Here is a 56,042-nt window from a genome sequence, read left to right on the forward strand (position 1 = left end):
CAGGCTATGCCGAGGGGCTGGTGGGACGCGCGGCGGACGTGGTGCTTAAAGAGGGGCGCAAGCTGGTGCTGGTCCCGCGGGAAATGCCGCTCAGCACGATCCATCTGGAGAACATGCTGGCGCTGTCCCGTATGGGCGTGGCGATGGTGCCGCCGATGCCGGCTTACTATAACCACCCGGAGACGGTTGACGATATCACCAACCACATTGTGACCCGGGTGCTGGATCAGTTTGGCCTCGACTATCACAAAGCGCGCCGCTGGAACGGCTTGCGCACGGCAGAACAATTAGCACAGGAGATCGAATAATGGCTTTTGATGATTTGCGCAGCTTTTTGCAGGCGCTGGATGACCAGGGACAACTGCTGAAAATCAGTGAGGAGGTGAACGCTGAGCCAGACCTGGCGGCGGCAGCCAATGCCACCGGACGCATCGGCGACGGCGCCCCGGCGCTGTGGTTCGATAATATTCGCGGCTTTACCGACGCCCGGGTGACGATGAACACCATCGGCTCGTGGCAGAACCATGCCATCTCGCTGGGCCTGCCGCCCAACACGCCGGTGAAAAAGCAGATTGATGAATTCATCCGCCGTTGGGATAACTTCCCGGTGACGCCAGAGCGCCGCGCCAACCCGGCTTGGGCGGAAAACACCGTGGATGGCGATGATATCAACCTGTTCGATATTCTGCCGCTGTTCCGCCTCAACGATGGCGACGGCGGGTTCTACCTCGACAAAGCCTGTGTCGTTTCGCGCGATCCGCTTGACCCTGACAACTTCGGTAAGCAAAACGTCGGTATCTACCGTATGGAAGTGAAAGGCAAGCGTAAGCTCGGCCTGCAGCCGGTGCCGATGCACGATATCGCCCTGCATCTGCATAAAGCGGAAGAGCGCGGGGAAGACCTGCCGATCGCCATTACCCTCGGTAACGACCCGATTATCACCCTGATGGGCGCCACGCCGCTGAAATACGATCAGTCAGAATATGAAATGGCCGGCGCGCTGCGCGAGAGCCCGTATCCCATTGCCACCGCGCCGCTGACCGGCTTTGACGTGCCCTGGGGTTCGGAAGTGATCCTCGAAGGGGTGATTGAAGGCCGTAAGCGTGAGATAGAGGGGCCGTTCGGTGAGTTTACCGGCCACTACTCCGGCGGTCGTAACATGACGGTAGTGCGCATCGACAAAGTCTCGTATCGCAGCAAACCGATTTTTGAATCGCTCTATCTCGGTATGCCGTGGACCGAAATCGACTATCTGATGGGCCCGGCTACCTGCGTGCCGCTGTATCAGCAGCTGAAGGCAGAGTTCCCGGAAGTGCAGGCGGTCAACGCTATGTACACCCACGGTCTGCTGGCGATTATCTCCACCAAAAAACGCTACGGCGGTTTTGCCCGCGCGGTGGGTTTGCGGGCGATGACCACTCCCCACGGCCTCGGCTATGTGAAGATGGTGATCATGGTTGATGAAGACGTTGACCCGTTCAACCTGCCGCAGGTGATGTGGGCGCTCTCCTCGAAGGTTAACCCGGCGGGAGACCTGGTGCAGTTGCCGAACATGTCGGTCCTTGAACTTGACCCAGGCTCCAGCCCGGCGGGCATCACCGACAAGCTAATTATCGACGCCACCACCCCGGTTGCGCCGGACCTTCGCGGCCACTACAGCCAGCCGGTGCAGGATCTGCCGGAAACCAAAGCCTGGGCTGAAAAACTGACCGCTATGCTGGCCAACCGTAAATAAGGAGAAGAAGATGATTTGTCCACGTTGCGCCGATGAAAAGATTGACGTCATGGCGAAATCGCCGGTGAAAGGAGTCTGGACGGTGTATCAGTGCCAGCACTGTCTGTATACCTGGCGGGATACCGAGCCGCTGCGCCGCACCAGCCGTGAGCACTATCCCGAAGCGTTCCGGATGACGCAGAAAGATATTGATGAGGCGCCGCAGGTGCCGCACGTCCCGCCGCTATTGTCGGAAGATAAGCGTTAATGAAAAGAGCCCGCTAAGGGCTTATCCTGTTAAGGTTATTTTACCTGCCATTTTAAAACTGGGTCGTGCGCAAACTGCCTGCGACTATCACGCCGACTGGGATAATCTCTCCGTCGGCTTTTTTATATTTCGCAAAATGATAAAAGTTATTTACTCATTAAATCCAGAAATTATGTAAAGGGGTAATATAATGGGGCGACTTTGCGAGTCGGCTTCCAGATTAATATAAAATCCGTCTGATTAATTCCTTGCAGATAAATTTCACGCCATGACGAGTATAGAATAGCGGCGGGTGCTTGAGGCTGTCTGGCCTTGAGCAAGACCAGGACCCCAGACAGACGAAAGCCCCAGGAGATATTTCTATCAACTGAGGCTGACGGATGAACCTGAACAATTCAGATGTTAGTCTCTTCTTTGCAGGGAGGCAAGACATGCTAACAAAATATGCCCTTGTGGCAATCGTCGTACTGTGTATTACGGTACTGGGATTTACGCTTTTGGTGCGCAGCTCGCTGTGCGAACTCAGTATTAAAGAGCGTAGTATCGAGTTTAAAGCTGTTCTCGCTTACGAATCGAAGAAATAGCATCCGCGCGGGGGAAACCCCGCGTATTGGTTGTCAGGACGCATCCTCTCGCACCCATTTTGCATTTGTTAAAACGGCAGCACCGCAGGGCGCTGCCGTTTTTTCACGTTAAAAGAGACCTACACCAGGCTCTTCAGGCGATAGATCCACTCCAGCGCCTGACGCGGGGTCAGGGAGTCCGGATCAAGATTCTCCAGCGCCTCAACCGCAGGCGAGGTCTCTTCCGGAGCGGCGAGCAGCGACATCTGCGTGCCGTCGACCTGGGTCGCCGCCGCGTTGGGCGAGATACTCTCCAGCTCGCGCAGTTTCTGCCGCGCGCGCTTGATCACCTCTTTCGGCACCCCGGCCAGCGCGGCGACCGCCAGGCCGTAGCTCTTGCTGGCCGCGCCATCCTGCACGCTGTGCATAAAGGCGATGGTGTCGCCATGCTCCAGCGCGTCGAGATGGACGTTGGCGACGCCTTCCATTTTCTCCGGCAGCTGAGTGAGCTCGAAGTAGTGGGTGGCGAACAGCGTCAGCGCCTTGATTTTGTTGGCCAGATTTTCCGCACAGGCCCATGCCAGCGACAGACCGTCGTAGGTGGACGTGCCGCGGCCAATCTCATCCATCAGCACCAGGCTGTGTTCGGTGGCGTTGTGCAGGATATTGGCGGTTTCAGTCATCTCCACCATAAAGGTCGAGCGGCCGCTGGCCAGGTCATCCGCCGCGCCGACGCGGGTAAAGATGCGATCGATGGGGCCTATCTCCACCTTCTGCGCCGGGACGTAGCTGCCGATATAGGCCAGCAGCGCAATCAGCGCGGTCTGGCGCATATAGGTACTTTTACCGCCCATGTTCGGCCCGGTGATGATCAGCATCCGCCGCTGCGGCGCCAGCTGCAGCGGGTTGGCGATAAACGGCTCTTTCAGCACCTGCTCGACCACCGGATGGCGGCCTTCGCTGATGCGAATGCCCGGCTTATCGCTAAAGGTCGGGCAGCAGTAGTTGAGGGTTTCCGCGCGTTCCGCCAGGTTGACCAGCACGTCCAGCTCGGCCAGCGCGCTGGCGCTCGCCTGCAGGTCGGCAAGGTGCGGCAGCAGCAGGTCGAACAGTTCGTCATAAAGCTGCTTTTCCAGCGCCAGCGCTTTGCCCTTGGAGGTCAGCACCTTATCTTCGTATTCCTTCAGCTCAGGAATAATATAGCGTTCGGCGTTTTTCAGCGTCTGGCGACGCACGTAGTGGATCGGCGCGAGGTGGCTCTGGCCGCGGCTGATCTGGATGTAGTAGCCGTGGACGGCGTTGTAGCCGACCTTCAGGGTGTCGAGGCCCAGCCGCTCGCGCTCGCGGATCTCCAGCTTATCGAGATAATCGGTGGCGCCATCGGCCAGCGCCCGCCACTCGTCCAGCTCTTCGCTGTAGCCTGGAGCGATGACCCCGCCGTCGCGGACCAGCACCGGCGGGGCGTCGATCACCGCGCGCTCCAGCAGTTCGCGCAGTTCACTAAACTCGCCCATTTTTTCGCGCAATTTTTGCACAGGCTGACTGTCAACGTCAGCCAGCTGCTCGCGCAGCAGGGGCAACTGCTGCAGGGCATGACGCATGCGGGCTAAATCGCGTGGACGGGCGGTACGCAGCGCCAGACGCGCCAGAATACGTTCCAAATCACCAACCTGGCGCAGCACCGGCTGCAGCTCGGTATAGCGCTCCTGCAGCGCGCCGATGGTCTGCTGGCGCTCCACCAGCACGGCGGTATCGCGGACCGGCATATGCAGCCAGCGCTTGAGCATCCGGCTGCCCATCGGCGTCACCGTACAGTCGAGTACCGAGGCCAGAGTGTTATCGGTGCCGCCGGCGAGATTCTGGGTGATCTCGAGGTTACGGCGGGTGGCGGCATCCATAATGATGCTGTCCTGCTGGCGCTCCATGGTGATGGAGCGAATATGCGGCAGCGAGGTGCGCTGGGTGTCTTTGACATACTGCAGCAGGCAGCCGGCGGCGCACAGGCCGCGGGGGGCGTTTTCCACGCCGAAGCCGACCAGATCGCGGGTGCCGAACTGCAGGTTAAGCTGCTGGCGCGCGGTGTCGATTTCAAATTCCCACAGCGGGCGACGGCGCAGACCGCGGCGGCCTTCGATCAGCGACGATTCGGCAAAATCTTCCGCGTACAGCAGCTCCGCCGGATTAGTACGCTGCAGCTCTGCCGCCATGGTTTCGCGGTCGGCCGGTTCGCTCAGGCGGAAGCGGCCGGAGCTGATGTCCAGCGTCGCGTAGCCAAAGCCTTTGCTGTCCTGCCAGATGGCGGCCAGCAGGTTGTCCTGACGCTCCTGCAGCAGCGCTTCATCGCTGATGGTGCCCGGCGTGACGATACGCACCACTTTACGCTCGACCGGCCCTTTGGTGGTGGCCGGGTCGCCTATCTGCTCGCAAATAGCTACCGACTCGCCCTGATTAACCAGTTTCGCAAGATAGTTTTCCACCGCGTGGTGGGGGATGCCGGCCATGGGAATGGGTTCGCCCGCGGAGGCGCCGCGTTTGGTCAGCGAGATATCGAGCAGCTGCGACGCGCGTTTCGCATCGTCATAAAACAGCTCGTAAAAATCCCCCATCCGGTAAAACAGCAGAATGTCAGGATGTTGCGCCTTCAGCTTGAGATACTGCTGCATCATCGGCGTGTGGGCGTCGAGATTGTCAATTGTGCTCATGGGGTGTTATCCAGATCCCTGATTTGAAATGGCTGCGATTTTGTTGTTTTCGTCGTTATCACATGGATGAGACATGATAACGGAGATGGGCAGGCGAGGGAAACTGACGAACGCGCGCGGCGCGATCCGGATTCCAGTTGCGCCGCGCGGGGGTTACGGCGCCAGATAGACCTGGGGGGCCGCGTTGTCTGGATGCTGGCCGAGGCGGACATCCGCCCCGTACCAGCGATGGATAACCGACTGCTGGATCACCTCCTGCGGCGTCCCCTGGGCGACCAGGCGGCCCTGGTGTAGCAGCAGGATGCGGTCGGCCCACAGGGCGGCGAGGTTAAGGTCATGCAGCACCACGCACACGTGCAGTTGCCCGCCGGCGATGAGCCGTTTGAGCAAGCGCAGCAGATGCTGTTGATAGTAAAGGTCCAGCGCCGAGGTGGGCTCATCGAGAAACAGCCAGCCCTGCGGCGCGCCGTCGCGCCACAGCTGCGCCAGACAGCGGGCGAGCTGCACCCGCTGCTGCTCGCCGCCGGAAAGGGCGGGATAGCGGCGGCCGGCAAGGTCATCGCAGCCGGTGACGGCCATTACCGCCGCCAGCTCCGCCGGGTCCGCGGTCGGGCCCCACGGCGAGCGCCCCATGGCGATGACCGTTTCCACCGTCCAGTCGGCCTGCAGGGCCGTACGCTGTAGCATGACCGCCCGCCGGCGCGCCAGCGCCTCGGGTGACCACGCCTCCAGCGGCGTGCCCGCCAGACGGCGGGTACCGCTATCCGGGGTCAGGTACCCGGTCAGCAGCCGCAGCAGGGTGGATTTGCCCGCGCCGTTCGGCCCGATAAGCGCCGTCATCTCGCCGCCGCGCAGCGCGACGGAGATGTTGTCGATAATCTGCCGCTGGCCGAGGCGAAGCGCCAGCCCCTGCGCGCAATATTCATTAGCCATGTTTGGGGTTCTCCCGACGAAAGACCAGCCACAGAAACCAGGGGGCGCCCAGCAGGCTGGTGAGCAGACCGACCGGCATCTCCGCCGGCGCCGCCACGGTGCGGGCCAGGGTGTCGGCCAGCAGAAGCAGGATCGCGCCGGCCAGCAGCGAGCCGGGGATCAGCCCGCGATGGTCCGGCCCCAGCCACAGGCGCATCAGGTGCGGCACCACCAGGCCAATAAAGCCGATGACGCCGCTGATGGCCACCGCCGCGGCCACCAGCACCGCGCTGCACAGCAGCAGCCAGCGCTGCAGCGCCCGCACGTTGACCCCAAGATAGTGCGCTTCTTCATCGCCGAGCTGCAGCAAATTCAGGCGGGAGGCCATCCACCACACCGCCAGCGCCGCCGGGATGATCAGGGTCGCAGCCACCAACAGGGTCGGCCACTCGGCCTGGCCCAGACTGCCCATGCCCCACAGCGACAGCTGTCGCAGCTGGGCGTCGTTACTCAGCCAGGCCAGCACGCCGACCAGCGCCCCGCACAGCGCGTTGATGGCGATCCCCACCAGCAGCAGGCGCGACAGCGACCCCTCCTCCGCCCGGCTGAGGATAAAAATCACCACCATCACCGCCAGGCTGCCGATAAACGCCGCCAGCATCGGCATATACAGAGCGATCAGCCCCGTTGCGGAGAGCGGGAGCACCAGCCAGCTGGCCACCGCCAGCGCGGCGCCGCTGCTGATGCCCAGCAGGCCCGGGTCGGCAAGCGGGTTGCGAAACAACCCCTGCATCACGCAGCCGGAGAGGGCCAGCGCCGCGCCTACCAGCAGGGCCAGCAGCACCCGCGGCAGACGGATGGTCAGCCAGATGTGGCGCAGCATCTCATCCCCGGCGGGCAGCAGGCTGGCCAGCGGCAAACGCATCGCGCCAAGGGTGGTGGCGAACAGCGTCAGCAGGACCAGCAGCAGCGTCATCAACAGCAAACGGCGGGCGAGGGTAGGGCGCATCAGGGCAGATGCTCCGCTTTTTCACGCAGCGCGATAATCGCCTGCGGGGTGCGCGGCCCAAAGCCGAGCAGGGCCATATCGTCGATCGTCAGCAGCTGCTTATGACGCCCCGCCGGGGTCTGTGCCAGGCCGGGCAGTTTCCACAGCCCGGCTTCGCCGCCCATCCCTTTGAGACCATCGGCGGAGATCACCACCAGATCCGCCTGGCTGGCGGCCACCCCCTCCTGCGACATCGCCCGATAGTGGTCGAAGCCCTGCATCGCGTTCTGCAGCCCGGCGGCGTGAATGGCGCCATCGGCCGCGGTGCGTTGCCCGGCCACCAGGGTATTCATTCCGCCGTGGCTGAGAATAAACAGCACCCGCCTGGCAATCGGCTGCGTTGGAATGGCGGCGATCTGTTGCTGAAGCTGCTGGCGCAGCGCGTCGCCTGCCGGGGTTTTGCCTAACGCTTCGGCAATGACGGCCACTTTGTTATCAATCGCGGCCAGGCTTTCGCCGCCCGGCACGTTTACCACCTTCACGCCGCTCGCCTGCACCTTGTGTAAAACCAGCGAGGGCTGCGCCTGGGCGCTCGCTAGCACCAGCTGCGGACGTAATGCGAGGATCCCCTCGGCGTTCAACTGCCGCAGGTAGCCGACATCCGGCAGCTTTTGCGCCGCCGGGGGCCAGCTGCTGGTGCTGTCCCGGGCGACCAGGCTCTGTTGCGCGCCAAGGGCATAGACGATCTCAGTGACATCGCCGCCGAGGGTGACGAGCCGCTCCACGGCGGCGTGGCTCAGCAACGGGAAGGCGATGAGAAGCAGTAACCAGCGCATCATGCGGGCAGTCCTTCGCGGGTCAGACGATCCACCTGCTGGCGCCATTGCGCCTGCTCGGGGTGGCCCTCGCTGCGCTGGCCATAGAGCTGGGCGATCTGGGTGCCGTCTTTGGCGAACAGCTCGACGCTGGTGACGTGTCCGTCTGAGGTCGGCTTGCGGGTCACCCACACTTCATCGAGGCTCTCTTCACGCAGATGCAGGGTAAAGGTGGGATTGAAGATATTCAGCCAGCCGCGCATCGGCGCCAGCTTTTCCAGGGCGCCGGTGAAGATCTGCACGCAGCCGCGATTGCCGACGAAAATCATGATTTCATTGCCCTCCTGGCGCACCGTCTCCAGTAACGCTGGCAGCGCATGGCGATCAACGCGGCAGGCGAGGTCGTCGCTCACCAGGCGGAAGGCCTGCTGGCGGGAAAGCTGATATTTACGCAGCAGACCGAAGAACTGGTGTACGTCGGTCATCGCGCGCCAGTCGTTCTCCAGGGCGGCGCCGTCGGCGCTCTCGGCATATTTCACCGGCTCCAGCGGGCGCAGGGCCAGCGGCGCCGGGGCCGCCACCCGATGTTCTGCGATCAGGGTGTCCCAGGCCGCCATGTCGGTCTGCGTGGTCGCATAGACTTTCAGCAGGGCGTCGCCGTGGTGGTCGAAAAACTGAATGCTCTGGCGACCGTTATCGTTCAGATGGAAGGCGCTGGCCCACTGGCTGAGGAACAGACGCAGGTCGAGCGCGCGCGGGTTGAGCACCAGCCCGGCGTGGCCGCTGAGGTGCTGGTGCGTGAACTGGCCGACCTGCTCATGGACGGCATACTCGTTGCGACAGATGCATTTGGTTTCACCGACGCGCTCCAGGGCGGCAATCAGCGCCCGGGCGTCATCGATCAGGCGCACGGCATCGTGACCGAGGCGGGCGGCGGTCAGCTCGGCTTCGCTGATCCCCATTTCCGCAGCGATATCGCGGGCATATTTCGCGGTGCTGGACGCTTTGGTGGCCTGGTAGCGCTGCCACAGATCGGGGTGGGCATTGGGCATAATCATATCCTTCTCAATGTTCAATATCCCCGGCCGGCGGGCCGGGGGCAGGTGAGTTGTTATTCGGGCAATCAGAAGTCGACGTTGACCCCAAGCTGCCAGGTGCGGCCCGGCATGACCGCCAGCGCTTTATCATTGGCGTCCTGGCTGGTGCCGGTCTCGATATTGCGGCTGCTCAGGTAATCCCAGTATTTACGATCGGTGAGGTTGTAGACCCCGCCATTGAGGCGCACGTTTTTCGCTACCTGCCAGTACGCGGTCCAGTCCAGCATGCCGTAGCCCGGCACGCGCATATAGTCGCTGCTGGCATCGGCGATGGCGGAACCGCTGTTGCTGTAGCTTTCGCGGTTGGTGGCGGTCGCCTGTTTCCCCTTGACGAAGGTCGCCGTCAGGGCGGTGCCGTAGCGTTTCGCCGGATCGTCCCACGCCACGCCGACGATAGCTTTCATCGGCGCTACGCTGTCGAGGTCGACGTATTTATCGCCGCTGTAGCTGGATTTCGATTTCCCTTCGCTATAGCCGAGGGCGAGGGTGGCGCTCAGGCCGTCCACCTGCTCATACCAGGTGCCAAAGTTAAATTTAGTGCTGATTTCACCGCCGTAGATATAGGCTTTATCGCGGTTTTCCGCCTGATAAATGGTGTAGATATTCGACGGCACGTTAGTGAACTGGCCCGGATTATTCGCCCGGGTATAGCGGGTATAGGCGATAAAGTTCTTATAGCTGTTGTAGAACAGCGCTGTGCGCAGGGTGATGCCTTCGGTAACTTCCCCCTTCAGCCCCCACTCGAGATTATCGCTGGTTTCCGTCTTCAGATCGGTATTGCCGATCAGGGCATACTGCTGGCTGCCGGCGTAGCTGGAGCCAAGGTTCCAGGATCCATACAGCTGACTGGCGTTGGGGAACTGCGCGCCGCGCTGGTACTGCAGGTAGGTCATCAGGCGCGGGGTGAGGTCGTACTGGAAAGTCAACGACGGCAGAACCTGGGTATCGCTGTTTTTACCGTACAGATTCGCCACCGACGATTCGGTCAGCGCGCTGCTGTTGGCGGCAAGGTCGGACAGATTTTCCGGCTTCGTCGATTGATGCACCACGCGCACGCCGGGAATAATGGCGAAGTTGTGGCTATCAAGGTCGAAGTTGATCTTATCCTGGACAAAGCCGCCGAGAGTGTAGCTGCGGCTGTCCGCCTCCGGCTGCATGATCTCGCTGTAAACGCTGGGGATCGGCGACTGGCTGAACGGCCGCTGGGTTTTGCTGGTGCTGGCGTTGAAACCGGCGCTCAGATCGTAGCGGCCCAGGGTTTTCGCCAGCGCGGTCTGCAGGCCCCAGGTGTCGGTGTCGTAGTTGGAGTTCACCGTCTGCATTCTGCGGGTGACGCTGTCCGGCATATACGTCCAGTCATGGGCTTCGGTATGCTGGTAGTAGATTTTCGTGGAGACGCTGTCGAGGTAGTCATTCATCGGCGTCCAGTCATCCTTCAGGCTCAGGCCCCAGCGTCGGGTCTGGCTGGTCTGGTTGGCGGTGCCGATGGTGCTGTTACCGCTGGAATCCCAGGTATCGTAGTGGGTGTGGTTGGTTTTGTGGTAATAGTCGAAGGTGCTGGTTAGCTTGTGCTCGTCGTTGGGCTGCCAGATCCCGGAGGCCAGAAAGGCATCGGAGTGCCAGTTCGCCGGGTAGGCGTCGACGGTGTCGCTGTTATTTTCGGTTTCCTGGCCGTCGCGGCGGCTGTAGACCAAAATGCCGCGCAGGAACTCATCGCCGCCGGCGACGGTCACCCCGTTGTGCCAGCTGCGATCCGCGGAGTCGTAGCCGCTGCGATAGCCGAAGGCGCTGGTTTTGCCCGGGCGCAGGTAATCATCCGCCGATTTCGGGCGGAAGGAGACATTCCCTCCGATGGCGCTGTTGGCCGTTTCCGTCGAGGTGGCGCCGGACTGGATATCCACGCTGCCGTACATATACGGGTCGATATAATCGCGGCCGATGCCGAAGGTATTGAGCCCCGAGCGGCCGACGTAGCCGCGGCCGGTGGCGTTGGGCTGGGCGATACCGTCCACGTCGATACCGACGCGGTTGCTCTCCATGCCGCGAATGTTGTAGCCGGTGTAGCCCCCGCGGTCGAAGCCGCTTTTGCCGTTGCCAGAGCCGCCGCTGGCCCCGGTGGCGCTGATGAGCGGTTCATAGCGCATGATCGAGCCGAAATCGTTAGCGCCTTTGTCCTCCAGCTCCCGGGCGCTGATGCTGTGCTCGTTACCGGCTTTTTGCGCCGGCGCGGGAGCGGTGACGGTCATTTGTTCCGAGGTGTCATCCACCGCCTCGCCGCCGATGGCGGAAGTGCCTGCTGCGACGGCAGAAGTTTGATAAATTGCTGCAAGCAAAGAGGTCACCAGCAGGCGTTTTTTACACCCTGCTGCTGACGGAGTCGATTTGTACATAGTCGCCACGCCTTGATCGTTATTAGTATCGGCTCACGCGTTACTTCCAGAGTTGCAGGTTGCTCCGTCTTTTCCGTTGCGGATAGGGTCTTACTCCATTTGTTGATTGCGAATGGTAATGATAGGTATTATCGTTTGCAACAAAATATTCATGTATTCCTCATTTAAACTGCACTTTGTTTACACTGTGCCCTTTCAGCCTGAGCGAGAAGACGATGAATTCAAAAGCGGCTATCACCATCACCTATTGTTCCCAGTGCAACTGGATGCTGCGCGCCAGCTGGATGGCGCAGGAGCTGTTACACACCTTCAGCACCGATATCGCCTCGGTGACGCTGGTGCCGGGCACCGGCGGGATCTTCACTATCGATATCGACGGCCAGCAGATCTGGGAGCGGAAGCAGGATGGCGGCTTTCCGGATGCGGCAGAGCTGAAACGCCGGGTGCGCGATGTCTGCTTTCCGGAAAAAGCATTGGGGCATGTTGATAAACCCGCTAACCCGACCTAATCGTTAGGAAAGCGGCTGCGTGGCCCGTTTAAAAGGTGTATTATTGATGCATCTTTTTGTGGGGAGGGAAGTTGACGGTGGGCAAACGCATCGAACGTGAAAAGCAGACGATCGGTCGGATGATTGGGCTTTATCAGCGCCGCTGTCCGGATGCCCGCGACGACGGCGAGCACTATCAGGCGCTGAACGCCTACGCCGACAAGCGGCTTGATAAGTGCGTGTTTGGCGACAATAAACCGGCCTGCAAGCAGTGTCCGGTACACTGCTATCAGCCGGCGAAGCGCGAAGAGATGAAGCAGATTATGCGCTGGGCCGGGCCACGAATGCTCTGGCGCCACCCGATCCTGACCCTTCGCCATCTGCTGGATGACAGGCGGCCGGTGCCGCCGCTGCCGGAAAAATATCGACCGAAAAAATAGCGGCCTTTCCCCGGCCTGGGCTGCGCGCAGCCGGGGGACAAGCGCAGCCCCGGTAAGGCGTTAGCCGCCACCGGGGATGGGTGATGAAGCCTTCTGTTTCTGACTATCCCGGATCGTGCTTGTCACAAAGGCGACCACAAACAGCGCGGTGAACAGCACCACGATAGTCGGCGCCGGCGCGCTATCGAGATAAAACGCCAGCCACACCCCTCCCGCCGAGCAGCAGACCGCTACCGCCACCGCCAGCAGCAGGGCGTGTATAAAGCGCCGTACCAGCAGGAGCGCGATCGCCCCTGGGGCAATCAGCAGCGAAATCGACAGGATAATCCCTACCGACTGCAGCGTCGCGACGATGGTCAGGGCGATCATGCACAGCATGCCGTAGTGCAGCAGTCCGCCGCGCAGGCCACTGGCTTTGGCCTGCGTCGGATCGAAGGCGTGCAGCAAAAAATCCCGCCATTTCAGCCCGATAATCAGCGCAATCATCAGCGCGATAGCCGCCGTTTGTCCAATATCGCTGAGGGAGATCCCCAGCATATCGCCGAACAGAATATGGTCGAGATGGACGTCGGACTGGATCGCTACGTACAGCACCAGCCCGGCGCCAAACATGCCGGAGAAGACAATTCCCATGATGGTATCGCGTTTGAGGCGGCTGTTATCGTCGAGAAAACCGGTCGTCACGGCGCAGAGCAGCCCGGCGATAAACGCGCCGATGGCGAAGGGGATGCCGATAATGTAGGCCAGCACCACGCCGGGAAAGACCGCGTGGCTCATGGCGTCGCCCATCAGCGCCCAGCCTTTGAGCACCAGAAAGACTGACAGCAGCGCGCAGGGCACGGCAACGACCATCGATACTGTTATCGCGTTGACCATAAAAGGAAACTGGAACGGGGCCAGGATCAGATTCAGCATGCGGCCTCCCCGGCGCGGCGACGGTTGGCCAACAGACCATGCTTCGGCGCGAAGATAAAGGTGATGAGGAACAGCAGCGTTTGCGCCACCACGATAATGCCGCCGGTGGCGCCGTCGAGGTAGTAACTGAGCCAGGCGCCGAAGAAGCTGGTCAGGCTGCCGATGGCGACGGCGATGGCCAGCAGGCGCGGGAAGCGGTCGGTTAACAGCCAGGCGGTGGCGCCGGGGGTGACCACCAGGCAGATAACCAGAAAGGCGCCGACGGTCTGCAGCGCCGCTACGGTGCAGGCCGCCAGCAGGGTAAAGAACAGCAGCTTCAGGCCGCGGGTGTTCAGACCAATCGAGCGGGCGTGGTGCTCATCGAAGAAGGTCACCATCAGATCTTTCCACTTCAACAGCAGGATCGCCATCGAGATAAAGCCGATCGCCGCCAGCTGGATAATATCCTCCGGGGCGATGGCCAGAATATTGCCGAGGATAATAGTCTGGATATTCACCGACGTCGGGTTCAGCGACACCATAAACAGCCCGATCCCGAAGAAGGAGGAGAATATCAGGCCGATAATCGCATCCTCTTTCAGCCGCGACCGCTGCTGCAAAAACAGCATACTGCCCGCCGCCAGGCCGCCGGAGAGAAACGCGCCGAGGGCAAACGGCAGGCCGAGCATATAGGCCCCGGCGACGCCGGGCACAATCGAGTGGGAAAGGGCGTCGCCAATCAGCGACCAGCCCTTCAGCATCAGGTAGCAGGAGAGAAAGGCGCAGACGCCGCCCACCAGCGCCGCCACCCACATCGCATTGAGCATATAGTGATAGCCAAACGGCTCCAGCAGCCAGCTCATCGTGGGCCTCCCGCCGCGCGCCGGCTGATAAACGGCCGCTCGTCATCGGTGATAATCTGCGCTTCCGCACCGGTGAGCGCGACGTGGCGCAGTACGCCGCTGAAAGCCCGCTCCAGATTCTCGGCGGTGAAGGTGGTTTCTGTCGGGCCGCTGGCCAGCACGGTGCCTTTTACCATCACCGTGTAATCGCAAAATTCACTTACGGACCCGAGATTATGGGTGGAGACCAGCATGGTACAGCCCTCATCGCGGAGCTCGCGCAGCAGGCTGATGATCCGCGCTTCGGTCTGCACATCGACGCCGGTAAAAGGCTCATCCAGCAGGATCACCTGGCCCTGCTGAGCGATGGCGCGGGCAAGGAAGACGCGCTTTTTCTGCCCGCCGGAGAGCTCGCCAATTTGCCGATGGCGGTACTCGCTCATGCCCACGCGGGCCAGCGCGGCATCGACAATCTCGCGATCGCGCGGCTTTGCCCGCCGCAGCCAGCCCATATGGCCGTAGCGGCCCATCATCACCACATCCTCCACCAGCACCGGGAAGGACCAGTCCACCTCTTCCGACTGCGGGACATAGGCGACCAGGTTCTGGCGCAGCGCGCGGTTGACCGGCTGGCCGAGGATGGCGATCTCGCCGTGACCGACGCGCACAAAGCCCATCAGTGCTTTAAACAGTGTGGATTTACCCGAGCCGTTAACCCCCACCAGCGCGGCAATGGAGCCGCGCGGTACGCTGAACGAGGCGTCGCGCAGGGCGGTGTGGCCGTTGCGCCAGGTGACGGTGAGCTGGTCGACATACAGACCCGCTTGCGCAGTATTCATGGCTGTTTCCTCATCCCGTCCTGGATACCGTTGACGATGGTTTCGGTGGTGACGCGCAGCAGGTCGAGCCAGGTCGGCACCGGGCCGTCGGCGGCGCTCAGCGAATCGACATACAGCACGCCGCCGTAGTGGGCGCCGGCTTCGCGCGCCACCTGACGCGCCGGTTTATCGGAGATGGTGCTTTCGCTGAAGATGGTCGGGATCTGTTCTTTTTTCATGGTGTCGATAACCTTGCGCACCTGTTGCGGAGTGCCCTGCTGGTCGGCGTTAATCGGCCACAGATACAGTTCGCGCAGGCCATAGTCGCGGGCCAGATAGGAGAAGGCTCCCTCGCTGGTGACCAGCCAGCGCTTATCCGCCGGCAGCTGCGCCAGTCTGGCCTGCAGCGGCGCCATCGTCTGGCGGATTTTCTCTTTATAGGCCTCGGCGTTGCGGCGATAGGTGTCGGCGTGAGGCGGATCGTATTTCACTAGCGCATCGCGAATATTATCGACATAGATCAGGGCGTTATCTGCCGACATCCAGGCATGGGGATTGGGCTTTCCGCTATAGGGGCCTGCGCTGATGCCCATCGGCTGGATCCCCTCGCTGACCACCACCTCCGGGACGCCCTGCAGGTGCTGATAAAAGCGGGCAAACCACCGTTCGAGATTGAGACCGTTGCTGAGGATCAGCTGCGCCCCCTGCGCGCGTTTGATATCGCCGGGGGTAGGCTGGTAGTCGTGGATCTCCGCGCCCGGTTTGGTGATGGAGCTGACGACGGCGGCATCGCCGGCCACGTTCTGCGCCATATCGGCGATAACCGTGAAGGTGGTGATAACCCTGAATTTCTCCTGCGCCGAGGCCGGCGCCGCGGCCAGCAGGGCCAGCGCGCTGGCCAGCAGCAATGATTTCAGCGGTGTCAGGTGCAGCATAGGATCCCTCGCAATGGTGTGGTTAATTTCCCAGCGTTTATAGCCATTGCTATGTTATATAGCACAAGCTATTTACAAATGAAAATAATTCTTATTTGCATACGTGGGTAATGATTAGAGCGAGAACGATTTTGTCACGGGGATTTAAATTAACCCGGGCTGCATTGTGCTGACCCGGGTGACATGCGGTATTCGGTTTACCGGCTCGCAAGCCGGGCGTCTTCGGGGGGAAGTGCTGCGTGTGTGCTGGGTGGCGGCGACGCCTTGCCCGGCCAGCAACACCTGCGATGATAAATAAATAGCAGGCGAGGCTACACCAGCTCGTCTTTATTAATGCCCAGCCGCTTCATGCGCGACAGGAGCGTGGTGCGCTTCAGCCCCAGCCGCTGGGCGGCGCCCTTCGGCCCGGCCACCACGCCGTTGCTCTCCTTCAGCACCCGGACGATCAGCTGATATTCATCTTCGCCTTCCTCAGGCAGGACCTCTGGCGACCGCGGAGGCTCGACGATATCCCGCTCCGGCAGGGAGAGCTGCAGTACGTTGCCGCGGGTGAGTAACACCGCCCGTTCGATGACGTTTTCCAGCTCGCGCACGTTGCCCGGCCACTCCATGCGCGTCAGGGTGCGCAGGGTCTCCGCCGGAATACTGTCGATATTGCGTCCCATGCGGCGGGCGATTTTGAAGGTAAAGGCCTTCACCAGCAGCGGGATATCGTCGGGGCGCTCCCGCAGCGGCGGCAGGTGGATCGGGAACACGTTGAGCCGGTAGTAGAGGTCGCTGCGAAATTCCCTGTCGATAACCATCTGCTTGAGATCGCGGTTGGTGGCGGCGATCAGTCGGACGTCGGTCTGGATCAGCTTGTTGCTCCCCAGGCGCTCGAACTCCTGCTCCTGGAGAACGCGCAGCAGCTTGGGCTGCAGCTCCAGCGGCATATCGCCCACTTCATCAAGGAACAGGGAGCTTTTGTCCGCCAGTTCGAAGCGGCCGATACGCTGGGCGCTGGCCCCGGTGAAGGCTCCGCGTTCGTGGCCGAACAGATCGCTCTCCAGCAGTCCGGCGGGCATCGCGGCGCAGTTCATCTTCACCATCCGCCGACTGTTTCGTCCGCTGAGGTTATGAATGGCGCGGGCGATAAGCTCTTTGCCGGTGCCGGTTTCGCCGAGGATCAGCACGGTGCTGTCGCTGTGGGCCACCATCTCGACCTGCTTGAGCACATTGTTCATCGCCTCGCTGCGGCCGATGATCTCCCCGAATTCGCTCTCGACATTGTTGAGCTGCTCGGTGAGGGCGAGGTTCTCATCCACCAGTCGCTCTTTCAGGCGCTGAATTTCACGGTAGGCGAGGGCGTTATCGATAGCGATCGACACCCGCTCGGCGATCTGGCGCAGCAGCTTGAGATTGGTGGTGGTAAACACCTGTTCGTCGCATTGCGCCAGCTTCAGCACCCCGAGCAGGGTGTTGCCGGACATCAGCGGCAGCAGGCACAGGGTCTGGATCTTGTTGCCCCACATTTCGAAGAGCATTTTCTCGTACGGCGCGAGGGTGTCATGCTCGTGCAGATTAAGCAGCAGCATCTCTTTGCTTTTGAACACGCGCTCGGTGAGGGTGCCCGCTTCATCTACCTCGCTCTGGTCGTGAACCGGATGGCTGGCATCTAGATAGTGTGTGGAATAGATGTTGAGCTTCCCTTTGCGGTTGCTGCGCAGCACCACGCTGATGGCGTCGATCCGGAAGTAGCGATGGATCTCTTTCGCCACCTCGCTGACCAGCTCGTCGATATCCAGACGTGAGAGGACCGCGTTGGTGATCGCCACCAGAATGCGGAAGTTGTCGCGCTCGTGGCACAGCAGATCGTAATCGACGTTATTGCTGACCCGGTTCTGAATCTGCTCGCTGACGACGGCGACGATCTGCGCGAAGGTATGCAGCCGCTGGAACTCTTTCTCGCTCCATGGCCGGTTGTCACGGCGCAGAAATTCGCAACCGCCGAAGATCCGCCCGTCGGCCGCCAGCGGCAGCAGCGAGTAGTACCCGAACGAGCGATAGATCCCGCTGCGGATAAGCTGCGGCCAGGTGTCGGCAAAGGTCTCATGATCGCAATGCAGGGCATCCGGCCGGGAGAGTAAGCGGCGCACCGGTCCGTGGGCGAGCACGGTTTCATCTTCATAGCTCACCGGCTGGCCTGCCTCATCGCAGGCGTATCTGGCCGCACGGTGGTTGCCTGCATTCCACAGGATAATGGCCGCTTCGTCGGCCAGTGCGGACTGTTGCACCAGGCGGGTCAGGGTTTCGCTCAGCGCAGCCAGATCGGGCTGCTGTAATAAAAGCCGGGTGATATCAAACAGACCCTGCTGGCCGAGATCGCTCATCGGTGTATACGACATGGCTTACATCCAAAACGCGCCGGCAACGCGGCGCATAAGAAAATGATGGTACAAATAATAGTATGTTAATAAAGCGGTTATTGCCGCTTTAACCCATCCGTGGGCGCCCGCTGGTTTGGGCGGGATAATCATGCTGGCTTTTCCCGGCTCGCGCTGCGCTTAGCCAGGCTACATGTGCGCGCCGTGTTGTAGCCTGGATAAGGCGCCAGCCGCTATCCGGGACCCGACGCCGTGGTTAACAAATTCTCGGCAGCGGCTCGGCGTGGGGAAGATCGAGCGTCCGCTTCACGCCGTACAGCCCGACGGAACGCACGCCCGGGCGGGCGACCACCTCGCCGATTATCGCCGCCTCGCGTCCCAGGGCGTGAGACCGTATATGCGCCAGCACGTTTTTCGCTTCTTCGCGGGCGACGGCGATCACCAGCTTGCCTTCATTGGCGAAGTTCAGGGCGTCCAGCCCGAGCAGCTCGCAGACTCCGCGCACGGTGTCGTTGACCGGCAGCTTCGCCTCGTGCAGTTCAATGCCGCAGCCGCTGGCGGCGGCGAACTCATGGGCGACGGCGTTGACGCCGCCGCGGGTGGCGTCGCGCAGGGCTTTGACGCCGCGCAGCGGCCGCAGGGTTTGGATCAGCGGCGTCAGCACCGCGCAGTCGCTGGACAGCGCGCCGTCGAGCCCCATCTGCTCGCGCAGATTAAGGATGGTGGCGCCATGATCCCCCAGCGTGCCGCTGACCAGCAGCACATCGCCGGCGCTGATCTGCTGCGTCCCCCAGCGAACGTCTGCCGGGATGGCGCCGATGCCGGCGGTGTTAATAAACAGCTTATCCGCCGCGCCGCGCGGTACCACTTTGGTGTCGCCGGTGACGATGGCGATCCCTGCCGCCCGGGCGGTATCGGCCATGCTGGCGACCACCGCTTCCAGGGTAGCCATCTCCAGCCCCTCTTCGAGAATAAACCCGCAGGAAAGATAGCGGGGGATGGCGCCGCTGACCGCCACATCGTTGGCGGTACCGCAGACGGCCAGCTTGCCGATATTGCCGCCGGGAAAGAACAGCGGGTCAATCACATAGCTGTCGGTGGAGAAGGCGAGACGATCCCCCTGGGCGGCAAGCGCCGCCAGATCGAGACGCGCCTGATCTTCCTGCTCCGCCAGCCAGGGGTTGGCGAAAGCCTGCATAAACAGGTCGCCGATCAGCTGCTGCATTGCCTGACCGCCGCTACCGTGGGCTAACTGGACGCTTTTCATGCTTCATATTCCTGACTGCGATATTGATACCAGGCGGCGCAGGCCCCTTCCGAGGAGACCATCAGCGCGCCAAAGGCGCTTTGCGGATTGCAGGTGCTGGCGAAGAGCGGGCACTGGTGCGGTTTACAGCGGCCGGTCAACACCTCGCCGCAGCGGGCGCGCGGGTCGTCGCACACGCGCTGCGGCGCCGGGCGGAAATGGGCCTCGGCATCGAAGCGCTGATAGGCCGGCGTGAGGTGCACGCCGGAGTCGCTGATGACCCCCAGACCGCGCCATTCGCTGTCGCCATCAAGGCGAAACACGTCGGCCATCGCCGCCTGCGCCAGCGGGTTGCCGGCATCCGGCACTACGCGGCGGTACTGATTTTCCACCTCGCTACGCTGCGCTATTGTCTGCTCAACCAGCATCACCGCGCCTTGCAGTAGATCAAGAGGTTCGAAACCGGCGACCACTAACGGGCGATGATAGTCGCTGGCGATAAAGCCGTAGGCTTCGGTGCCGATCACCATACTGACGTGGCCGGGGGCGAGAAAGGCGTTGATACCGTTGTCAGGCTGGTCCAGCAGACTGCGCAGGGTCGGCAGCAGGGTGATGTGCTGGCAGAAAAAGAAGAAGTTATCGACGTTGCGCTCCCGCGCCTGACGCAGGGTGAGGGCGGTGGCGGGCATGGTGGTTTCGAAACCGAGACCGAAAAAGACCACTTCACGCTGCGGGTTTTGCTGCGCCAGCCGCAGGGCGTCCATCGGCGAATAAACGATGCGGACATCGGCGCCGCGGGCTTTCGCCTGCAGCAGTGAGCCGTTTTTGCCCGGAACGCGCATGGCGTCGCCGAAGGTACAGAAGATAACCCCCGGACGACTGGCAATCTCAATGCAGGCGTCGATGCGCCCCATCGGCAGGACGCACACCGGGCAGCCGGGCCCATGAATAAATTCGATATTCTCCGGCAACAGCTGGTCGAGACCGAACTTAAAAATGGCATGGGTATGACCGCCGCAGACCTCCATGATGCGCAGCGGTCGCGCGGCGGTGTGCGGCAGCAGATGGGCACGCTGCTGAAGATGGGCCACCAACTGCATGACCTGCTCAGGGGCGCGGTATTCGTCAACGTAACGCATTATCGCTCCTCGCCGTACAGCAGGGCGCCGACGTCCGGCTCTACGTCAAACATATTTTGCAGCGCTTCGAGAGTGTCGCGGGCTTCGGCTTCATTAATCACGCTCATGGCGAAGCCGACGTGCACCAGCACCCACTGGCCGAGACGCGGCTGGCCCTGCTCGTCAACGGCGCCCACCAGCGTCAGGTCGACGTCGCGCTGAATGCCGCAGACTTCCACCTTCGCCAGCACGCCGTCGATGGCGCAAATTTGTCCCGGAATGCCTATGCACATCGCTGCGTCTCCAGCCAGGTGAGCCACTGATCCATGCCTTCGCCGCTGGTGGCGGAGAGGAGGATAATGTCAATATGCGGATTGACCTCGCGGGCGCAGGCCAGGCACTTCTCGACGTCGAAATTGAGATACGGCAGCAGGTCGACCTTGTTGAGCAGCATCAGGCTGGCGGCGGCGAACATATGCGGATACTTCAGCGGCTTGTCTTCGCCTTCCGTGACCGACAGCACCGCCACCTTATGGCGTTCGCCGAGATCAAAGCTCGCCGGGCAGACCAGGTTACCGACGTTTTCAATAAACAGAATGCCGTGGTCAGCCAGCGGCAGGCGCGGGGCGGCGTCGGCGATCATCTGGGCGTCGAGATGGCAGCCTTTCCCGGTGTTGACCTGAATCGCCGGGGTGCCGGTGGCGCGAATGCGGGCGGCGTCATTGACCGTTTGCTGGTCGCCTTCAATCACTGCGCAGTCGGCACGCCCTTTCAGCCGGGTGAGGGTTTCGGTGAGCAGGGTGGTTTTGCCGGAGCCGGGGCTGGAAACCAGATTCAGCACCAGCTGCTGCTTCGCCGCAAAGCGCGCGCGGTTGCGCGCCGCCAGACGGTTGTTTTTATCCAGCACGTCGATTTCCACTTCCAGCATGCGCCGCTGGCTCTGGCCCGGGGCGTGAGTCCCCGCTTCGCCATGGCCGTAATGCAGATCGCCCTCTGTCGTGCGGGTGGGGGCGAAGTGGTCGGTTTTTACGCCGGTGATGGTCATCGTCTGGCGTGGGGCGGGCGCGAAGGGGGCGCTGCGGAACGCGGAATGCGGGTTTCGTTCGTCTCCTTCAATATAGAGGTTGCCTTCTCCACAGCCGCATGTTGTACACATAATTTACTCCAATTCTAAACGCTGAATCTGTAAGCCGTCATCCGCCACGATCTGTAGCTGGTCGTTATTGCAGTGCGGGCAGCGGCGGACGTGCTGCGAGACAAGATGGACGTACTGCTGACAGCGTTCGCACCAGCATTCAGCCTGTTGTTCGGCGATATGCAGTTCGCACCCCTCCGCCAGCGTGCCGCGGCAGACCAGCTCAAAGCAGAAGGTCAGCGCGCTGGCTTCCACGCAGGAAAATGCTCCCACCTTAAGCCACACGCCGGTCACCCGCCGCGCGCCGGCCTGCTGCGCCTGTTGTTCAATAATTTCCAGCGCCCGCTGGCTGAGGGTGATTTCGTGCATAGTCGCCTCCGTATCGCGATGCGCCTTTTATGCAATAACGGTGCCAGAAAGGGCTCGTGGCGGCAGGACATGTCGATGACGACGCGCCCGGGCTGTCATCGACATGTCGCGTCGGCAGGGAATAAATATAAAAACATAATTAAATCAAATAAATAAAATGTGGCACGGAAAATGCTTAGACGGTGCATCTCATGCTACGGAGAAACCGATATGACTATTTGGGAAATAAGTGAAAAGGCGGATTACATCGCCGACCGTCACCGGCAGCAGCAGGAACAGTGGCATATCTACTGTAACTCGCTGGTTCAGGGGATCACCCTGTCGAAAGCCCGCCTGCATCACGCGATGAGCTGCGCGCCGGACAAAGAGCTGTGCTTCGTGCTGTTCGGCCATTTTCAGGTGTTCGTCGCCCTGGCGGAAGGCTTCAACAGCCACACCATCGAATACTACGTCGAAAACAAAGGCGGCGGTGATAAGTATCTGATTGCTCAGGCCACGCTCGCCGCGGATGGCACGGTGGACGGGCGGATCAGCAACCGCTCCCGCGACCAGGTGCTGGAGCATTATCTGGCGATTATCGCCACCGTCTATGACCGTCTGTACGACGCCATGGAGCAAGACCAACCGGTGGACTTAAGCCATCTGGCCCTGACCCACTGATCGCAAGGTGTCGACACGTGTCGAAAATGACACCTGCGCAACCTGATTTCGTCAAAAGTGACTTTCACCCGAGGATGACCCGGTGAACCGTTTTGTAATTGCTGACTCCACTGTCTGTATCGGCTGTCGCACCTGCGAAGCCGCCTGCTCTGAGACGCATCGCCAGCACGGCCTGCAGGCTATGCCGCGGCTGCAGGTGATGCGTAATGAAAAAGAATCGGCACCGCAGATGTGCCACCACTGCGAAGACGCCCCCTGCGCCGCTGTCTGCCCGGTAAACGCCATCCAGCGCGTCGATGGCGCCGTCCAGCTCAACGAGAGCCTGTGCGTAAGCTGCAAACTGTGCGGCATCGCCTGCCCGTTTGGCGCGATCGAATTTTCCGGCAGCCGTCCGCTGGATATTCCGGCCAATGCTAATACCCGGCTGGCGCCCCCCGCGCCGCCGGCGCCAGCCCGCGTCAGCTCGCTGCTCGACTGGGTGCCGGGCGTGCGCGCCATTGCCGTGAAATGCGACCTCTGCCATTTCGATGACCAGGGCCCGGCCTGCGTGCGGACCTGTCCGACCAAAGCGCTGATGCTGGTGGATAGCCGTGATATCGCCCAGGCCAGCAAGCGTAAACGCCAGCTGACCTTTAATACCGACCTTGGCGACTTGTCGTTGTTCCAGGCGCAACAGGGGGAGAGGGAATGAGTGTAATTGGATTAGTCAATCAGGCGGTGACGTGGTACGCCGCCAGCGCCGTGCTGGCCTTTGTGTTTGCCATGCGTAAACCGCTCAGCGGCGCCATTGCCGGGATCGGCGGCGCGGTGGCCAGCGCTATGCTGGTGGTTGCCGGCGGCGCCGCGCTGCTGATGCCGGATCGGATCCACGGCGGCATGCTGCAGTTTCTCCATCTGACGATGCGGGTGGGCGGCGTCAATGCCCTGTGGCTGCTGGCCATCGGCCTGTCGGCGCTGCCGGTGTCGCTGTTTAACATTAGCTGGCATCGCCACCCGCAGGTGAAGGCCAACGGCCTGCTGGTCAACCTGCTGCTGGCCGCCGCCACCTGCGCGGTGGTGGTGACCAATATCGGTTCGCTGGTGGTGATGGCGGAGATCATGGCGCTCTGCGCGGCGTTTCTCACCGGCTGCGCCGCCTCCGGTAAGCTGTGGTTTGCGCTGGGTCGTCTCGGCACGCTGCTGATGGCATGGACCTGCTGGCTGGTGTGGTCGACCTACGGCACCCTCGAGCTGGCGCAGATCAATCTCCAGGCGGTGGATATGATGCAGAACCCGCTGCTGTGGCTGCCGGGGCTGGCGGGATTCGCCCTGCTGGCGGGGGCGATCCCGCTGCACGGCTGGGCGCCGCAGGCTCACGCCGGGGCCAGCGCGCCGGCCGCCGCGCTGTTTTCCACTGTGGTCATGAAGGTCGGTCTGTACGGCATGTTAACCGTTTCGCTGGCCGGCGGCGTGCCGCCGCTGTGGTGGGGCGTGATGCTGCTGGTGCTGGGGATGATCACCGCCTTCATCGGCGGGCTGTATGCGTTGATGGAGCATAACATTCAGCGCCTGCTGGCCTATCACACCCTGGAGAATATCGGCATCATCCTGCTGGGGCTGGGCGCCTTCGTCACCGGCGTAGCCACCCGCAACAGCACGCTGATGGTGCTGGGCTTCATCGGCGGCATGTATCACCTGATTAACCACAGCCTGTTCAAAACTACGCTGTTCCTCGGCGCCGGGGCGGTGTGGTTCCGCACCGGCCATCGCGATATCGAGAAGCTGGGCGGCATCGGTAAAAAAATGCCGCTGATCTCCCTCGCCATGCTGGTGGGGCTGATGGCGATGGCGGCCTTGCCGCCGCTGAACGGCTTCGCCGGCGAGTGGGTCATCTACCAGTCCTTCTTCAAAATGAGTACCAGCGACCTGTTTATTGGCCGTCTGCTGGGGCCGCTGCTGGCGGTGGGCCTGGCGATCACCGGCGCGCTGGCGGTGATGTGTATGGCCAAAGTCTATGGTGTCACCTTCCTCGGCGCGCCGCGGAGCAAAGAGGCGGAAAACGCCACCTGCGCCCCCTGGCTGATGACCCTGAGCGTGGTCATGGCGGCGGTCTTCTGCCTCGTTGGCGGCATTGCCGCGCCGTGGCTGCTGCCGCTGGTGAGCGGCGCCTTCCCGCTGCAGGCCCAGGTGTCGAGCGTGGTGTCGCAGCCGATGATCGCGCTGCTGCTTATCGCCTGCCCGCTGCTGCCGTTCCTGCTGATGATCTTCTTTAAAGGCGATCGCCTGGCGGCGCGCTCGCGCGGCGCGGCCTGGGTCTGCGGCTACGATCACGAACAGTCGATGGTGGTTACCGCCCACGGTTTCGCCATGCCGGTGAAAGAGGCCTTTGCGCCGCTGCTGAAGCTGCGTCACTGGCTGAACCCGGTGCGTCTGGTGCCGGGCTGGCAATCGGCCTCTGCGCCGGCGCTGCTGCGCGCAATGGCGCTGGTTGAGCTGGCGGTGCTGGTGGTGATTGTCATTTCCCGAGGAGCCTGAGAATGAGTCTGTTAATTGCATTGCTACAGGCGCTGGCGCTGTTTGCCGTCGCGCCGCTGTTATCCGGGATCGTCCGCGTCGCCCGCGCGCGGCTGCATAACCGCCGCGGACCGGGCGTGCTGCAGGAGTATCGGGATATCCTGAAATTGCTGGGCCGCCAGAGCGTCGGTCCCGACGCCTCGGGCTGGGTGTTCCGCCTGACGCCGTACGTCATGGTGGGCGTGATGCTGACCATCGCCACCGCCTTGCCGGTGGTGACGGTGGACTCTCCGCTGCCGGTGCTTGGGGATCTCATCACCCTGATCTACCTGTTCGCCATCGCCCGTTTCTTCTTCGCGATTTCCGGTCTGGACACCGGCAGCCCGTTTACCGCGCTGGGTAGCAGCCGCGAAGCGATGCTCGGCGTGCTGGTGGAGCCGATCCTGCTGCTGGGCCTGTGGGTCGCCGCGCAGGTGGCGGGCTCCACCCATATCAGCAGTATCACCGACACCCTTTATCACTGGCCGGCAGCGCGCAGCATTCCACTGATTCTGGCGCTGTGCGCCTGCGCCTTCGCCACCTTTATCGAGATGGGCAAACTGCCGTTCGATCTGGCGGAAGCGGAGCAGGAGCTGCAGGAGGGGCCGCTTTCCGAGTACAGCGGCAGCGGCTTTGGCATCCTGAAGTGGGGCATCAGCCTCAAACAGCTGGTGGTGCTGCAGATGTTTGTCGGGGTCTTTTTCCCGTGGGGCCAGATGACCAGCTTCAGCGTCGGCGGCCTGCTGCTGGCGCTGGTGGTGGCCGTCGTCAAGCTGGTGGTTGGGGTGTTGATCATCGCGCTGTTTGAAAACAGCATGGCGCGTCTGCGCTTCTGTGCCACCTCCCGCGTCACCTGGGCCGGGTTTGGTTTCGCCTTTTTAGCTTTCGTCTCCTTGCTGGTGGCGTGATTAAGAGAGTTTGAGCATGTCTGAAGAAAAAATCGGTCAACACTATCTTGCGGCGCTGCACCAGGCCTTTCCGGGCGTGGTGCTGGACGAAGCCTGGCAGACCAAAGATCAGTTAACCATCACCGTGAAGGTCAATTACCTGCCGGAAGTCGTGGAGTTTCTCTACTACCAGCAGGGCGGCTGGCTGTCGGTGCTGTTCGGCAACGATGAACGTAAGCTGAACGGCCACTACGCGGTCTATTATGTGCTGTCGATGGAGCAGGGCACCAAATGCTGGATCACCGTGCGTGTGGAAGTGGATGCCAACAAACCGGAATACCCATCGGTGACGCCGCGCGTGCCGGCGGCGGTGTGGGGCGAGCGCGAAGTGCGCGATATGTACGGCCTCGTGCCGGTTGGCCTGCCGGACGAACGCCGTCTGGTGCTGCCGGACGACTGGCCGGACGAACTCTATCCGTTGCGTAAAGACAGCATGGACTATCGCCAGCGTCCGGCGCCGACCACCGACGCCGAAACCTACGAGTTCATCAACGAGCTGGGCAGCAAGAAAAACAACGTGGTGCCGATCGGCCCGCTGCACGTCACTTCCGATGAGCCCGGCCACTTCCGCCTGTTCGTTGACGGCGAGAACATTATCGATGCCGACTACCGTCTGTTCTATGTCCATCGCGGGATGGAGAAGCTGGCGGAAACCCGCATGGGTTATAACGAAGTCACCTTCCTGTCGGACCGGGTGTGCGGCATCTGCGGCTTCGCCCACAGCACCGCTTATACCACCTCGGTGGAGAATGCGATGGGCATCGTGGTGCCGGAGCGGGCGCAGATGATCCGCGCCATTCTGCTGGAGGTGGAACGCCTGCACTCGCACCTCCTGAACCTCGGTCTGGCCTGCCACTTCACCGGCTTCGACTCCGGCTTTATGCAGTTCTTCCGCGTGCGCGAAACCTCGATGAAGATGGCGGAAATTCTTACCGGGGCGCGGAAAACCTACGGTCTGAACCTGATCGGCGGGATCCGCCGCGACCTGCTGAAAGAGGACATGATCCAGACCCGCCAGCTGGCGCAGCAGATGCGTCGCGACGTGCAGGAGCTGGTGGATATGCTGCTCAGCACCCCGAACATGGAGCAGCGTACTGTCGGCATTGGCCGTCTGGACCCGGAAATCGCCCGCGACTTCAGCAACGTTGGCCCGATGGTGCGCGCCAGCGGCCACGCCCGCGACACCCGCGCCGATCACCCGTTTGTCGGCTACGGCCTGCTGCCGATGGAAGTCCACAGCGAACAGGGCTGCGACGTCATCTCCCGCCTCAAGGTGCGGATCAACGAGGTTTATACCGCGCTGAACATGATTGATTACGGTCTCGATAACCTGCCGGGCGGTCCGCTGATGGTGGAGGGCTTCACCTATATTCCGCACCGCTTCGCGCTGGGCTTCTCAGAAGCGCCGCGCGGGGATGATATTCACTGGAGCATGACCGGCGACAACCAGAAGCTGTACCGCTGGCGCTGCCGGGCGGCGACCTACGCCAACTGGCCGACTCTGCGCTATATGCTGCGCGGCAATACCGTTTCCGATGCGCCGCTGATCATCGGCAGCCTTGACCCGTGCTACTCCTGTACCGACCGCATGACCGTGGTCGATGTCCGCAAGAAGAAGAGCAAAGTGGTGCCGTACAAAGAGCTGGAGCGCTATAGCATCGAGCGTAAAAACTCGCCGCTGAAATAAGGAATCGCCATGTTTACCTTTATTAAAAAAGTGATTAAGACCGGCACCGCGACGCACGCCTATCCGCTGGAGCCGATGCCGGTAGATAAAAACTTCCGCGGCAAGCCGGAGCATAACCCGCAGCAGTGTATCGGCTGCGCGGCCTGCGTGAACGCCTGCCCGTCGAACGCCCTGACGGTAGAGACCGATCTGGCCACAAACCAGCTGGCGTGGCAGTTCAACCTCGGGCGCTGCATCTTCTGCGGCCGCTGTGAAGAGGTCTGCCCGACGGCGGCGATTAAGCTGTCGCCGGAGTATGAGCTGGCGGTGTGGAAGAAAGAGGATTTCCTCCAGCAGTCGCGCTTCGCTATCTGCCACTGTCGGGAGTGCCAGCGGCCGTTCGCGGTGCAGAAGGAGATCGACTACGCCATCGCGCTGCTCAAGCATAACGGCGACACCCGCGCCGAGCTGCACCGCGAAAGCTTCGAAACCTGCCCGGAATGCAAGCGCCAGAAATGCCTGGTGCCGTCCGATCGTATTGAACTGACCCGCCACATGAGGGAGGCCAGCTGATGAGCACTTTACTTGGCCCACGCGATGAAAACGGCATTCCGGTGCCGATGACGGTGGATGAATCCATCGCCAGCATGAAGGCCTCGCTGCTGAAGAAAATCAAACGTTCCGCCTACGTTTATCGCGTCGACTGCGGCGGCTGTAACGGCTGTGAAATCGAAATTTTCGCTACCCTTTCACCGCTGTTCGACGCTGAACGCTTCGGGATTAAGGTGGTGCCTTCGCCGCGCCATGCCGATATCCTGCTGTTTACCGGGGCGGTGACCCGCGCGATGCGCTCCCCGGCGCTGCGCGCCTGGCAGTCGGCGCCGGATCCAAAGATTTGCATCTCCTACGGCGCCTGCGGCAACAGCGGCGGCATCTTCCACGACCTGTACTGCGTCTGGGGCGGTACCGATAAAATCGTACCGGTCGATGTCTATATCCCGGGCTGCCCGCCGACGCCCGCCGCCACCCTGTACGGCTTCGCCATGGCCCTCGGCCTGCTGGAGCAGAAAATTCACGCCCGCCTGCCGGGCGAGCTTGACGAACAGCCGACCGAGCTGCTGCACGCCGATATGGTGCAACCCCTGCGGGTGCGCATCGATCGCGAAGCGCGCCGTCTGGCGGGCTATCGCTATGGTCGGCAGATTGCCGACGACTATATGCGTCTGCTCGGCCAGGGCGATAGCCAGGTGCTGCGCTGGCTGGAGGCGGAGAAAGATCCGCGTCTGACCGAGATCGTCACCCATCTCAACCAGGTGGTCGAGGGGGCGCGTATCCGATGAGCGAGACGGTGGTGTTCAGTCAGCTGAGCCGTAAATTTATTGATGAGAACGACGCCACGCCGGATCAGGCGCAGCAGGTGGTCTATTACAGCCTGGCGATTGGCCACCACCTCGGCGTTATCGACTGTCTCGAGGCGGCGCTGAGCTGCCCGTGGGACGCGTATCTGGCATGGATCGCCACCCTTGAGGCCGGCAGCGTCGCGCGGCGCAAAATGGAGGGGGTGCCGAAGTATGGCGAAATCGTCATCGACAGCAGCCATGTGGCAATGCTGGCCAACGCCTTTGATAAAGCGCAGTCCGCGCAGACCCCGCAGCAGCAGGCGTGGAGCAAAACAATGCTCAGCATGCTGCATGATATTCACCAGGAAAGCGCCATCTACCTGATGGTGAGGAGATTACGTGACTGACGTTTTACTCTGTGTCGGCAACAGTATGATGGGCGACGACGGCGCCGGCCCGCTGCTGGCGGAGATGTGTGCGGCGAACCCGGCCGGCCAGTGGGTGGTCATCGACGGCGGCAGCGCGCCGGAAAACGACATCGTGGCGATCCGCGAATTACGCCCCGAACGCCTGCTGATCGTCGATGCCACCGATATGGGCCTAAACCCCGGCGACATTCGCGTCATCGACCCCGACGACATCGCCGAGATGTTTATGATGACCACCCATAACATGCCGCTCAACTATCTGGTCGATCAGCTGAAAGAGGACGTCGGCGAAGTGATCTTCCTCGGCATTCAGCCGGATATTGTCGGTTTTTATTATCCGATGACCCAGCCGGTGAAAGAGGCCGTTGCCCGAGTGTACCAGCAGCTGGCAGGCTGGCAGGGCCACGGCGGCTTTGCCCGGCTGGAAGCCGCAGACGATTAACCCTGCGGTGCTCAGGGCTCCCCGACGGCGGGCGACTGACCGGCCGGGAGCCCCGTTACCGGCGGCGCCAGCTCAAGATTCTCTATCACTAATTTACCGGGCGACACCGAGACTCTGACCTGCGTGCCGACCGGGAATCCCGCCTGCTCCAGCCAGTCGCCGTTCAGGCTCAGCGCCGCATGGCGGGTGTAGCGCCGCGTCTCCCGCGTTTTGCGGTTCTCATGGCGTTTTCTGACATATCCCACGGTTAACTGGCGAATGGCCCTGGCGATCCCTCCGGCTGCGGTGGTGTGCTGTGCGTTCATGATGTGCTCCTTGCTGAAGATACCCCTGAAAACATACTGGATAAAATACCAGTTGTTGTGAACGGGAGGCAAACCAGAAACTGGAATCAGTCTCGAGAAAAAAACATGTAATAGATGCAACAGAAAGCAGCGCCCGTCCCCCGGTTAGCGCGGAGAGACGGGCGAGCGCGGGAGACGCGCTTAGTCGAGGTCGGCGCCGTTGCTGGCTATCACCTTCTGGTACCAGAAGAACGACTTTTTACGCCTGCGCGCCAGCGTGCCGTTGCCGGCGTCGTCGCGATCGACATAGACAAAGCCGTAGCGCTTGCTCATCTCGCCGGTTGACGCCGAGACCAGATCGATGCAGCCCCAGCTGGTGTAGCCCAGCACCGGAATACCGTCGCCGATGGCATCGCGCATCGCCTTGATGTGCTCGCGCAGGTAGCTGATGCGATAGTCGTCATTGATCTCCCCCCTGGCGTCAATCTCGTCCCGGGCGCCGAGCCCGTTTTCCACCAGGAACAGCGGTTTCTGATAGCGGTCGTACATCATGTTCATGGTGATGCGCAGGCCCAGCGGGTCGATGCCCCAGCCCCATTCGCTGGCCGGAATGTGCGGGTTCTTCAGCGACTTGACGATGTTGGCGGCATTGGTGTTGCTGGCGTTCATCTCCGCCGAGGCGCAGCGCGAGGCGTAGTAGCTAAAGGAGACGAAATCGACGGTGTTTTTGAGGATCTCATCATCGCCCGGCAGCTTCGCAATGGTGACCCCCTTTTCCCGGAATACCCGCGCGGCCCATACCGGGTAGGCGCCGCGCGCCTGGACGTCAATAAAGAACAGGTTTTCGCGGTCCTTCTCCAGCGCCATCCATACATCTTCCGGCTTGCAGGAGTAAGGGTAGAAATTACCGCCCGCCAGCATGCAGCCGACCTGATTCTGCGGGTTTATCTCGTGGGCGATTTTTGTCGCCAGCGCGCTGGCCACCAGCTCGTGATGCGCCGCCTGGTACTTCACCTGCTCCTGATTTTCTCCCTCTTCAAACACCAGCCCGGCGCCGGAGTAGGGGCTGTGCAGCATGATGTTGATTTCATTGAAGGTGAGCCAGTATTTCACCAGACCGTCAAAAGCTTCAAAGCAGGTGCGGGCGTAGTGGCTGAAGAAATCGACCATTTTGCGGTTGCGCCAGGAGCCGTACTCCATCACCAGATGCATCGGCACGTCAAAATGGCACAGCGTCACCAGCGGCTCGATACCGTGCTTTTTGCACTCCTCGAACAGCGAACGATAGAAGGCGATGCCCTGCGGATTCGGCTGCTGCTCGTCGCCGCGCGGGAACAGGCGGCTCCAGGCGATTGAGGTGCGAAAGACGCTGAACCCCATCTCCGCCATCAGGGCGATATCTTCCTTGTAGCGGTGGTAGAAATCGATCGCCTCGTGGCTGGGGTAGAATTCGTCTTCGCGAAGCGTGAAGCGCTTCTCCAGGCCTAATTTTACCGGCAGACGGTGGGCGCCGTGGGGGAGGGTATCCACGGTGGCCATCCCTTTCCCCCCTTCGCGCCATGCGCCTTCTGACTGGTTGGCGGCCAGTGCGCCGCCCCATAAAAATCCCTGTGGGAAACTCGCCATGCGTTACCTCGTTATTAATGGTGTGTTCAGGCGTGGGTTGCCTGGGCCTGGGCCTGGCGCGCTCGGGCGTCGGCGGCGGCCTGTTCAACGGGAATATCTTCAAAGCCGAGGATCAGCGTCAGGGCAAACGACAGCACTACCGACAGCGCCATCACGCCAAACACCCAGACGATGGTCATTGGATTGGCTGGATCGAAAAACTGCACGCTGGTGAACAGCCCCGGCGCCGCCATCGAGTGGCTGGCCAGTCCGGCGATGCCCGCCACCGCGCCGCAGATAAAGCCGCTGATTAAGCTGGCGATCAGCGGGCGTTTCAGGCGCACCGCCACGCCGTACAGCGCCGGTTCGGAAATACCGGCCAGAATCGCCGATGCCGCGGCGGCCAGCGCCGTCTGGCGCAATTCCGGGTTTTTCGTTTTCCACGCCACCGCCAGCGACGAGCCGCCGAGCGACAGGTTGGCGCCGATCTCCGACGGCATTACCATGCCCTCTTTGCCGGTTTCGGCGATGGTCTGAATGATGGTCGGCGTAAAGACCCGGTGCATGCCGGTCATCACCAGCAGCGGCCACAGCCCGCCCATAATCGCCACCGACAGCCAGCCGAGATAGCTGTGGATCGTATAGACCAGTGCGGAAATGGCGCTGCCGATCCAGATGCCGAGCGGGCCAATCAGCAGGATCGCCAGCGGGGCGGCGATCAGCACGATCAGCATCGGCTTAAGGAAGTTTTTCGTCACCGCCGGGGTAATGCGATCCACCCAGCGTTCGATATACGACAGACACCAGGTCATCACCAGCGCCGGGATCACCGTGTAGGTGTATTTCACCGCGGTCACCGGAATAAGGGCAAATTCGACGTGTTCGCCCTGGGCGGCTTTGGCCATTAATTCGATAAACCCGGGATGCACCAGCACCCCGGCGATAGCGATGGCCAGCGACATATTGGTTTTGAATTTCACCGCCGCGGAGGCGGCCACCATCAGCGGCAGGAAGAAAAACGCGCCGTCGCCGATAAGCGTCAGGAGGGTCAGCGTCGGCGAGCCTTTCGGCAACGCGCCGCTCATCTCAAGGATCATCGCCAGCAGCTTGACCATCGATCCGCCGATAATCGCCGGGATCAGCGGCGACATGGTGCCGATCAGCGCGTCGAGGATCCCGGCGCCGATGCGTTTCAGGGTGACCGGCGCTTTGCCCTGCGGCTCGACCGGGCGCAGGTCGCCAGGCAGCAGATTCACTACCTCGCGATAGGCCTGAGAGACCGTGTTGCCGATGATCACCTGGCACTGATTATCGCTGCGCACGACGCCGAGCACCCCGGTCAGGCCTTTCAGGGTAGGGCTATCGACCTGTTCGTTGTCTTTGACCACGAAGCGCAGACGCGTCATGCAGTGGGTCACGGCGACGACGTTATCGACTCCGCCTAATGCCGCGACTATCTGTTGCGCCAGGGCTGCATAATTTTTCGACATCGGATTTTATCCTGTTTATCAATAGGGTACTGATCTGTTACCGCGCCGCATCGTCGGGCGATACCATGCTTTATAGGAAACCGGTTCCACAAAATCATGGTGAGTTTCATTTGATTGCACAAGAAATAAAAAAAGATGATCTCATTTTTGTGATTTTGATCGCGAAGCGTCGCGGCGAGCAGGATCGCGGTGGTGAGCAGGGGGTGCTGTAAAAGCCAGAAACGTGCAGTACACTGCCTGCAACTTTTGCAACAGGAAGAATCACATGGCAACGATGCTGGAGGTCGCAAAGCGCGCGGGGGTATCGAAGGCGACCGTGTCGCGGGTGCTGTCGGGCAACGGCTATGTCAGCCAGGAGACCAAAGACCGGGTGTTTAAGGCGGTGGCGGAGAGCGGCTACCGACCGAATCTGCTGGCGCGCAACCTGGCGACCAAAACCACGCAAACCCTTGGCCTGGTGGTGACCAACACCCTCTACCACGGCGTCTATTTCAGCGAGCTGCTGTACCACGTGGCGCGGATGACGGAGGATAAAGGGCGGCAGCTGATCCTCGCCGATGGCAAGCACAGCGCGCAAGAGGAGCGGGAAGCGATCCAGTATCTGCTGGATCTGCGCTGCGATGCGATCATCATCTACCCGCGCTTTCTCACCGTCGACGAGATGGACGAGATCGTTGAGAACCACTCGCAGCCGATCATGGTGCTGAACCGCCGGCTGCGCCGCCACGCCAGCCACTGTGTCTGGTCCGATCAAAAAGCGTCGGCGATGCGGGTGGTGGAGCGGCTGATTGCCCTGGGTCACCGAGATATCGCCTTTATTACCGGCTCCCTTGACTCGCCCACCGGCGTCGAGCGCCTTGCCGGCTATAAAGACGCGCTGGCTGGCCACGGCATTCCCCTCAACGAGGCGCTCATCGCCGAAGGGCGCTGGACGCCGGAAACCGGCGCGGCGGCGGTGGAGAGCCTGCGTCAGCGCGGGGTGACCTACAGCGCGCTGGTGGCGAGCAATGACGATATGGCCATCGGGGCGATGAAGCAGCTTCACCAGCTGGGCGTTAAGGTGCCGGAGCAGGTCTCGGTGGTGGGGTTTGACGATATTGTGCTGGCGCCGTACATGGTGCCGTCGCTCGCCAGCGTCCGGGTGCCGGTGACGGAGATGATTAAAGAGAGCATTAATCGCCTGATATTTATGCTCGATGGCGGGGAATTCAATGTTCAGCAGAGTTTCCCCGGGGCGCTGATCGAGCGTGAGTCGCTGGTGTCAGGTCCCTGCGCCTGACGTCGTCAGCTGTCATCGTCACTACTGACGATGACAGCGCGCTAACCATTAAATTTTACTTATTATCAATAAGATAAAAACTGGAACGTATTATGCATACTCCGGCGCCTAACCCTCTTACTGCTGGAGAAATGGATGAACCGTTTCATTATTGCCGATGCGAGCAAATGCATCGGCTGTCGCACTTGCGAAGTAGCCTGCGTGGTCTCCCATCAGGAACATCAGGACTGCGCCTCCCTGACGCCGCACACCTTTCAGCCGCGTATTCACGTCATCAAAGGGGTCAATGTCTCCACGGCCACCGCCTGCCGTCAGTGTGAGGACGCCCCGTGCGCCAACGTCTGCCCGAACGGCGCCATCAGCCGCGATAAAGGCTTTGTTCATGTGATGCAGGAGCGCTGCATCGGCTGCAAAACCTGCGTCGTCGCCTGCCCGTACGGGGCGATGGAGGTAGTGGTGCGGCCGGTGATCCGCCATAGCGGCGCCGGACTGAACGTCGTGGCGGAAAAAGCCGAAGCCAACAAGTGCGATCTCTGCTTCCACCGCGACAGCGGCCCGGCCTGCATGGAGGTCTGCCCGACGCACGCCCTGGTCTGCGTAGACCGCAACAAGCTGGAGCAGATGAACCAGGAAAAACGTCGCCGCACGGCGCTGGCCTGGTAAGCTCAGGCATGAACGGGGTGCAAATCCGCATTCGCGGTAAAGTGCAGGGGGTGGGGTTCCGCCCCTTTGTCTGGCAGCTGGCTCAGGGGCAGGCGCGCTGCGGCGATGTCTGTAACGACGGCGACGGCGTGCTGGTGCGGCTGGCCGGGGACGATGTTGGTTTTACTGCCGCCCTCGCTGCCCACTGCCCGCCGCTGGCGCGGATCGACAGCCTCGTCTGCGCCCCTTATCGCTGGGCGGCTCCGCCGCAGGATTTCACCATCCGCGAGAGCGGGGCGGGACGGATGCGCACCCAGATCGTGCCCGATGCCGCGACCTGCCCGGCGTGCCTCGCGGAGATGAATGATCCCCGGGCGCGCCGCTACCGCTACCCCTTTATCAACTGCACCCACTGCGGGCCGCGGTTAACCATTATTCGCGCGATGCCTTACGACCGGCCATTTACCGCGATGGCGCCGTTTCCGCTCTGTCCGCCCTGCGAGGCGGAATACCGCGATCCTGCCGATCGCCGGTTTCACGCCCAGCCGGTGGCCTGCCCCGACTGCGGGCCGCGACTGGAATGGCGGGCGCAAGGGGAAACGCTGGACGGCGAGGCGGCGCTGCAGTCGGCTATCGCCCGGCTGGCGGCGGGCGACATCGTGGCGATAAAAGGCGTCGGCGGCTTTCATCTGGCCTGCGACGCCGGCAACCCCGCTGCCGTTGCCACACTGCGGGCGAGGAAACACCGTCCGGCGAAACCGCTGGCGGTGATGCTGCCCTCTGCGGCGGGGTTACCTGCCGACGCCGCGGCGCTGATGGGCTCCCCGGCGGCGCCCATCGTACTGATTAGCAAAGCGCAGGTCTCCGGCCTGTGCGACGAGATTGCGCCAGGGCTTGCGGAAGTTGGGGTGATGCTGCCGTCTAATCCGCTGCAGCATTTGCTTCTGCAGGCGCTGGCGCGCCCTATCGTGATGACCTCCGGCAACCTTAGCGGCCGCCCGCCGGCGTTAAGTAATACTCAGGCGCTCAACGACTTAGTCGACATCGCCGACGGCTTTTTGCTCCATAACCGCGACATCGTGCAGCGGATGGATGATTCGCTGGTGCGCTCGAGCGGAGAAATGCTGCGCCGCGCCCGGGGCTATGTCCCGGATGCGCTGCCGCTGCCGCCGGGTCTGGAGAAGGTTCCGCCGCTGCTGGCGCTGGGCGCGGACATGAAAAACACCTTCTGCCTGGCGCGCGGGGGCGAAGCGGTTCTCAGCCAGCACTTTGGCGATCTTGGCGAGGAGGGCGTCGAGCAGCAGTGGCGCAGCGCGCTACAGCTGATGCAGAACATCTACGCCTTTATGCCGCAGCGGGTAGTGGTTGACGCCCATCCCGGCTATCGCTCGACGCAGTGGGCGGCGACTCTGCCGCTGCCGGTAGAGACAGTGCTACATCACCATGCTCACGCTGCGGCGTGCCTGGCGGAGCACCGCTGGCCGCTCGACGGCGGAGACGTCATCGCCCTGATCCTCGACGGAATCGGCATGGGGGAGAACGGCGCGCTATGGGGCGGGGAGTGCCTGCAAGTTAACTATCGCCAGTGCGAACATCTCGGCGGGCTGCCGGCCGTCGCGCTGCCGGGAGGCGACCTGGCGGCGCGTCAGCCGTGGCGTAATCTGCTGGCTCAGTGCCTGGCCTTTATCCCCGACTGGCAGGATTACCCGCAGACCGGTACGCTGCGCCAGCGCAACTGGCCGCTGCTGGCGCAGGCCATCGATCGCGGCATTAACGCGCCGCGCGCCTCGTCCTGCGGACGGCTGTTTGATGCCGTCGCCTGCGCGCTGGACTGCGCCCCGGAGAGCCTGAGCTATGAGGGCGAGGCGGCCTGTCGGCTGGAGGCGCTGGCCGCCAGCTGCTCCGGCGTCTGCCATCCGGTCACGCTGCCGTGGCGCGGCAATGCGCTGGACTTAGCCACCTTCTGGCGACAGTGGCTGCGCTGGCAGGCGACCCCGGCGCAAAAAGCCTGGGCATTCCATGACGCCCTGGCCAGCGGACTGGCGGCGATGGCCCGCGACTGCGCCATCGCCCGCGGCATCGACACGATGGTCTGCAGCGGCGGAGTGCTGCATAACCGCCTGCTGGCGGCGCGATTGACCTTTTATCTGGCGGATTTTACTCTGCTGTTTGCGCAGCAGTTGCCGGCCGGCGACGGCGCAATCGCCTATGGTCAGGCGGTGATCGCCGCCGCCCGCGGACAGGCTCAAGGAACACAACAATGATAATGACAGTTTTACGCCAGCAGCCGCGCGCTGCGGGACTGGTGCTGGGGTTGATCGCGGCGAACCTACTGGCCTGGAGCTGGGCGCTGCAGGCCTTTGGCGACAGCGGCGCGCTGATGGCCGCCAGCCTGCTGGCCTGGGGCTACGGCCTGCGCCACGCGGTGGATGCCGACCATATCGCGGCGATTGATAACGTCACCCGCAAGATGATGCAGCAGGGGCGGCGGCCTTTCGCCGTCGGGGCCTGGTTCTCGCTGGGCCACTCGTCGATTGTGGTGCTGGCCTCGGCGGCGATTGCCGCGACCGCCACGGCCTTCAGCGCGCAGATGAGCTGGCTGCACGACACCGGCAGCGTCATCGGCACCGCGGTGTCGGCGCTGTTTCTGCTGGCGATGGCCTTTATCAACCTGGTGATATTGCGCAGCGTCTGGCGCAGCTTTCGGGCGTGGAAGCGCGGTGAGCCGGTGAGCGATGAGATCGTCAGCGGCGGCGGGGTGATGAGCTGGCTGTTTGGCAAAACCTTTCGTCTGGTCAGCCGCAGCTGGCAGATGTACCTGGTCGGTTTCCTGTTCGGCCTCGGGTTTGATACCGCCACCGAAATCGGCGTGCTGGGCATCTCCGCCGCCGGCGCGTCGAGCGGGATTTCCGTCTGGTCGATTATGGTCTTCCCGGCGCTGTTCGCCAGCGGCATGGCGCTGGTGGACACCCTCGATAACGTGCTGATGGTCGGCGCCTACGGCTGGGCGTTCAGCAAGCCGCAGCGCAAGCTTTACTACAACATGACCATCACCGGCACTTCGGTGGTGGTGGCGCTGTTTATCGGCGGCCTGGAAGCGCTGGGTCTGCTGAGGGATAAGTTTGCGCTCAGCGGCGGAGTATGGCGCTGGGTCGGGGTGTTAAACGACAACCTCGGCGACGCCGGGTTTGTGGTGGTCGGGCTGTTTGTCGCCTGTTGGGCGCTGTCGGTGCTCAACTATCGCTGGCGCGGCTACGATAATCTGGCGCGTTAGGTTCAGCATTTTCCCGGCTTGCGCTGCGCTAAGCCGGGCGACAACAACTGTCCGGCGGCGCTACGTGGGCCTGCGTGGCGTATGCTGCCCGCACTGTTTTACGCAGGCGCCTGCTGCTCGTGGTGAGGCATTGTATCGGTGTCGTTCAGGCTGATTTTTAACTTCTTGAAAACATATTAATTTCTGTTAGCCCCTCCCTTCCTCCGCTTTTAACGACCTTATACATCTGTGATTCACCTCTTATTTACATCATTTAAACCAATCGTTAACTGGATAAAAACACGGCAGCCTCGTTATAGTAGTTTTGTAAAATAAAACACTGTTGTACAGGGTAAAACAAAACGAGGTGTTCATGGAGATCGTTACCGCGCCGCACCTTGCGGTCAGAAACGAGTGGCTTGCGTTACATCGTGAAGCGCCATTACAACCCGAGCTGCCCATCATTGATGCGCATCATCATCTTTGGGATCGGCAAACCGGCCGCTATCTCACCCATGAGTTCAGCGACGATATCCAGACCTCAGGGCATCGCGTTGTCTCATCGGTCTATGTGCAATGCCGCTCTATGTTGCGTCGCGACGGGCCGGAGACGCTTAAACCGCTTGGTGAAATCGAGTTTGCCAGCGGTATCGCCGCGATGTTCGCCAGCGGTCATTATGCAAACGCGCTCGGATGCGAAGCCATCATCGGCGGGCTCAGTTTACTGGCGGGGGACGCGATGCAGCCTGCCATTGAGCGCGCGATAGCGTTATCCGGCGGGCGGCTGCGTGGGATGCGCAATCCGTTGGCCTGGCATCCCGATCCGCGGGTAACCTCCAGCCCGGTTACGCCACCGGCAGGCCTGGCGCAGAGCGCTCCGTTCCGCCGGGGCGCTGCCTGTCTCGCGAGGCATGCATTGTCGCTCGATGTATGGGTTTACCACACGCAGCTGGAGGAGATTGCCGATCTGGCGCGGGAAATACCAACGTTACAGATTGTGATCGATCACTGCGGCGGGCCGGTCGGCGTTGGACCCTGTTCAGAACGGGATCCGGACATGTTTCAGCAGTGGCGAAACGGTATGCGACGTCTGGCGGAACTGCCGAACGTATGCGTAAAAATTAGCGGCTTTGGGATGACGGTCAGGGGATTTCACTTCGCAGCGGCAGAGACGCCGCCGGATTCGCAAATGCTGGCACAGGCATGGATGCCGTGGTTTGAGACCATCGTTTCTCTTTTCGGTGCCGAACGCTGCATGTTCGCCAGCAACTTTCCCGTCGATAAAGGCATGTTCAGCTACGGCGTTTTCTGGAATGCCTGCAAACGCCTGGCGCAACAGGCGTCCCCTGACGAACAGGCGCAGTTGTTCTGGCGTACCGCCGCAACCTGTTATCGGTTAACCTCTGTGGAGAATATCAATGACCAGTAAAAGCGAGCTAAATCAATTTACTGCGACTAAAGCGACGCCTGACGCATTGCCACAACGCGTCGCTGAGAGGCGGACGCTGGCGCTGGGCGGCCTTGGCTGGACATTTGAAAGCTACGACTCCTTTCTGCTTTCATTGCTGTTGCCAGTGCTGGGCGTGGTGTTCGGTATTAATAAAGCCGAGCTTGGGCTGTTTATCAGCGTCACGGCCGGGGGGCAGATTATTGGCGGGATCCTGTTTGGTTTTATCGCCGACAAAATTGGGCGTGTGAAAACGGCGCTGATCTGTATCACCATCTATTCACTCTTTTCCGGCCTGTTAGCCTTTACGCACGATCAACAACATTTCGCGCTTTTACGTTTTTGCGGCGCGCTGGGTATGGGCGGAATGTGGACCTCGGGCGCGGCGCTGATTGCTGAAACCTGGCGACCTGAACGGCGCGCGCGCGGCGGCGCGCTGATGCAAATGGGCTTACCTGTTGGCGCGATTCTGGCTATCAGCCTGACGGCAATCGTCAGCTCGGTTAACGGCGGCCTGGAGCAGGGTGCATGGCGCTATCTGTTTATGATCGGCGCGCTGCCGGTATTCATTATGAGTGTGGTCGCCTGGTTCACACCGGAATCGCAGGTTTGGCTTGCTCGTCAACAGGCGAAGGCGACGAGTCGTCAACCTGCCGTAAAGCTGGGTAAACAGAATCTGCGAGGTCTGCTGTTGGCCTTTGTCTTTATCTTTTTTATTCAGTATCTGTTCTGGGGCGTATTTACCTGGACACCCACCTATCTGCGGGAAGTCAAACATCTGGATTTTTTGCACAGCCTGAAGTTTGTACTTGCGCTGCAGGCTGGAGCCATCGCGGGTTTTCTGGTGTTTTCGGTGCTGGCGGATAAGTGGGGACGCCGTCCGATGTTCCTGATTTATCTGTTAACCGGCGCCATTGCCGTCGCGCTGTACCTTGTGACCACGCAACCCTTCATTCTGATGGTGGCGATTTTCATGGCCGGTTTCGGGGTTAACGGTATTTTTGCGGGCTCGGGACCCTTCCTGGCGGAAATCATCGGAGACACCTCATCCCGGGGCTTCCTGATGGGGCTCGCCTATAACGGAGGCCGTCTGGGCGGATTTATTGCGCCGTTACTGATTGGCGCTGTCGCCAACGCTGGCGGTTTCACCGCGGGACTGGCGACGACCGTGGTTGCTTTCCTTGCGGCGATGCTGGTGGTGTGGCGAGCGCCGGAAACCAGAGGCATCAAGCTAAAGTAACTTATTTCATCTCTACATCGTTTTCCTGATAAACATAATGAAACCCTGCGAGGAAACCATGACCGATCAATTACCGCCCCGCGCGAGCGATAACGACGCGCTGGAAAAAGAAACCATGCGACGGGTTATCTGGCGCATCCTGCCTTTCCTGGTGGTGAGCTACCTGGTATCGATTATTGACCGCGGCAACATAGGCATGGCGGCTCTGCAGATGAATCAGGATCTGGGCCTGAGTAAGGCGGCTTTCGGCTTCGCCAGCAGCTTGTATTTTGTGGCCTACTTTATCTTTGAAGTACCCAGCAACCTGGCGATGCAGAAGGTGGGGGCACGATTGTGGATCCCGCGCATTATGATCAGCTGGGGAGTGGTATCGATGTGTATGGCGCTGGTGCAAAATACCACCTCCCTTTACATCGTACGCTTTTTGCTGGGAGCTGCCGAAGCGGGCTTTTTCCCGGGCGTGGTGCTCTATCTTACCTGGTGGATCCCGTCGCGCTACCGGGCGCGGATCATCGCCTCGTTTATGGTGGCCATTCCGCTGGCTAACTTTATCGGTTCCCCGCTTTCCGGGTTGATACTGATGATGGATGGGTGGTTAGGCCTGCGCGGCTGGCATCTGTTATTCATTATTGAAGGGCTGCCGGCGGTCCTGCTGGGGATAGCCGCGTTTTTCATCTTGCGGGACCGTCCACACCAGGCTGGCTGGTTAAACGATCGTCAGAAAGCATGGCTGGAAAACACGCTTCAGGCGGAGCGCCAACAGCAGAAACAGATCGGCCACACCTCCACCTGGCAACTGTTGAAGCATCGTCAAATCTGGCTCATGGCGCTGATTTACGCCGGCGCCTCTTCTGCCGGCACGACCCTTAGCGTCTGGTCTCCCCAGCTGCTGAAGTCGTTCCATCTGGATAACCTGACCACCGGGCTGCTTAATGCCATCCCCTATGGTCTGGCCTCGGTGCTGATGATTGTCTGGGGGCGCAGTTCGGATCGAAGTAATGAACGCCGCTGGCACACGGCGCTCACCCTCTTTATGATCGCGGGCGGCGTGTTTGCGGCGTTTATCAATCTGTCGCTGCCGGCCACCATTGCGATCCTCAGCACCATTCTGATTGGCGCTTATGCGATGAAGGGGCCCTTCTGGGCGCTGGCGTCGGGCTGGATGAGCAGCACCTCAGCCGCCGCCGGGCTGGCGGCCATCGGGGCGATCGCCAACCTGATTGGCGGCGCGGTGATGGTGAATGCCTACGGCATGATTAGCGAACGGACAGGAAGCCATACGCTGGCGATGCTCCCGCTGGCAGGCTTGTGTCTGGCAGGCGGCATTGCGGTGCTGGCCATGGGGCGCCGTTACTCGCAGACGGCCAGGCAGGAAAAACAGATGACCCATTAATAAGCAAAGGCGGGATTTTTCCCGCCTTCTCAGCAAAGCTTACTCTTTCACACCGTAAAACGTTTCGCAGAATGTCTTACTGGCGCCTAGCTTGAGCGACAGGCGGTTGGCCGTCTCCTGCATGAGCTGGCTGATGCCGCTCGCTTTACGATCTTCCGTCAGACGCGATGCCGGCCCGGTCAGGGCCAGCGCCGCGATCAGTTTATCGTGGACGCCAAACACTGGCATGGCGAAGGCCGCGGTGTGCGGGTCGCGCGCGCCGGAGGTATAGAACGGCAGCGTCGGTTCGTCTTCCGGCAACGATTCACCCAATCCCCAGCGGCGTAAAACCTTACTGATAGCGGAACCATCCAGCGGGAACTGGCTGCCAGGCAGGTTGCTGTGGCGCAATCCCTGGGAGGCTTCGGCGCGGAACAGACACAGGCGTTGTCCGCCCTCAATCACATACCAGCTTGCGCTTTCGCTGGAGGCCTGTGACAGCGCCTGCAATTCCGGCTGTACCACTCTGGCAAGTTCAAATGATTGCTCATAGAGCTTGCCAAGATAGAGCAGACGGTGGCCGAGCGTATAGGTGCCATCGTCGTGCCGGATGATGTAGTTCATTCGCTCAAGCGAATTCATCAGGCGATAAACGGTTGTTTTGTGATATCCCGAAAGCTGGGCCAGCTCCGTTAACGTCAGACTGTCATTACCGGGACGGAAGCAATCAAGTAAAGCCAGCGCCTTTTCAACGGCAATTACGCCTTCATTCCCCATCATGTTCTCCTTTTTGCCGAACAAAATTGTACCTGAATTTTGTGAGTAACTTCGTGTTTACATCACAAACAACTTCGCAACACTGGCGAAAAGCGAAGCAATGCACGTATAGTTGTTTTATATAGTACACATGAGTTGTATCTAGTAAAACAAATGGAGAGTCACCATGCCTGCTTCGCAACAGAAACTCATCAATTTTGCTATTGCGCGTGTTACCGCGGAAGAAGTCCGTCAGGCCGCCGAATTTCAGGCCGCCATTCTGGCTGACGTGGCCGGACGCCGTGGCACATTACATGGCCGCATCAAGCCGCTGGCGCCGCATATGGCGGTCGCCGGGCCGGCGATTACCGTCGAGGTTCGCCCGGGGGATAACCTGGCTATTCACGCCGCGATGGCCGTCGCTAAACCTGGCGATGTATTAGTGATCGACGGGAAAGGCGATCTCTCCTGCGCGCTGCTGGGGGAGATCATGGCCACGCAGGCGCAGGCCAGCGGTATCGCCGGGATCGTTATCGATGGCGCCGTTCGCGATGCGGAGACCTTAAGCAAACAACGCTTCCCGGTGTTCGCTGCCGGCCTGAACCCGTGCGGCCCGACCAAGTTCATTCCTGGCCGGGTCAATCATGCCATTTCGGTCGGCGGCGCCGCGGTGCAGGCGGGGGACTTAGTGGTCGGGGATATTGACGGCGTGGTCGTTATCCCACGCGAGGAAGTCCGCACCATCATCGAACTGGCGAAAGGCAAACTGGAGATGGAAGCAAAACGTCTGGTTGCTATCCGCGATGGCGATCTACGTCCGCACTGGCTGGAGGGCGCCCTGCGTCAGGCGGGGATGCTGAGCGAAGGGGAGACGCTGCCATGAGTGCTAAAAACGTGGTACTGATTACCGGCAGCGATTTGGCTGACGCGGCACTGGGGATGCTGGAAGATTACGAACTTGTCTTTGCCGGCCGCCAGCCTACAGAGGCCCAGCTGATCGCTCTGTGCCAGCAGCACAATCCCGTCGCGATCCTGGTGCGCTATGGCCACATTACTGCCGCCGTTATGGATGCCGCCCCGGCATTGAAGGTGATTGCCAAACATGGCAGCGGCATTGATGTTATTGACGCCGAGGCGGCTGCCGCGCGCGGCATTCTGGTTCGCGCAGCGATCGGGGCGAATGCCGCCGCGGTGTCCGAACATACCTGGGCATTAATTTTGGCCTGTGCTAAGTCGGTCATTCCGCTCGACCGCCGCCTGCGTGAAGGGCACTGGGATAAATCCACGCATAAATCGCTTGAGCTTGAGGGCAGAACGCTGGGACTCATCGGCCTGGGCGCCATTGGCAGCCGGGTGGCGAAGATTGCCTGTGCCTTTGGTATGAAGGTCCTGGCTTACGATCCCTATGCGAAAGCGGTCCCGCCGGGATGTGAACGTGTTGCTGAACTTAACGATCTGCTCAGGCAGGCCGATGTGCTGTCCCTTCATTGCCCCTTGACGCAACAAAACAGGGGAATGATCAATGCCGCCACGCTGGCGCAGTGTAAGCCGGGCGCCATCCTGGTCAATACCGCGCGCGGCGGGTTGATTGACGATGCGGCGCTGGCCGCGGCATTAAAAGCGGGGACCTTGCGCTGGGCGGCGCTCGACAGCTTTAACAGTGAACCATTAACCACGCCCCACATCTGGCAGGCGATCGATAATGTGATTCTGTCTCCGCATGTGGGCGGCGTAAGCGATGCCTCTTACGTGAAAATGGGGACCGCTGCCGCGGCCAATATTCTGCAGGCGCTGCAGGAGTCGGCTCAGACAGAAACAACGTATTAAGTGTTAATCGAACCTGCGCTTCCGGTTAATTATTTTGCCCTGATGAGCTTACGGGCGGCATCCGCAGGCCGGGTAAGGCGCAGCCGCCACCCGGCAAACTAACCGTGCAACAGGGTCGCCTGGGAGGTGAGCAATGCTTGCCCGGCGGCGCTGCGCTTGCGCGGGCCTACCGTATCTGAGCTTACGGGCTACATCCGTAGGCCGGGTAAGCGTAGCGCCAGCCGGCAAAATGGCGGCGTAACAGGGCTGCGTGGGAGGTAATGAACGCGTACCCGGCGGCGCTGCGCTTGCGCGGGCCTACCGTATCTGAGCTTACGGGCTACATCCGTAGGCCGGGTAAGCGTAGCGCCACCCGGCAAACTAACTGTGCAACAGTATTGCGTGGGAGGTAATGAACGCGTGCCCGGCGGCGCTGCGCTTGCGCGGGCCTACCGTATCTGAGCTTACGGGCTACATCCGTAGGCCGGGTAAGCGTAGCGCCACCCGGCAAACTAACGGCGCAACAGGGTTACCTGGGAGGTAATCAATGCTTGCCCGGCGGCGCTGCGCTTGCGCGGGCCTACCGTATCTGAGCTTACGGGCTACATCCGTAGGCCGGGTAAGCGTAGCGCCACCCGGCAAACTGGCGGCGCAACAGGGATGCGTGTATTGCAGATACGGTTATTGGATTGCCATTTTCTCACTCCGGCAAAAAGCGTCTGTCGCGTGTGATTTCAGCGTACATTGCGCTCCCGGTTAATTTTCTGCGTTATGTCTCTTACGGCGCAGGGAGCGCACAGGGGGCGGCCAGTCGCCGCCCCCTGTACCCCCGGGCTCCGGCCAGCAAAATCGCCGCTATGCGGTACCTTCGACTTATCCCTGCAGGCTTCGGGTCGGGCCGAGGCAGCGTCCGTGCAAAACACGGCCCTCAGCCCGCATCCATGCGGGCTGCCCCGGCCTTCCGGGAACGTCTCAGCGATTTTGAGGCCGTCAGCACCGGCAGTTTCAGCAACCATGGCGAATATAATAACGACAGGTCGCACGATCCGTAGGCCGGGTAAGGCGCAGCCGCCACCCGGCACAAAATCGGCTCTGTGCCTGCTGTCATCGCCCGGTGGCGCTGCGCTTACCGGGCCTACGAGGTATGAGCCTGGGAGAGGACCCTGTAGGCCGGGTAAGGCGCAGCCGCCACCCGGCAAACTCACGGCAAAACAGGGCTGCCTGGAAGGTCATTCACTCACCAGCTGTTTGAGCAGCGCGAAGGCGTCTTTCATCTTGTCTTCGCTGACCACAAAGGCGCGCAGTTGATTCGCCTCATCCAGCCCTTTCGCCACCAGCCCCTCTTTGGCGGCCACGATGTTCCACGTCAGATCCTCGCGGCGGATGTCGCCGGCCAGATGCAGCGGCAGATCCGGGGTCTTCACCTTCACCAGCATTGGCGGCAGCTTGAGTTCGCCTGCCTGCGCCAGCAGGTTTTTACTCAGGCACATGGCGCTGAGCAAAATCGGCTGCAGGAACGGCAGTACCGTACCGTTGATTTCCGCACAGTCGCCGAGGGCGTAAATCGCCGGGTCGCTGGTTTGCAGCTGGCTATTGACCACCACGCCGCGGTTAATCTGCAGTCCGGCGTGGCGCGCCAGCGAGGTTTCCGGGCGCAGGCCGGCGGCGGCCACCACCGCATCGACGGTTATCGCGCGCTGGCGGTCGAGACTGACGCGGATGCCGTCGGCGGTGTGTTCAAGCCCTTCCAGCTGCGTTTTTAACATCAGATGGACGCCCATCCCGGTGAGGCGATGCTGCAGACGGCTGCTGACCTCCGGCGGCATCAGCGCCGCCAGCACGCTGGCGGCATTATCGACCACCGTTACCGCTTTACCGGCGCGACAGAAATCCATCGCCAGCTCGCAGCCAATCAGGCCGCCGCCGACGATCAGCACCCGCCTGGCGTCGCGGAGCTGGCTCTGCGCCGCGCCATATTCGCGCTGGCTGTTCAGCGTTAGCATCAGCTCGCGGCCCGGCACCGGGGGGATAAACGGCGTGGCGCCGGTGGCCAGCACCAGTTTGTCGTAGCGCCACTGCTTATCCAGGCTTTTCACCCGATGGTTTTCAGCGTCGATATCGCTCACCCAGGTATGGGGAAACAAGCGCAGGTGGTACTGTTCGGCGAACTCGCCGGCGCTTTGCAGAGTCAGATCGTCGGCGTGCTGTCCGCGGCTGATGACGTGGCTGAGATCGGGCTTGTTATACTCATCCATGCTGTCGGCGGCGATGAGGGTCAGCGGGATCTCGGCATCCTGCTTACGAATATTTTTCACCAGCTGGCGGGCCGCGAAGCCCGAGCCGATGATGACGATGCCATCACTCATTTTGCCTCCGTCGCCAGAACATCAAACACATCTTTACCCAGCGAACATTCAGGGCAGAGGAAGTTATCCGGCACGTCGCTCCACGGCGTACCCGGCTGCACATCCTGGTTAGGTTCGCCCTTCGCCGGGTCATACACCCACTGGCAGACGCTGCACTGCATCATGGGACCGAGATCGGCGGCCGCGGCGGCGGCACAGGCGCACTCCTGTTGTTCCGGCGTGACTGTCGCTTCAGCAACCGGCAGTGGAGCGAGCGCCCACTGGCGGGCGATGTCGCGCCCGTGTTGGCGGCACAGTTCGAGCGCGTCGATATCCGGGCGCCATTTGGCCTTCAGACTCAGGGACATTTCAAACCCGGCATCCTGCAGGCGGGTGGACAGACGGTCTACCGCGCCGCCGCTCCAGCCGTGGGAGCCAAAGGCGCTGGCGCGTTTGTTGCGAAAACGCAGCCCGGTCATCTCTTCCACCAGCCCGGCAATTTTCGGCATCATGACGTTGTTCATGGTGGAGGTGCCCACCAGCACGCCTTTTGAGCGGAAAACGTTGGTCAGAATGTCGTTTTTGTCGCTGCGGGCGACGTTAAAGATTTTCACCGCCACCCGTGGGTCGACCTCGGTGATCCCCTGGGCAATGGCGTCCGCCATCATGCGGGTGTTGTTGGACATGGTGTCGTAGAAAATCGTGATGCGATCTTCCTGATAATCCGCCGCCCATTCGAGGTATTTCTCGACGATTTGCGTCGGGTTATCGCGCCAGACCACGCCGTGGGAGGTGGCAATCATCGCTACCGGCAGGTTGAAGCCGAGAATTTCGTTAATTTTCGGCGTCACCAGGCGGCTGAAGGGCGTCAGGATGTTGGCGTAGTAGCGCTGGCACTGTTCGTACAGTTCAGTCTGGTCCACTTCATCGTTGAACAGATGTTCGTCGCAGTAGTGCTGGCCGAAGGCGTCATTGCTGAACAGCACCGCGTCGCCGGTCAGGTAAGTCATCATGCTGTCCGGCCAGTGCAGCATTGGCGTTTCCACGAAGATCAACTGCTTACCATTGCCGATATCGAGGGTGTCGCCCGTTTTCACCACGTGGAAGTTCCACTCCGGATGGTGGTGATGGCCGTTGATGGAGTCGATGGCGTTGGCGGTGCAGTAGATCGGCGTATCCGGGATCTGCATCATCAGCTCAGTCAACGCGCCGGCGTGGTCCTCTTCGGCGTGGTTAATAACGATGTAGTCGAGGTCGGCGAGGTCGATTTCGCGGCGCAGATTCTGCACGAACTCGCGGCTGAATTTATGATCGACGGTATCGATCAGCACGTTTTTCTCTTCGCGGATGAGATAGCTGTTATAGCTGCTGCCGCGCAGCGTTTTATATTCGGTGCCGTGGAAATCACGCACTTCCCAGTCACGTTGGCCAACCCAAAGAATGTTATTTTTCACCACAATAGACATAGCAACCTCAATTAATACAGTGTGTTCAAAGTCAGTTGATTGATGTATTACAAGTTGCGTGCCAGTTTTTTAACTTATTGAATAAAATCATTTTTTAAATTTTCATGATTTTAGTTGCTGTCAAAATGACAATGATTAAAATAGTCGATATGACTATATTGGCTGTCAAAATGACAATGGAGCGATGATGAGTTTTTCCGTCGAGGCGCTGGCGAGAATCGCCATTGATTTACACAGCGATATCGGCCACGTCGACCGCTTTTCGCGCCTGATCGCCACCCTGCGGCAGATCCTTGGCTGCGACGCCTCGGCGCTGCTGCGCTATGAGGCCCATCAGTTTGTGCCGCTGGCGATCGATGGTCTGGCGCAGGATGTGCTTGGCCGGCGCTTTGCACTGGATGGGCATCCGCGGCTGGAGGCGATCGCCCGCGCCGGCGATGTGGTGCGCTTCCCGGCGGACAGCGACCTGCCGGACCCCTATGACGGCCTGATCCCCGGGCAGGAGAGCCTCAAGGTTCACGCCTGCGTGGGGTTGCCGCTGTTTGCCGGGCAAACGCTGATCGGCGCGCTAACTCTTGACGGCATGGATGCCGACCGCTTCGACAGCTTCAGCGATGAAGAGCTGCGACTGATTGCCGCGCTGGTGGCCGGGGCGCTGAATAACGCGCTGCTTATCGCCCGCCTTGAAGCGCAAAACGTCCTGCCCGCGCAGGTGGTGAATTACCCGCAGCCGGAGCGTCAGGAGATCATCGGCCTGTCGGCGCCGATGCTGCAGCTGAAAAAAGAGATCGAGATTGTCGCCGCCTCGGATTTGAACGTGCTGATCAGCGGCGAAACGGGGACCGGTAAGGAGCTGGTGGCGAAGGCGGTGCATCAGGGATCGCCGCGTGCGGCTAACCCGCTGGTGTACCTCAACTGCGCGGCGCTGCCGGAGAGCGTGGCGGAGAGCGAGCTGTTCGGTCACGTGAAAGGGGCGTTTACCGGGGCTATCAGCAATCGCAGCGGCAAATTTGAGATGGCCGATAACGGCACGCTGTTCCTCGACGAAATCGGCGAGCTGTCGCTGGCGCTGCAGGCGAAGCTGCTGCGCGTCCTGCAGTATGGTGATATTCAGCGTGTCGGTGATGACCGCAGCCTGCGGGTCGATGTGCGGGTGCTGGCGGCCACCAACCGCGATCTGCGCCAGGAGGTGGTGGAAGGGCGCTTTCGCGCCGACCTCTATCACCGGCTGAGCGTCTTCCCGCTGTCGGTTCCGGCGCTGCGCGAGCGGGAAAATGACGTGGTGCTGCTGGCTGGCTATTTTTGCGAGCAGTGCCGCCTGCGGATGGGGCTGGCGCGGGTAATTTTAAGTGAGGCAACGCGAAACAGGCTGCAGCAGTGGTCGTGGCCGGGCAACGTGCGCGAACTGGAGCATGCCATTCACCGCGCGGTGGTGCTGGCGCGGGCTACTCAGGCTGGCGATGACATAGTACTGGAGCCGCAGCATTTCGAGTTTACGGCGACTGCGCCGACGTTGCCGACCGAGGCGGCGGCAGCGGCGCCGGCAATGGGCAACGTGAATCTGCGCGAAGCCACGGATAATTTCCAGCGCGAGGCGATTGCCCGCGCGCTGGCGGCACATCAGGGCAACTGGGCGGCGACCGCCCGCGCGCTGGAACTCGACGTCGCCAACCTGCACCGGCTGGCGAAACGTCTGGGGCTTAAAGGATCCCGGCCTGGTAAAAGTTCTGCAGGTTGATGGCGCCGACCAGTTGGCCGTTTTCATCGACTACCGGCGCGGCGCTGATTTTGTGCTTCATCAGCCGCTCTTTAGCTTCCACCGCGCGGCTCTCCGCCTGTAGCGTCACGCCGTTGCGGGTCATCGCCTGCGCGACGCCGTCGTTTAAGGTGCCGCCGCCCACCAGCCAGCGGCGCAGGTCGCCGTCGGTGAAGACCCCCTGCACGCGGTTGGCCTCATCGCAGACCGCCACCAGGCCGAGCCCGGTGCGGCTTAGCTCGAGCATTGCGTTCATGACGTTGGCGTCCGTGCCGACGCGCGGCACTTCGTCGTCGCGGCGCATCAGGTGATGCACTTTATTCAGCAGACGCGCGCCGAGCGCCCCTGCCGGGTGGGAGCGGGCAAAATCCTCTTCATTGAAGCCGCGGGCCTGCATGACCGCCATCGCCAGCGCATCGCCAAGCATCAGGGTGTTGACGGTGCTGGAGGTCGGCGCCAGGTGCATCGGACAGGCCTCTCGCTCGACGGCGATATCCAGCACCGCTTTCGCCGCCAGCGCCAGCGGCGAGGTGGATTTGCCGGTCATCGCCAGCAGCGGGATACCTTTTTCCTCCAGCCGCGGCACGATCAGATCCAGCTCTTTCGCGCTGCCGGAGTAGGAGATAAACAGCATCACGTCGCGGCCGTCGAGCATGCCAAGATCGCCGTGCAGCGCTTCCGCCGGATGGACAAAAAAGGCCGGGGTGCCGGTGCTGGCGAAAGTCGCCGCCAGCTTTTTGCCGATATGACCGGATTTACCGATACCGGAGACAATCAGTTTGCCCTCGCAGTGGATGATGGTTTCCGCCGCGCGGATGAAGTCGTCGCCCAGGCGTTCCGGCAGGCGGCTCGCCTCCTGTAGCTCCAGCATCAGGGTCTGGCGTCCGGCCTCTAACAAAAAGTTACTCATGATGTTCTCCAGTAATAATGACTTCTATGCCTTTGGCTTCCAGCGCCCGCTGGAATGCAGGGTCAATATCGGCATCGGTAATCAATTTATCCACGCGCTCCAGGCCGCAGACGATATTGGGGCTTTTACGGCCAAACTTTGACGAGTCGGCCATCAGGATCACTTCGCGGGCGGCGTTGCACATCGCCTTGCTGACGGTATACACCTCATTGAAGGTGGTGACGCCGGCGTTCAGATCGATGCCGTCGGTGCCCATAAACAGCTTGTCGAAACTGAACTGTTCGAAAGCGTTTTCCGCCAGCTGGCCGTGAAAGGAGGCCGATTTTTTGCGGAAGGTGCCGCCGGGCATCAGGATAGTCTGTTCATTATCCAGTTCGGCCAGAGCGTTGACGATATGCAGGCTGTTGGTCATCACCGTGATGTTATTGAAGCGGCTGAGCAGTGGGACCATCTGCAGCACCGTGCTGCCGGCATCGAGGATGAGGGAGTCGCCATCATGAATAAAGCGCACCGCCGCTTCGGCGATGCGCGCTTTCTTATGGGTGTTGATCAGCGTTTTATGATCGATCGGCGGATCGGCTTCATCTTTGTTGAGTACCACGCCACCGTAGGTGCGAATGACGGTGCCGGCGTTTTCCAGCGTGACCAGATCCTTGCGGATGGTGGTGCCGGTAGTATCGAAGTGTTGCGCCAGCTCTTCGACCGAGCATTTTCCCTGCGACTGCAGGAACTCGAGAATGGCTGCCTGGCGCTGACGTGGTTTCATAGGCGTCTATCCTGCGTTTAAGTTTCGAAGTGATAATTTCGCAAGATATTTACTTTTACAACGAAATTATCCATGTTTCGGATTAAGCGCTAATGATAGTGCATTCTGACAGCGCGGATCATGGGGAAAGATCACATCAGGCTGCAATTCCCCGATATGTTTGCCGTCCAGCGCGGGGATTTTTTGCGGTCGGGCGAAAATGGTGAAGCCTTTCATCAGCAGCGTGTCGCAAATGCGGTTGTCATCATCAACGGCGATAGCGACGATGGCGCGCGGTTGAAAGCGCCCGGCGGAGCGGCCGACCCCCACCCGACCCTGCTGGCACAGGCGGTCGAAGGCGCGATTGAAGCGGCGGATCTGCCAGCCGCCGAAGGCCAGTTGGGTAAGCCAGGCGATGGCGGCGACGGTGATGAGTGCGGTAACCATAGGTGTCTCCTTAAGGGGGCCGGGAACAACCCGGGTCGCGGCGCGAGCGCCTAACCCGAGCGACCCGCGGTGCCGTATTTTTGTCGGGTGGCGGCTAACGCCTTATCCGACCTACCGTTTTGTAGCCCGGATAAGCGCGGCGCCATCCGGGATCCCTTTAAAACATCACCTGGCCGCCGGTAACGTTGATCGACTGACCGGTGCAGTACGACGCCTGCGGGCTGGCGTAAAACATCAGGACGTTCAGCACATCCTGATATTCGCAACCGCGCTTCAGGGGTACCTTGTCGATGTAGTACTGCTCGACCTCGCTCTCATCGATACCGAGCTTGGTGGCGTACTGCGGCAGCAGCGACTGGAACATCGGCGACTTCAGCAGATTACCGAGCATCAGTGAGTGTACGGTAATGCCGTACTCCGCCAGATCCAGCGCCAGCGACTGGGTCAGGCCGACGCCGCCGAACTTCGCCGCGCTGTAGCCGGAGTTGTGCTTGCTGCCCACTTTGCCGGATTTCGAGTTGATCTGAATGATGCGTCCCTTAATGCCGTCGCGGATCATCAGCCGGGAAAACTCGCGGGCGCAGAGGAAGTAGCCCACCAGATTGACCTGCAGCGAGCGGTCGAAATCCCCCAGCGCAAAGTCGCTAATAAACGCCGCTTTAGCGATGCCGGCGCTGTACACCAGCAGGTCGACACGCGAGAAAATCTCATCCACTCCGTGGGCCAGCGCGGTGACGCTGGCCTCGCTGGTGGCGTCGGCGCCGAAGCCATACGCCATGCCTTCGCCATATTCAGCGTTAATCTCCTGGGCGACGCGGCTGGCTTTTTCGCTCTGAATATCGACCACCGCCACGCGGTAGCCCTCGGCGGCCAGCCCGCGGCACAGAAACTCTCCTAAGGTTTGTCCACCGCCAATGACAACAGCAACCTGATTCATCTTTCTCTCCTGTTAAGCAACAAATTTCAGTACGCAGCCGGTGGCGATGCCTTCCGGCACCGGGCCCGCGACGTGCACGGTTCCGGGGAATTCCGCTTCGCGGTGACCATCAAAGCGCAGGGTGATGTGGCCCAGCTCGCGCAGGTTTTGTTCGGCGACCTCGCCGACGGCGGTCACCGGGTAGCGCAGCTCGCCAAGCTGCAGCTCTGCGCCCGGCTGCAGCGCGCCGGCAAGCTCGCCGTGGTTGTGAATAAAGCAGTACTCTTCGATATCGGCAGGGGCGCCTTCGCGGAAGGTGATCAGCATCTGCTCCTCCAGCGCCATCGTCGCGCTGGCGCCGATATGGGTAATGGTGGTCTGGTAAATCACGGTCATCTTCAGGCACCTCTTATTGATAAATAAATCCGGAAACGAACCACGCGATCAGCACCGTTGGCGCGCCGGTCAAAAAGCGGCTGACCAGCACCGACGGCACGCCGACGCGCACGGTATCCTGGCGGGCTTCAGCCAGCGACAGGCCTACCGGGATAAAATCGCAGGCGGCCTGGGCGTTAATGGCGAACAGCGCCGGCAGGGCGAGGTGCGGGGGAATATTGCCGAGGCCGATCTGAACGCCGATCAGTACGCCAATCACCTGGGCGATAACCGCGCCGGGGCCGAGAAACGGCGACAGCAGCGGGAAGGAGCAGATCAGCGCCAGGGTCACCAGACCCAGCGGATGGCTGGCCAGCGGCGCCAGGCCATGGGCGATCCAGTCGCCGATGCCGGAGGCCATGATGATGCCGATCAGCGCCGAGACGAAGGCCATAAACGGCAGGATGGTCTTCAGCACCGTATCGATGGTGTCGCGCCCGGCCTGGAACAGCACCGCCACCACCGAGCCCATCCCCATCCCGACCTTCGCCAGCAGGCCATCGCTCTGTTCAGTGATCTTTTTGCTGGTGTCGTAATCGCGACCCGCGCGGTTGTTCTCCGCCGGCGGCTCGGGAGCTACCGCGCTGTCGGTCGCGATGCGCTGAATGTTCTCCTCTTTGACGCCGGAGACGTAGATATCTTCTGTGATGTACTGGGCCAGCGGCCCCGATTTGCCGGTGGCATGGATATTCACCGTCGGGATACGACGCTTGGGGTAGAGCCCGCAGCGCAGGGTGCCTCCGCAGTCGATAATCGCCACGCCGATGTCGCTTTCCGCCGGTTCGCCCTCTTTAAAACCGTCCACCGCCTGCCAGCCGGTCAGGCTGGCGATGCGGTCAACGATCGCCGGGCGGGTGCCGGCGGTGATATAGACGATCTTTTTGCCCTCGACGACGTCGAGCTCAAGGGGGCCGCCCCAGCCGCCGGTGCCTTTCTCAATACGAATCCGGGTCATGATGTCGCTCCTGACAGATGCACTTTCTGAGCCAGCTGAATCGCCATTTTTCGTTCGAAAATCGAGGTGGTCAGGTCGGTGACCCAGCCGCGGAAGAAGTTGGTCACCAGCCCGACCAGCAGATAGCTCACCGCCAGCGGCCCAAGCGGCAGGCCGAGGGTGGTGAGGCCGTTGGCGATGCCGAGATAGACGAACAGCTCGCCGGGGTTGATATGCGGAAACAGGCCGTTCATCGAGTGGCAGCTGTAGGACGCCGCCGCGTAATAGCTGGGCTTGTACTTCTCTGGCATAAAGCGGCCCAGGCTCAGGGTCATCGGGTTACAAAACACAAAGGTGCCGATGCAGGGCAACAGCAGGTAGCGGGAGATCGGGTTCCCGGCGCAGCGCTGCGCCAGTTTTTCGATCCGCTGCTGGCCGATAAAGTTGATCAGCGCGTTCATGATCACCAGCAGACTGATCAGCAAGGGGAGGATCCCGGTCACCATTCCGGTAAATACCTCGCCGCCTTTCTGAAACAGGCCGATAAACCACTCTGCGCCGTGGGTCACGACGTCAATCATTGTTCTCTCCTTCAGCATGTTATTTTTCTTGCTAACTGCAGGCTGATTTTAATCACTTTGAAAGGTTTTAAAGTGTTAAATAGATCGCAAAATGAAAGATAAATATTTTATTTCGAAAGATTGGCGCTGAGAGGATGAAATCACGAGGCGCATGACAGCATCCAGGAAGGGGGGCGGTGAAGGACTATTTTGTCTACAAACAGATTGTCGCTTTCTTGTTG

Annotated in this window: 55 protein-coding genes (1 of these 55 cut by a window edge); 26 read left to right on the top strand and 29 right to left on the bottom strand. The window is 61.2% G+C overall.

The features are described from left to right. The 4 genes from LGM20_RS05350 to LGM20_RS05365 form a co-directional block, all read left to right on the top strand. On the top strand, window positions 1-308 hold the 3' portion of the coding sequence (locus LGM20_RS05350; protein WP_023290814.1) for a non-oxidative hydroxyarylic acid decarboxylases subunit B. It extends 286 nt beyond the left edge of the window; the window shows 308 of its 594 coding nt (coding positions 287-594); the start codon falls outside the window, past its left edge; its stop codon occupies window positions 306-308. Then, the gene (locus LGM20_RS05355; RefSeq protein ID WP_004205612.1) at window positions 308-1,735 is read left to right on the top strand and encodes a non-oxidative hydroxyarylic acid decarboxylases subunit C; all 1,428 of its coding nucleotides are present in this window, start codon (window positions 308-310) and stop codon (window positions 1,733-1,735) included. The genes LGM20_RS05350 and LGM20_RS05355 overlap by 1 nt, the downstream gene beginning before the upstream one ends. A 10-nt stretch (window positions 1,736-1,745) precedes the next feature. Beyond that, window positions 1,746-1,982 (top strand): non-oxidative hydroxyarylic acid decarboxylases subunit D, encoded by a 237-nt coding sequence (locus LGM20_RS05360; RefSeq protein WP_032453899.1) that lies wholly within the window; start codon window positions 1,746-1,748, stop codon window positions 1,980-1,982. Between the two features lie 431 nt (window positions 1,983-2,413). Then, window positions 2,414-2,566 (top strand): Hok/Gef family protein, encoded by a 153-nt coding sequence (locus tag LGM20_RS05365; protein ID WP_044524567.1) that lies wholly within the window; start codon window positions 2,414-2,416, stop codon window positions 2,564-2,566. Between the two features lie 119 nt (window positions 2,567-2,685). Here LGM20_RS05365 and mutS read toward each other — a convergent pair whose 3' ends face one another. The 6 genes from mutS to LGM20_RS05395 all read right to left on the bottom strand — a co-directional run bounded on the left by mutS (window position 2,686) and on the right by LGM20_RS05395 (window position 11,449). Continuing rightward, window positions 2,686-5,247 carry a DNA mismatch repair protein MutS gene (mutS, locus tag LGM20_RS05370; protein WP_023290813.1) on the bottom strand — a complete coding sequence of 854 codons (2,562 nt, stop codon included), beginning with the start codon at window positions 5,245-5,247 and terminating at the stop codon, window positions 2,686-2,688. A gap of 153 nt (window positions 5,248-5,400) precedes the next feature. Continuing rightward, window positions 5,401-6,180 (bottom strand): heme ABC transporter ATP-binding protein, encoded by a 780-nt coding sequence (locus tag LGM20_RS05375; RefSeq protein WP_044524517.1) that lies wholly within the window; start codon window positions 6,178-6,180, stop codon window positions 5,401-5,403. Continuing rightward, entirely contained in the window at window positions 6,173-7,168 is a 996-nt protein-coding gene (locus tag LGM20_RS05380) for a FecCD family ABC transporter permease (RefSeq protein ID WP_044524516.1), read from the bottom strand. The genes LGM20_RS05375 and LGM20_RS05380 overlap by 8 nt, the downstream gene beginning before the upstream one ends. After that, window positions 7,168-7,986 carry a heme/hemin ABC transporter substrate-binding protein gene (locus LGM20_RS05385; RefSeq protein ID WP_023290809.1) on the bottom strand — a complete coding sequence of 273 codons (819 nt, stop codon included), beginning with the start codon at window positions 7,984-7,986 and terminating at the stop codon, window positions 7,168-7,170. The genes LGM20_RS05380 and LGM20_RS05385 overlap by 1 nt, the downstream gene beginning before the upstream one ends. Further along, window positions 7,983-9,014 (bottom strand): hemin-degrading factor, encoded by a 1,032-nt coding sequence (locus LGM20_RS05390; protein ID WP_023290808.1) that lies wholly within the window; start codon window positions 9,012-9,014, stop codon window positions 7,983-7,985. The genes LGM20_RS05385 and LGM20_RS05390 overlap by 4 nt, the downstream gene beginning before the upstream one ends. Before the next feature lie 71 nt (window positions 9,015-9,085). After that, the gene (locus tag LGM20_RS05395) at window positions 9,086-11,449 is read right to left on the bottom strand and encodes a TonB-dependent receptor domain-containing protein (protein ID WP_044524515.1); all 2,364 of its coding nucleotides are present in this window, start codon (window positions 11,447-11,449) and stop codon (window positions 9,086-9,088) included. Window positions 11,450-11,664: 215 nt separating this feature from the next. Between LGM20_RS05395 and LGM20_RS05400 the strand changes: the two genes are divergently transcribed. Continuing rightward, a complete protein-coding gene (locus LGM20_RS05400) occupies window positions 11,665-11,958 on the top strand; it encodes an Rdx family protein (RefSeq protein WP_004205627.1) in 294 nt (97 codons plus the stop codon). A gap of 77 nt (window positions 11,959-12,035) precedes the next feature. Next, window positions 12,036-12,377, top strand: coding sequence for a nitrous oxide-stimulated promoter family protein (locus LGM20_RS05405; RefSeq protein ID WP_023290806.1), 342 nt, complete (start codon window positions 12,036-12,038; stop codon window positions 12,375-12,377). A 60-nt stretch (window positions 12,378-12,437) separates the two neighbouring features. Here the strand turns inward: LGM20_RS05405 and LGM20_RS05410 are convergent, their stop codons facing one another. From LGM20_RS05410 to hypA, 10 genes are all read right to left on the bottom strand, one after another. Beyond that, window positions 12,438-13,292 carry a metal ABC transporter permease gene (locus LGM20_RS05410; protein ID WP_044524514.1) on the bottom strand — a complete coding sequence of 285 codons (855 nt, stop codon included), beginning with the start codon at window positions 13,290-13,292 and terminating at the stop codon, window positions 12,438-12,440. Further along, on the bottom strand, window positions 13,286-14,134 hold the full coding sequence (sitC, locus tag LGM20_RS05415; protein ID WP_023290804.1) for an iron/manganese ABC transporter permease subunit SitC: 849 nt from the start codon (window positions 14,132-14,134) through the stop codon (window positions 13,286-13,288). Before sitC ends, LGM20_RS05410 begins: the two co-directional genes overlap by 7 nt. Beyond that, window positions 14,131-14,952: a manganese/iron ABC transporter ATP-binding protein gene (locus LGM20_RS05420; protein ID WP_044524512.1), complete on the bottom strand. Its 822-nt coding sequence runs from the start codon at window positions 14,950-14,952 to the stop codon at window positions 14,131-14,133. Before LGM20_RS05420 ends, sitC begins: the two co-directional genes overlap by 4 nt. Further along, window positions 14,949-15,866 (bottom strand): metal ABC transporter substrate-binding protein, encoded by a 918-nt coding sequence (locus LGM20_RS05425; protein WP_044524511.1) that lies wholly within the window; start codon window positions 15,864-15,866, stop codon window positions 14,949-14,951. The genes LGM20_RS05420 and LGM20_RS05425 overlap by 4 nt, the downstream gene beginning before the upstream one ends. Before the next feature lie 311 nt (window positions 15,867-16,177). After that, window positions 16,178-18,250, bottom strand: a complete 2,073-nt coding sequence (flhA, locus tag LGM20_RS05430; protein WP_044524510.1) for a formate hydrogenlyase transcriptional activator FlhA — start codon at window positions 18,248-18,250, stop codon at window positions 16,178-16,180. Between the two features lie 235 nt (window positions 18,251-18,485). Further along, window positions 18,486-19,496 carry a hydrogenase expression/formation protein HypE gene (gene hypE, locus LGM20_RS05435; RefSeq protein WP_044524509.1) on the bottom strand — a complete coding sequence of 337 codons (1,011 nt, stop codon included), beginning with the start codon at window positions 19,494-19,496 and terminating at the stop codon, window positions 18,486-18,488. Continuing rightward, the gene (gene hypD / locus LGM20_RS05440) at window positions 19,493-20,614 is read right to left on the bottom strand and encodes a hydrogenase formation protein HypD (protein WP_044524508.1); all 1,122 of its coding nucleotides are present in this window, start codon (window positions 20,612-20,614) and stop codon (window positions 19,493-19,495) included. The genes hypE and hypD overlap by 4 nt, the downstream gene beginning before the upstream one ends. Then, complete coding sequence (locus tag LGM20_RS05445; protein ID WP_002914934.1) at window positions 20,614-20,886, bottom strand: HypC/HybG/HupF family hydrogenase formation chaperone; 273 nt, start codon at window positions 20,884-20,886, stop codon at window positions 20,614-20,616. Before LGM20_RS05445 ends, hypD begins: the two co-directional genes overlap by 1 nt. Further along, entirely contained in the window at window positions 20,877-21,749 is an 873-nt protein-coding gene (gene hypB, locus LGM20_RS05450; RefSeq protein WP_023290798.1) for a hydrogenase nickel incorporation protein HypB, read from the bottom strand. Before hypB ends, LGM20_RS05445 begins: the two co-directional genes overlap by 10 nt. Before the next feature lie 3 nt (window positions 21,750-21,752). After that, window positions 21,753-22,097, bottom strand: coding sequence for a hydrogenase maturation nickel metallochaperone HypA (hypA, locus tag LGM20_RS05455; protein ID WP_004205644.1), 345 nt, complete (start codon window positions 22,095-22,097; stop codon window positions 21,753-21,755). Window positions 22,098-22,307: 210 nt separating this feature from the next. On the opposite strand from hypA, the gene hycA reads away from it, so the two are divergent. The 9 genes from hycA to hycI all read left to right on the top strand — a co-directional run bounded on the left by hycA (window position 22,308) and on the right by hycI (window position 30,112). Beyond that, window positions 22,308-22,757 carry a formate hydrogenlyase regulator HycA gene (gene hycA / locus LGM20_RS05460; RefSeq protein ID WP_004205645.1) on the top strand — a complete coding sequence of 150 codons (450 nt, stop codon included), beginning with the start codon at window positions 22,308-22,310 and terminating at the stop codon, window positions 22,755-22,757. Window positions 22,758-22,839: 82 nt separating this feature from the next. Further along, on the top strand, window positions 22,840-23,448 hold the full coding sequence (locus LGM20_RS05465) for a 4Fe-4S dicluster domain-containing protein (RefSeq protein ID WP_023290796.1): 609 nt from the start codon (window positions 22,840-22,842) through the stop codon (window positions 23,446-23,448). Beyond that, window positions 23,445-25,271: a formate hydrogenlyase subunit 3 gene (hycC, locus tag LGM20_RS05470; protein WP_044524505.1), complete on the top strand. Its 1,827-nt coding sequence runs from the start codon at window positions 23,445-23,447 to the stop codon at window positions 25,269-25,271. The genes LGM20_RS05465 and hycC overlap by 4 nt, the downstream gene beginning before the upstream one ends. 2 nt (window positions 25,272-25,273) lie before the next feature. Then, window positions 25,274-26,197, top strand: coding sequence for a respiratory chain complex I subunit 1 family protein (locus LGM20_RS05475; protein ID WP_023290794.1), 924 nt, complete (start codon window positions 25,274-25,276; stop codon window positions 26,195-26,197). Window positions 26,198-26,213: 16 nt separating this feature from the next. Beyond that, window positions 26,214-27,923 carry a formate hydrogenlyase subunit HycE gene (hycE, locus tag LGM20_RS05480; protein ID WP_004205649.1) on the top strand — a complete coding sequence of 570 codons (1,710 nt, stop codon included), beginning with the start codon at window positions 26,214-26,216 and terminating at the stop codon, window positions 27,921-27,923. A 9-nt stretch (window positions 27,924-27,932) separates the two neighbouring features. Continuing rightward, window positions 27,933-28,475 (top strand): formate hydrogenlyase complex iron-sulfur subunit, encoded by a 543-nt coding sequence (locus LGM20_RS05485; protein ID WP_023290793.1) that lies wholly within the window; start codon window positions 27,933-27,935, stop codon window positions 28,473-28,475. Beyond that, on the top strand, window positions 28,475-29,242 hold the full coding sequence (locus LGM20_RS05490; RefSeq protein ID WP_002914891.1) for an NADH-quinone oxidoreductase subunit B family protein: 768 nt from the start codon (window positions 28,475-28,477) through the stop codon (window positions 29,240-29,242). Before LGM20_RS05485 ends, LGM20_RS05490 begins: the two co-directional genes overlap by 1 nt. After that, window positions 29,239-29,649: a formate hydrogenlyase maturation HycH family protein gene (locus tag LGM20_RS05495; RefSeq protein ID WP_023290792.1), complete on the top strand. Its 411-nt coding sequence runs from the start codon at window positions 29,239-29,241 to the stop codon at window positions 29,647-29,649. The genes LGM20_RS05490 and LGM20_RS05495 overlap by 4 nt, the downstream gene beginning before the upstream one ends. Next, a complete protein-coding gene (hycI, locus tag LGM20_RS05500; RefSeq protein WP_017899636.1) occupies window positions 29,642-30,112 on the top strand; it encodes a hydrogenase maturation peptidase HycI in 471 nt (156 codons plus the stop codon). Before LGM20_RS05495 ends, hycI begins: the two co-directional genes overlap by 8 nt. 11 nt (window positions 30,113-30,123) lie before the next feature. Here hycI and LGM20_RS05505 read toward each other — a convergent pair whose 3' ends face one another. From LGM20_RS05505 to ascF, 3 genes are all read right to left on the bottom strand, one after another. After that, the gene (locus LGM20_RS05505) at window positions 30,124-30,417 is read right to left on the bottom strand and encodes a SymE family type I addiction module toxin (protein WP_044524503.1); all 294 of its coding nucleotides are present in this window, start codon (window positions 30,415-30,417) and stop codon (window positions 30,124-30,126) included. 180 nt (window positions 30,418-30,597) lie between these two features. Beyond that, complete coding sequence (locus LGM20_RS05510; RefSeq protein ID WP_044524501.1) at window positions 30,598-32,022, bottom strand: 6-phospho-beta-glucosidase; 1,425 nt, start codon at window positions 32,020-32,022, stop codon at window positions 30,598-30,600. A 26-nt stretch (window positions 32,023-32,048) separates the two neighbouring features. Beyond that, window positions 32,049-33,491 (bottom strand): PTS cellobiose/arbutin/salicin transporter subunit IIBC, encoded by a 1,443-nt coding sequence (gene ascF, locus LGM20_RS05515; RefSeq protein WP_044524499.1) that lies wholly within the window; start codon window positions 33,489-33,491, stop codon window positions 32,049-32,051. A gap of 65 nt (window positions 33,492-33,556) precedes the next feature. On the opposite strand from ascF, the gene LGM20_RS05520 reads away from it, so the two are divergent. The 8 genes from LGM20_RS05520 (at window position 33,557) to LGM20_RS05555 (ending at window position 42,745) form a co-directional block, all read left to right on the top strand. Next, on the top strand, window positions 33,557-33,703 hold the full coding sequence (locus tag LGM20_RS05520) for a hypothetical protein (protein WP_156835060.1): 147 nt from the start codon (window positions 33,557-33,559) through the stop codon (window positions 33,701-33,703). Between the two features lie 53 nt (window positions 33,704-33,756). Further along, entirely contained in the window at window positions 33,757-34,770 is a 1,014-nt protein-coding gene (locus LGM20_RS05525) for a LacI family DNA-binding transcriptional regulator (RefSeq protein WP_044524497.1), read from the top strand. 135 nt (window positions 34,771-34,905) lie between these two features. Next, the gene (hydN, locus tag LGM20_RS05530) at window positions 34,906-35,433 is read left to right on the top strand and encodes an electron transport protein HydN (protein WP_004205658.1); all 528 of its coding nucleotides are present in this window, start codon (window positions 34,906-34,908) and stop codon (window positions 35,431-35,433) included. 8 nt (window positions 35,434-35,441) lie between these two features. Further along, window positions 35,442-37,676, top strand: coding sequence for a carbamoyltransferase HypF (gene hypF, locus LGM20_RS05535; RefSeq protein WP_044524495.1), 2,235 nt, complete (start codon window positions 35,442-35,444; stop codon window positions 37,674-37,676). Beyond that, window positions 37,673-38,686 carry a HoxN/HupN/NixA family nickel/cobalt transporter gene (locus tag LGM20_RS05540; RefSeq protein ID WP_044524492.1) on the top strand — a complete coding sequence of 338 codons (1,014 nt, stop codon included), beginning with the start codon at window positions 37,673-37,675 and terminating at the stop codon, window positions 38,684-38,686. The genes hypF and LGM20_RS05540 overlap by 4 nt, the downstream gene beginning before the upstream one ends. 352 nt (window positions 38,687-39,038) lie before the next feature. Continuing rightward, window positions 39,039-40,094: an amidohydrolase family protein gene (locus LGM20_RS05545; protein ID WP_032453872.1), complete on the top strand. Its 1,056-nt coding sequence runs from the start codon at window positions 39,039-39,041 to the stop codon at window positions 40,092-40,094. Then, a complete protein-coding gene (locus LGM20_RS05550) occupies window positions 40,084-41,352 on the top strand; it encodes an MFS transporter (protein WP_044524491.1) in 1,269 nt (422 codons plus the stop codon). Before LGM20_RS05545 ends, LGM20_RS05550 begins: the two co-directional genes overlap by 11 nt. Window positions 41,353-41,410: 58 nt before the next feature. After that, window positions 41,411-42,745, top strand: coding sequence for an MFS transporter (locus LGM20_RS05555; RefSeq protein WP_044524489.1), 1,335 nt, complete (start codon window positions 41,411-41,413; stop codon window positions 42,743-42,745). A gap of 39 nt (window positions 42,746-42,784) precedes the next feature. Here LGM20_RS05555 and LGM20_RS05560 read toward each other — a convergent pair whose 3' ends face one another. Then, window positions 42,785-43,501 (bottom strand): IclR family transcriptional regulator, encoded by a 717-nt coding sequence (locus LGM20_RS05560; protein WP_023290781.1) that lies wholly within the window; start codon window positions 43,499-43,501, stop codon window positions 42,785-42,787. Between the two features lie 166 nt (window positions 43,502-43,667). Here LGM20_RS05560 and LGM20_RS05565 point away from each other — a divergent pair, with 166 nt between their 5' ends. Together LGM20_RS05565 and LGM20_RS05570 are read left to right on the top strand one after the other, a co-directional pair. Then, window positions 43,668-44,363, top strand: coding sequence for an RraA family protein (locus tag LGM20_RS05565; RefSeq protein WP_032453868.1), 696 nt, complete (start codon window positions 43,668-43,670; stop codon window positions 44,361-44,363). Beyond that, the gene (locus tag LGM20_RS05570; RefSeq protein ID WP_044524486.1) at window positions 44,360-45,307 is read left to right on the top strand and encodes a hydroxyacid dehydrogenase; all 948 of its coding nucleotides are present in this window, start codon (window positions 44,360-44,362) and stop codon (window positions 45,305-45,307) included. Before LGM20_RS05565 ends, LGM20_RS05570 begins: the two co-directional genes overlap by 4 nt. A 1,208-nt stretch (window positions 45,308-46,515) precedes the next feature. Here LGM20_RS05570 and norW read toward each other — a convergent pair. Together norW and norV are read right to left on the bottom strand one after the other, a co-directional pair. Beyond that, a complete protein-coding gene (gene norW / locus LGM20_RS05575; protein ID WP_044524469.1) occupies window positions 46,516-47,652 on the bottom strand; it encodes an NADH:flavorubredoxin reductase NorW in 1,137 nt (378 codons plus the stop codon). Then, window positions 47,649-49,097, bottom strand: a complete 1,449-nt coding sequence (gene norV / locus LGM20_RS05580; RefSeq protein WP_023290776.1) for an anaerobic nitric oxide reductase flavorubredoxin — start codon at window positions 49,095-49,097, stop codon at window positions 47,649-47,651. The genes norW and norV overlap by 4 nt, the downstream gene beginning before the upstream one ends. Window positions 49,098-49,284: 187 nt before the next feature. On the opposite strand from norV, the gene norR reads away from it, so the two are divergent. Further along, window positions 49,285-50,835 carry a nitric oxide reductase transcriptional regulator NorR gene (gene norR / locus LGM20_RS05585; protein WP_044524468.1) on the top strand — a complete coding sequence of 517 codons (1,551 nt, stop codon included), beginning with the start codon at window positions 49,285-49,287 and terminating at the stop codon, window positions 50,833-50,835. Here the strand turns inward: norR and gutQ are convergent. From gutQ to srlA, 7 genes are all read right to left on the bottom strand, one after another. After that, window positions 50,798-51,763: an arabinose-5-phosphate isomerase GutQ gene (gene gutQ, locus LGM20_RS05590; RefSeq protein ID WP_032453823.1), complete on the bottom strand. Its 966-nt coding sequence runs from the start codon at window positions 51,761-51,763 to the stop codon at window positions 50,798-50,800. The genes norR and gutQ overlap by 38 nt on opposite strands. Next, on the bottom strand, window positions 51,756-52,529 hold the full coding sequence (gene srlR / locus LGM20_RS05595; RefSeq protein WP_004205671.1) for a glucitol operon DNA-binding transcriptional repressor SrlR: 774 nt from the start codon (window positions 52,527-52,529) through the stop codon (window positions 51,756-51,758). Before srlR ends, gutQ begins: the two co-directional genes overlap by 8 nt. Before the next feature lie 66 nt (window positions 52,530-52,595). After that, complete coding sequence (gutM, locus tag LGM20_RS05600; protein WP_032453822.1) at window positions 52,596-52,955, bottom strand: transcriptional regulator GutM; 360 nt, start codon at window positions 52,953-52,955, stop codon at window positions 52,596-52,598. Window positions 52,956-53,112: 157 nt separating this feature from the next. Continuing rightward, window positions 53,113-53,892 (bottom strand): sorbitol-6-phosphate dehydrogenase, encoded by a 780-nt coding sequence (gene srlD / locus LGM20_RS05605; RefSeq protein WP_002914815.1) that lies wholly within the window; start codon window positions 53,890-53,892, stop codon window positions 53,113-53,115. 12 nt (window positions 53,893-53,904) lie between these two features. Further along, window positions 53,905-54,267: a PTS glucitol/sorbitol transporter subunit IIA gene (gene srlB, locus LGM20_RS05610; RefSeq protein WP_023290772.1), complete on the bottom strand. Its 363-nt coding sequence runs from the start codon at window positions 54,265-54,267 to the stop codon at window positions 53,905-53,907. A gap of 13 nt (window positions 54,268-54,280) precedes the next feature. Continuing rightward, a complete protein-coding gene (gene srlE / locus LGM20_RS05615; RefSeq protein WP_044524467.1) occupies window positions 54,281-55,261 on the bottom strand; it encodes a PTS glucitol/sorbitol transporter subunit IIB in 981 nt (326 codons plus the stop codon). Then, on the bottom strand, window positions 55,258-55,821 hold the full coding sequence (srlA, locus tag LGM20_RS05620; RefSeq protein WP_004205677.1) for a PTS glucitol/sorbitol transporter subunit IIC: 564 nt from the start codon (window positions 55,819-55,821) through the stop codon (window positions 55,258-55,260). The genes srlE and srlA overlap by 4 nt, the downstream gene beginning before the upstream one ends. Window positions 55,822-56,042: the final 221 nt, after the last annotated feature.

Source organism: Klebsiella quasipneumoniae subsp. quasipneumoniae (assembly GCF_020525925.1).
Lineage (GTDB): Bacteria > Pseudomonadota > Gammaproteobacteria > Enterobacterales > Enterobacteriaceae > Klebsiella > Klebsiella quasipneumoniae.

Coding starts and splice junctions, on each gene's coding strand:
- hycA (WP_004205645.1), top strand. CDS start 22,308: ATGACTATTTGGGAAATAAGTGAAAAGGCGGATTACATCGCCGACCGT.
- LGM20_RS05360 (WP_032453899.1), top strand. CDS start 1,746: ATGATTTGTCCACGTTGCGCCGATGAAAAGATTGACGTCATGGCGAAA.
- hypD (WP_044524508.1), bottom strand. CDS start 20,614: ATGCGTTACGTTGACGAATACCGCGCCCCTGAGCAGGTCATGCAGTTG.
- gutQ (WP_032453823.1), bottom strand. CDS start 51,763: ATGAGTAACTTTTTGTTAGAGGCCGGACGCCAGACCCTGATGCTGGAG.
- LGM20_RS05520 (WP_156835060.1), top strand. CDS start 33,557: ATGCTTTATAGGAAACCGGTTCCACAAAATCATGGTGAGTTTCATTTG.
- LGM20_RS05505 (WP_044524503.1), bottom strand. CDS start 30,417: ATGAACGCACAGCACACCACCGCAGCCGGAGGGATCGCCAGGGCCATT.
- LGM20_RS05560 (WP_023290781.1), bottom strand. CDS start 43,501: ATGGGGAATGAAGGCGTAATTGCCGTTGAAAAGGCGCTGGCTTTACTT.
- flhA (WP_044524510.1), bottom strand. CDS start 18,250: ATGTCGTATACACCGATGAGCGATCTCGGCCAGCAGGGTCTGTTTGAT.
- srlA (WP_004205677.1), bottom strand. CDS start 55,821: ATGATTGACGTCGTGACCCACGGCGCAGAGTGGTTTATCGGCCTGTTT.
- hypE (WP_044524509.1), bottom strand. CDS start 19,496: ATGAAAAGCGTCCAGTTAGCCCACGGTAGCGGCGGTCAGGCAATGCAG.
- LGM20_RS05390 (WP_023290808.1), bottom strand. CDS start 9,014: ATGCCCAATGCCCACCCCGATCTGTGGCAGCGCTACCAGGCCACCAAA.
- LGM20_RS05570 (WP_044524486.1), top strand. CDS start 44,360: ATGAGTGCTAAAAACGTGGTACTGATTACCGGCAGCGATTTGGCTGAC.
- LGM20_RS05555 (WP_044524489.1), top strand. CDS start 41,411: ATGACCGATCAATTACCGCCCCGCGCGAGCGATAACGACGCGCTGGAA.
- LGM20_RS05565 (WP_032453868.1), top strand. CDS start 43,668: ATGCCTGCTTCGCAACAGAAACTCATCAATTTTGCTATTGCGCGTGTT.
- ascF (WP_044524499.1), bottom strand. CDS start 33,491: ATGTCGAAAAATTATGCAGCCCTGGCGCAACAGATAGTCGCGGCATTA.
- norR (WP_044524468.1), top strand. CDS start 49,285: ATGAGTTTTTCCGTCGAGGCGCTGGCGAGAATCGCCATTGATTTACAC.
- hycC (WP_044524505.1), top strand. CDS start 23,445: ATGAGTGTAATTGGATTAGTCAATCAGGCGGTGACGTGGTACGCCGCC.
- hycE (WP_004205649.1), top strand. CDS start 26,214: ATGTCTGAAGAAAAAATCGGTCAACACTATCTTGCGGCGCTGCACCAG.
- LGM20_RS05545 (WP_032453872.1), top strand. CDS start 39,039: ATGGAGATCGTTACCGCGCCGCACCTTGCGGTCAGAAACGAGTGGCTT.
- mutS (WP_023290813.1), bottom strand. CDS start 5,247: ATGAGCACAATTGACAATCTCGACGCCCACACGCCGATGATGCAGCAG.
- LGM20_RS05425 (WP_044524511.1), bottom strand. CDS start 15,866: ATGCTGCACCTGACACCGCTGAAATCATTGCTGCTGGCCAGCGCGCTG.
- LGM20_RS05395 (WP_044524515.1), bottom strand. CDS start 11,449: ATGTACAAATCGACTCCGTCAGCAGCAGGGTGTAAAAAACGCCTGCTG.
- LGM20_RS05485 (WP_023290793.1), top strand. CDS start 27,933: ATGTTTACCTTTATTAAAAAAGTGATTAAGACCGGCACCGCGACGCAC.
- norW (WP_044524469.1), bottom strand. CDS start 47,652: ATGAGTGATGGCATCGTCATCATCGGCTCGGGCTTCGCGGCCCGCCAG.
- LGM20_RS05540 (WP_044524492.1), top strand. CDS start 37,673: ATGATAATGACAGTTTTACGCCAGCAGCCGCGCGCTGCGGGACTGGTG.
- LGM20_RS05380 (WP_044524516.1), bottom strand. CDS start 7,168: ATGCGCCCTACCCTCGCCCGCCGTTTGCTGTTGATGACGCTGCTGCTG.
- srlD (WP_002914815.1), bottom strand. CDS start 53,892: ATGAATCAGGTTGCTGTTGTCATTGGCGGTGGACAAACCTTAGGAGAG.
- LGM20_RS05355 (WP_004205612.1), top strand. CDS start 308: ATGGCTTTTGATGATTTGCGCAGCTTTTTGCAGGCGCTGGATGACCAG.
- norV (WP_023290776.1), bottom strand. CDS start 49,097: ATGTCTATTGTGGTGAAAAATAACATTCTTTGGGTTGGCCAACGTGAC.
- LGM20_RS05510 (WP_044524501.1), bottom strand. CDS start 32,022: ATGGCGAGTTTCCCACAGGGATTTTTATGGGGCGGCGCACTGGCCGCC.
- LGM20_RS05420 (WP_044524512.1), bottom strand. CDS start 14,952: ATGAATACTGCGCAAGCGGGTCTGTATGTCGACCAGCTCACCGTCACC.
- LGM20_RS05445 (WP_002914934.1), bottom strand. CDS start 20,886: ATGTGCATAGGCATTCCGGGACAAATTTGCGCCATCGACGGCGTGCTG.
- LGM20_RS05490 (WP_002914891.1), top strand. CDS start 28,475: ATGAGCACTTTACTTGGCCCACGCGATGAAAACGGCATTCCGGTGCCG.
- LGM20_RS05365 (WP_044524567.1), top strand. CDS start 2,414: ATGCTAACAAAATATGCCCTTGTGGCAATCGTCGTACTGTGTATTACG.
- gutM (WP_032453822.1), bottom strand. CDS start 52,955: ATGGTTACCGCACTCATCACCGTCGCCGCCATCGCCTGGCTTACCCAA.
- LGM20_RS05495 (WP_023290792.1), top strand. CDS start 29,239: ATGAGCGAGACGGTGGTGTTCAGTCAGCTGAGCCGTAAATTTATTGAT.
- hypA (WP_004205644.1), bottom strand. CDS start 22,097: ATGCACGAAATCACCCTCAGCCAGCGGGCGCTGGAAATTATTGAACAA.
- hypF (WP_044524495.1), top strand. CDS start 35,442: ATGAACGGGGTGCAAATCCGCATTCGCGGTAAAGTGCAGGGGGTGGGG.
- LGM20_RS05375 (WP_044524517.1), bottom strand. CDS start 6,180: ATGGCTAATGAATATTGCGCGCAGGGGCTGGCGCTTCGCCTCGGCCAG.
- LGM20_RS05385 (WP_023290809.1), bottom strand. CDS start 7,986: ATGATGCGCTGGTTACTGCTTCTCATCGCCTTCCCGTTGCTGAGCCAC.
- hypB (WP_023290798.1), bottom strand. CDS start 21,749: ATGTGTACAACATGCGGCTGTGGAGAAGGCAACCTCTATATTGAAGGA.
- LGM20_RS05550 (WP_044524491.1), top strand. CDS start 40,084: ATGACCAGTAAAAGCGAGCTAAATCAATTTACTGCGACTAAAGCGACG.
- srlB (WP_023290772.1), bottom strand. CDS start 54,267: ATGACCGTGATTTACCAGACCACCATTACCCATATCGGCGCCAGCGCG.
- LGM20_RS05410 (WP_044524514.1), bottom strand. CDS start 13,292: ATGCTGAATCTGATCCTGGCCCCGTTCCAGTTTCCTTTTATGGTCAAC.
- srlR (WP_004205671.1), bottom strand. CDS start 52,529: ATGAAACCACGTCAGCGCCAGGCAGCCATTCTCGAGTTCCTGCAGTCG.
- LGM20_RS05475 (WP_023290794.1), top strand. CDS start 25,274: ATGAGTCTGTTAATTGCATTGCTACAGGCGCTGGCGCTGTTTGCCGTC.
- LGM20_RS05525 (WP_044524497.1), top strand. CDS start 33,757: ATGGCAACGATGCTGGAGGTCGCAAAGCGCGCGGGGGTATCGAAGGCG.
- LGM20_RS05400 (WP_004205627.1), top strand. CDS start 11,665: ATGAATTCAAAAGCGGCTATCACCATCACCTATTGTTCCCAGTGCAAC.
- srlE (WP_044524467.1), bottom strand. CDS start 55,261: ATGACCCGGATTCGTATTGAGAAAGGCACCGGCGGCTGGGGCGGCCCC.
- hydN (WP_004205658.1), top strand. CDS start 34,906: ATGAACCGTTTCATTATTGCCGATGCGAGCAAATGCATCGGCTGTCGC.
- sitC (WP_023290804.1), bottom strand. CDS start 14,134: ATGAGCTGGCTGCTGGAGCCGTTTGGCTATCACTATATGCTCAATGCG.